The sequence below is a fragment of the Methanoculleus sp. UBA208 genome (assembly GCF_002498065.1).
Taxonomy (GTDB): Archaea; Halobacteriota; Methanomicrobia; order Methanomicrobiales; family Methanoculleaceae; genus Methanoculleus.
On sequence record NZ_DAFZ01000109.1, the window covers coordinates 1 to 56,595 of the forward strand.

General features: G+C 63.2%; 51 protein-coding genes, 1 tRNA gene and 1 pseudogene (1 of these 53 only partly in view). 21 read left to right on the forward strand and 32 right to left on the reverse strand.

All coding sequences use genetic code 11. From position 1 onward, the window contains the following. Positions 1–152 precede the first annotated feature (152 nt). Both BRA62_RS11260 and BRA62_RS11265 read right to left on the reverse strand, forming a co-directional pair. A complete protein-coding gene (locus tag BRA62_RS11260) occupies positions 153–902 on the reverse strand; it encodes a heparan-alpha-glucosaminide N-acetyltransferase (protein WP_292366665.1) in 750 nt (249 codons plus the stop codon). An 11-nt stretch (positions 903–913) separates the two neighbouring features. After that, on the reverse strand, positions 914–1,072 hold the full coding sequence (locus BRA62_RS11265; protein WP_292366666.1) for a hypothetical protein: 159 nt from the start codon (positions 1,070–1,072) through the stop codon (positions 914–916). Positions 1,073–1,204: 132 nt separating this feature from the next. Here BRA62_RS11265 and BRA62_RS11270 point away from each other — a divergent pair, with 132 nt between their 5' ends. Then, positions 1,205–2,062, forward strand: coding sequence for a methanogenesis marker 8 protein (locus tag BRA62_RS11270; protein ID WP_292366667.1), 858 nt, complete (start codon positions 1,205–1,207; stop codon positions 2,060–2,062). Here BRA62_RS11270 and BRA62_RS11275 read toward each other — a convergent pair. Genes BRA62_RS11275 through BRA62_RS11285 form a run of 3 tightly spaced genes read right to left on the reverse strand, consistent with a single transcriptional unit; the run spans position 2,048 to position 4,238 of the window. After that, positions 2,048–2,758: an HAD family hydrolase gene (locus tag BRA62_RS11275; RefSeq protein WP_292366668.1), complete on the reverse strand. Its 711-nt coding sequence runs from the start codon at positions 2,756–2,758 to the stop codon at positions 2,048–2,050. The genes BRA62_RS11270 and BRA62_RS11275 overlap by 15 nt on opposite strands. Continuing rightward, on the reverse strand, positions 2,722–3,729 hold the full coding sequence (locus BRA62_RS11280; RefSeq protein WP_292366669.1) for a hypothetical protein: 1,008 nt from the start codon (positions 3,727–3,729) through the stop codon (positions 2,722–2,724). The genes BRA62_RS11275 and BRA62_RS11280 overlap by 37 nt, the downstream gene beginning before the upstream one ends. Then, the gene (locus BRA62_RS11285) at positions 3,726–4,238 is read right to left on the reverse strand and encodes a hypothetical protein (RefSeq protein ID WP_292366670.1); all 513 of its coding nucleotides are present in this window, start codon (positions 4,236–4,238) and stop codon (positions 3,726–3,728) included. Before BRA62_RS11285 ends, BRA62_RS11280 begins: the two co-directional genes overlap by 4 nt. A 307-nt stretch (positions 4,239–4,545) precedes the next feature. Between BRA62_RS11285 and BRA62_RS11290 the strand changes: the two genes are divergently transcribed. From BRA62_RS11290 to BRA62_RS11305, 4 genes and pseudogenes are all read left to right on the forward strand, one after another. Beyond that, entirely contained in the window at positions 4,546–5,151 is a 606-nt protein-coding gene (locus tag BRA62_RS11290) for a helix-turn-helix domain-containing protein (RefSeq protein WP_292366671.1), read from the forward strand. 320 nt (positions 5,152–5,471) lie between these two features. Then, a pseudogene (locus tag BRA62_RS11295) lies at positions 5,472–5,519 on the forward strand (hypothetical protein); the annotation flags it as partial. Between the two features lie 64 nt (positions 5,520–5,583). Continuing rightward, positions 5,584–5,727, forward strand: a complete 144-nt coding sequence (locus BRA62_RS11300; RefSeq protein ID WP_292366764.1) for a hypothetical protein — start codon at positions 5,584–5,586, stop codon at positions 5,725–5,727. A 298-nt stretch (positions 5,728–6,025) separates the two neighbouring features. Continuing rightward, entirely contained in the window at positions 6,026–10,099 is a 4,074-nt protein-coding gene (locus tag BRA62_RS11305) for a HEAT repeat domain-containing protein (protein WP_292366672.1), read from the forward strand. A 91-nt stretch (positions 10,100–10,190) separates the two neighbouring features. On the opposite strand, the gene BRA62_RS11310 is transcribed toward BRA62_RS11305, so the two are convergent. Next, positions 10,191–11,474 (reverse strand): STAS domain-containing protein, encoded by a 1,284-nt coding sequence (locus tag BRA62_RS11310; RefSeq protein WP_292366673.1) that lies wholly within the window; start codon positions 11,472–11,474, stop codon positions 10,191–10,193. A gap of 139 nt (positions 11,475–11,613) precedes the next feature. On the opposite strand from BRA62_RS11310, the gene BRA62_RS11315 reads away from it, so the two are divergent. Continuing rightward, positions 11,614–12,996, forward strand: a complete 1,383-nt coding sequence (locus BRA62_RS11315; RefSeq protein WP_292366674.1) for an alpha/beta hydrolase — start codon at positions 11,614–11,616, stop codon at positions 12,994–12,996. A gap of 29 nt (positions 12,997–13,025) precedes the next feature. Here BRA62_RS11315 and BRA62_RS11320 read toward each other — a convergent pair whose 3' ends face one another. Next, positions 13,026–13,466 (reverse strand): YkgJ family cysteine cluster protein, encoded by a 441-nt coding sequence (locus tag BRA62_RS11320; protein WP_292366675.1) that lies wholly within the window; start codon positions 13,464–13,466, stop codon positions 13,026–13,028. 554 nt (positions 13,467–14,020) lie between these two features. Between BRA62_RS11320 and BRA62_RS11325 the strand changes: the two genes are divergently transcribed. Next, a complete protein-coding gene (locus tag BRA62_RS11325; protein WP_292366676.1) occupies positions 14,021–15,250 on the forward strand; it encodes a PAS domain-containing sensor histidine kinase in 1,230 nt (409 codons plus the stop codon). A 313-nt stretch (positions 15,251–15,563) separates the two neighbouring features. On the opposite strand, the gene BRA62_RS11330 is transcribed toward BRA62_RS11325, so the two are convergent. The 4 genes from BRA62_RS11330 to BRA62_RS11345 form a co-directional block, all read right to left on the reverse strand. Further along, positions 15,564–18,491 (reverse strand): PAS domain S-box protein, encoded by a 2,928-nt coding sequence (locus BRA62_RS11330; RefSeq protein WP_292366677.1) that lies wholly within the window; start codon positions 18,489–18,491, stop codon positions 15,564–15,566. 63 nt (positions 18,492–18,554) lie between these two features. Then, positions 18,555–21,668, reverse strand: a complete 3,114-nt coding sequence (locus tag BRA62_RS11335) for a PAS domain S-box protein (protein WP_292366678.1) — start codon at positions 21,666–21,668, stop codon at positions 18,555–18,557. 24 nt (positions 21,669–21,692) lie between these two features. Further along, entirely contained in the window at positions 21,693–22,532 is an 840-nt protein-coding gene (locus BRA62_RS11340; protein ID WP_292366679.1) for a PAS domain-containing protein, read from the reverse strand. A gap of 219 nt (positions 22,533–22,751) precedes the next feature. Further along, positions 22,752–22,836: transfer RNA gene (locus tag BRA62_RS11345), tRNA-Leu, on the reverse strand. Positions 22,837–23,017: 181 nt separating this feature from the next. Here BRA62_RS11345 and BRA62_RS11350 point away from each other — a divergent pair. Next, positions 23,018–23,521 (forward strand): regulator of amino acid metabolism, contains ACT domain protein, encoded by a 504-nt coding sequence (locus BRA62_RS11350; protein WP_292366680.1) that lies wholly within the window; start codon positions 23,018–23,020, stop codon positions 23,519–23,521. On the opposite strand, the gene BRA62_RS11355 is transcribed toward BRA62_RS11350, so the two are convergent. The 5 genes from BRA62_RS11355 to BRA62_RS11375 all read right to left on the reverse strand — a co-directional run bounded on the left by BRA62_RS11355 (position 23,514) and on the right by BRA62_RS11375 (position 26,547). Then, a complete protein-coding gene (locus BRA62_RS11355; RefSeq protein WP_292366681.1) occupies positions 23,514–23,999 on the reverse strand; it encodes an HDIG domain-containing metalloprotein in 486 nt (161 codons plus the stop codon). The genes BRA62_RS11350 and BRA62_RS11355 overlap by 8 nt on opposite strands. Then, positions 23,992–24,513, reverse strand: coding sequence for a transcription factor (locus BRA62_RS11360; RefSeq protein ID WP_292366682.1), 522 nt, complete (start codon positions 24,511–24,513; stop codon positions 23,992–23,994). The genes BRA62_RS11355 and BRA62_RS11360 overlap by 8 nt, the downstream gene beginning before the upstream one ends. A 150-nt stretch (positions 24,514–24,663) precedes the next feature. After that, positions 24,664–25,740, reverse strand: coding sequence for an ATP-grasp domain-containing protein (locus BRA62_RS11365; RefSeq protein WP_292366683.1), 1,077 nt, complete (start codon positions 25,738–25,740; stop codon positions 24,664–24,666). After that, entirely contained in the window at positions 25,737–26,261 is a 525-nt protein-coding gene (locus BRA62_RS11370) for a tRNA (cytidine(56)-2'-O)-methyltransferase (RefSeq protein ID WP_292366684.1), read from the reverse strand. Before BRA62_RS11370 ends, BRA62_RS11365 begins: the two co-directional genes overlap by 4 nt. A gap of 4 nt (positions 26,262–26,265) precedes the next feature. Continuing rightward, on the reverse strand, positions 26,266–26,547 hold the full coding sequence (locus tag BRA62_RS11375; protein WP_292366685.1) for a MarR family transcriptional regulator: 282 nt from the start codon (positions 26,545–26,547) through the stop codon (positions 26,266–26,268). Positions 26,548–26,661: 114 nt separating this feature from the next. Between BRA62_RS11375 and BRA62_RS11380 the strand changes: the two genes are divergently transcribed. Beyond that, positions 26,662–27,054 (forward strand): hypothetical protein, encoded by a 393-nt coding sequence (locus tag BRA62_RS11380; RefSeq protein WP_292366686.1) that lies wholly within the window; start codon positions 26,662–26,664, stop codon positions 27,052–27,054. A gap of 701 nt (positions 27,055–27,755) precedes the next feature. On the opposite strand, the gene BRA62_RS11385 is transcribed toward BRA62_RS11380, so the two are convergent. From BRA62_RS11385 to BRA62_RS11400, 4 genes are all read right to left on the reverse strand, one after another. Continuing rightward, entirely contained in the window at positions 27,756–28,472 is a 717-nt protein-coding gene (locus BRA62_RS11385; RefSeq protein ID WP_349680549.1) for a UPF0280 family protein, read from the reverse strand. Continuing rightward, a complete protein-coding gene (locus BRA62_RS11390) occupies positions 28,469–28,867 on the reverse strand; it encodes a 4Fe-4S binding protein (RefSeq protein ID WP_292366688.1) in 399 nt (132 codons plus the stop codon). The genes BRA62_RS11385 and BRA62_RS11390 overlap by 4 nt, the downstream gene beginning before the upstream one ends. Beyond that, on the reverse strand, positions 28,864–30,372 hold the full coding sequence (locus tag BRA62_RS11395) for a homocysteine biosynthesis protein (RefSeq protein WP_292366690.1): 1,509 nt from the start codon (positions 30,370–30,372) through the stop codon (positions 28,864–28,866). The genes BRA62_RS11390 and BRA62_RS11395 overlap by 4 nt, the downstream gene beginning before the upstream one ends. 169 nt (positions 30,373–30,541) lie before the next feature. Continuing rightward, positions 30,542–31,840, reverse strand: coding sequence for a PEGA domain-containing protein (locus BRA62_RS11400; RefSeq protein ID WP_292366691.1), 1,299 nt, complete (start codon positions 31,838–31,840; stop codon positions 30,542–30,544). Between the two features lie 216 nt (positions 31,841–32,056). On the opposite strand from BRA62_RS11400, the gene BRA62_RS11405 reads away from it, so the two are divergent. From BRA62_RS11405 to BRA62_RS11425, 5 genes are all read left to right on the forward strand, one after another. Then, positions 32,057–32,767 carry a Nif3-like dinuclear metal center hexameric protein gene (locus BRA62_RS11405; RefSeq protein WP_292366693.1) on the forward strand — a complete coding sequence of 237 codons (711 nt, stop codon included), beginning with the start codon at positions 32,057–32,059 and terminating at the stop codon, positions 32,765–32,767. Next, positions 32,764–33,081 (forward strand): SWIM zinc finger family protein, encoded by a 318-nt coding sequence (locus tag BRA62_RS11410; protein ID WP_292366695.1) that lies wholly within the window; start codon positions 32,764–32,766, stop codon positions 33,079–33,081. Before BRA62_RS11405 ends, BRA62_RS11410 begins: the two co-directional genes overlap by 4 nt. A 61-nt stretch (positions 33,082–33,142) precedes the next feature. Beyond that, complete coding sequence (gene alaS / locus BRA62_RS11415; RefSeq protein ID WP_292366697.1) at positions 33,143–35,887, forward strand: alanine--tRNA ligase; 2,745 nt, start codon at positions 33,143–33,145, stop codon at positions 35,885–35,887. Next, positions 35,880–36,539: an ArsR/SmtB family transcription factor gene (locus tag BRA62_RS11420; protein ID WP_292366698.1), complete on the forward strand. Its 660-nt coding sequence runs from the start codon at positions 35,880–35,882 to the stop codon at positions 36,537–36,539. Before alaS ends, BRA62_RS11420 begins: the two co-directional genes overlap by 8 nt. 472 nt (positions 36,540–37,011) lie before the next feature. Further along, positions 37,012–37,611, forward strand: a complete 600-nt coding sequence (locus tag BRA62_RS11425; RefSeq protein WP_292366701.1) for a DUF2179 domain-containing protein — start codon at positions 37,012–37,014, stop codon at positions 37,609–37,611. On the opposite strand, the gene BRA62_RS11430 is transcribed toward BRA62_RS11425, so the two are convergent. From BRA62_RS11430 to BRA62_RS11440, 3 genes are read right to left on the reverse strand one after another with little or no spacing between them, the layout of a single operon-like run. Then, positions 37,592–38,746 carry a PQQ-dependent sugar dehydrogenase gene (locus tag BRA62_RS11430; RefSeq protein WP_292366702.1) on the reverse strand — a complete coding sequence of 385 codons (1,155 nt, stop codon included), beginning with the start codon at positions 38,744–38,746 and terminating at the stop codon, positions 37,592–37,594. The two genes, BRA62_RS11425 and BRA62_RS11430, sit on opposite strands and share 20 nt — an antisense overlap. A 50-nt stretch (positions 38,747–38,796) precedes the next feature. Further along, complete coding sequence (locus BRA62_RS11435; protein ID WP_292366704.1) at positions 38,797–39,513, reverse strand: metallophosphoesterase; 717 nt, start codon at positions 39,511–39,513, stop codon at positions 38,797–38,799. Continuing rightward, a complete protein-coding gene (locus tag BRA62_RS11440) occupies positions 39,510–42,128 on the reverse strand; it encodes an ATP-dependent helicase (protein ID WP_292366705.1) in 2,619 nt (872 codons plus the stop codon). Before BRA62_RS11440 ends, BRA62_RS11435 begins: the two co-directional genes overlap by 4 nt. Before the next feature lie 533 nt (positions 42,129–42,661). Between BRA62_RS11440 and hxlB the strand changes: the two genes are divergently transcribed. The 4 genes from hxlB to BRA62_RS11460 all read left to right on the forward strand — a co-directional run bounded on the left by hxlB (position 42,662) and on the right by BRA62_RS11460 (position 46,524). Continuing rightward, complete coding sequence (gene hxlB / locus BRA62_RS11445) at positions 42,662–43,261, forward strand: 6-phospho-3-hexuloisomerase (RefSeq protein WP_292366707.1); 600 nt, start codon at positions 42,662–42,664, stop codon at positions 43,259–43,261. Positions 43,262–43,270: 9 nt separating this feature from the next. Further along, entirely contained in the window at positions 43,271–44,377 is a 1,107-nt protein-coding gene (locus BRA62_RS11450) for a pyridoxal phosphate-dependent aminotransferase (RefSeq protein WP_292366709.1), read from the forward strand. Positions 44,378–44,384: 7 nt separating this feature from the next. After that, positions 44,385–45,422 carry a M42 family metallopeptidase gene (locus BRA62_RS11455; protein WP_292366711.1) on the forward strand — a complete coding sequence of 346 codons (1,038 nt, stop codon included), beginning with the start codon at positions 44,385–44,387 and terminating at the stop codon, positions 45,420–45,422. A 553-nt stretch (positions 45,423–45,975) separates the two neighbouring features. Then, positions 45,976–46,524, forward strand: coding sequence for a DUF421 domain-containing protein (locus BRA62_RS11460; RefSeq protein ID WP_292366713.1), 549 nt, complete (start codon positions 45,976–45,978; stop codon positions 46,522–46,524). Between the two features lie 271 nt (positions 46,525–46,795). On the opposite strand, the gene BRA62_RS11465 is transcribed toward BRA62_RS11460, so the two are convergent. The 5 genes from BRA62_RS11465 to BRA62_RS11485 all read right to left on the reverse strand — a co-directional run bounded on the left by BRA62_RS11465 (position 46,796) and on the right by BRA62_RS11485 (position 50,420). Next, complete coding sequence (locus BRA62_RS11465) at positions 46,796–47,023, reverse strand: ferredoxin (RefSeq protein ID WP_292366715.1); 228 nt, start codon at positions 47,021–47,023, stop codon at positions 46,796–46,798. Between the two features lie 140 nt (positions 47,024–47,163). Next, positions 47,164–47,718, reverse strand: a complete 555-nt coding sequence (locus BRA62_RS11470) for a C39 family peptidase (protein WP_292366716.1) — start codon at positions 47,716–47,718, stop codon at positions 47,164–47,166. A 260-nt stretch (positions 47,719–47,978) separates the two neighbouring features. Next, a complete protein-coding gene (locus BRA62_RS11475; protein WP_292366718.1) occupies positions 47,979–48,572 on the reverse strand; it encodes an HD domain-containing protein in 594 nt (197 codons plus the stop codon). 292 nt (positions 48,573–48,864) lie between these two features. Beyond that, positions 48,865–49,974: a Fic family protein gene (locus BRA62_RS11480; protein ID WP_292366719.1), complete on the reverse strand. Its 1,110-nt coding sequence runs from the start codon at positions 49,972–49,974 to the stop codon at positions 48,865–48,867. 98 nt (positions 49,975–50,072) lie between these two features. Next, positions 50,073–50,420, reverse strand: a complete 348-nt coding sequence (locus tag BRA62_RS11485) for a hypothetical protein (protein ID WP_292366721.1) — start codon at positions 50,418–50,420, stop codon at positions 50,073–50,075. A 66-nt stretch (positions 50,421–50,486) separates the two neighbouring features. On the opposite strand from BRA62_RS11485, the gene BRA62_RS11490 reads away from it, so the two are divergent. Further along, the gene (locus tag BRA62_RS11490; protein WP_292366722.1) at positions 50,487–50,735 is read left to right on the forward strand and encodes a hypothetical protein; all 249 of its coding nucleotides are present in this window, start codon (positions 50,487–50,489) and stop codon (positions 50,733–50,735) included. Positions 50,736–50,864: 129 nt separating this feature from the next. Here the strand turns inward: BRA62_RS11490 and BRA62_RS11495 are convergent, their stop codons facing one another. The 4 genes from BRA62_RS11495 to BRA62_RS11510 form a co-directional block, all read right to left on the reverse strand. Next, a complete protein-coding gene (locus BRA62_RS11495) occupies positions 50,865–51,281 on the reverse strand; it encodes a hypothetical protein (RefSeq protein ID WP_048184624.1) in 417 nt (138 codons plus the stop codon). A gap of 8 nt (positions 51,282–51,289) precedes the next feature. Then, the gene (locus BRA62_RS11500) at positions 51,290–51,784 is read right to left on the reverse strand and encodes a winged helix-turn-helix domain-containing protein (RefSeq protein WP_292366725.1); all 495 of its coding nucleotides are present in this window, start codon (positions 51,782–51,784) and stop codon (positions 51,290–51,292) included. Between the two features lie 92 nt (positions 51,785–51,876). Continuing rightward, on the reverse strand, positions 51,877–52,176 hold the full coding sequence (locus tag BRA62_RS11505; protein ID WP_292366727.1) for a hypothetical protein: 300 nt from the start codon (positions 52,174–52,176) through the stop codon (positions 51,877–51,879). A 245-nt stretch (positions 52,177–52,421) separates the two neighbouring features. Beyond that, complete coding sequence (locus BRA62_RS11510) at positions 52,422–52,838, reverse strand: hypothetical protein (RefSeq protein ID WP_292366729.1); 417 nt, start codon at positions 52,836–52,838, stop codon at positions 52,422–52,424. 132 nt (positions 52,839–52,970) lie between these two features. On the opposite strand from BRA62_RS11510, the gene BRA62_RS11515 reads away from it, so the two are divergent. Together BRA62_RS11515 and BRA62_RS11520 are read left to right on the forward strand one after the other, a co-directional pair. After that, a complete protein-coding gene (locus BRA62_RS11515; RefSeq protein WP_292366731.1) occupies positions 52,971–56,042 on the forward strand; it encodes a PD-(D/E)XK nuclease family protein in 3,072 nt (1,023 codons plus the stop codon). Continuing rightward, a protein-coding gene (locus tag BRA62_RS11520; RefSeq protein ID WP_292366733.1) for a UvrD-helicase domain-containing protein crosses the window boundary here: on the forward strand, positions 56,029–56,595 show its start. Its footprint extends 2,208 nt past the window's final position; 567 of the gene's 2,775 nt are visible here — the first part of the coding sequence; it begins with the start codon at positions 56,029–56,031; its stop codon lies beyond the right edge, outside the window. Before BRA62_RS11515 ends, BRA62_RS11520 begins: the two co-directional genes overlap by 14 nt.

Sequence of the window (56,595 nt, forward strand, 5' to 3'; positions counted from 1 at the left end):
CTCCCCGTCAGCCCCTCCCCCATGGCGATACTCCCACGGTCCACTGTACTGGGATTTTTCAGCGTCCTAACTGTCTTGTAAATTGTGATTCACACTCGCCACTGTCCACGCATCGACACGCTTTCGAGCCCCTCTGCAAGAACCCAACCCCCTCACCACAACCCCGTCACCGCCCCCGGCGCCAGCACCGCGATCACCAGCAGGATGATCGGCTGGTGCAGGAAGTAGATGACGAGCGAGTGCCGGCCCAGGAACTCGAGCGGCCGGGCAAACGCCGGTTTCGCAACCGGGATCGAGAAATTCCGCCGTCCGTCCGGGTAGAAGAGATGTCCGCAGGCCATGCCGACGAGGACGAGGCCGAACCAGGGGAGGAGCGGCACGTAATCGAGGCTCGTGAAAGACTCCGGCCGGATGCCGATCCAGAGGAGCGGCCAGGGGCCCGTGATGAGGCTGGTGGCGTAGCCCGCGATGAGGCAGGCGATGCTCGTGATGAGGAGTTTTTCCGTATCGAACCGGAAGAAGAGCGGTGCGAGCAGGATCGCGATGCCGATGAAGTGCAGGATGCCGAAGACGACGTAGACGGACGGCAAAAAAAGCCAGGTGACGGCGGTGATGACAAGGCCGTAGCCGAATATGGTAAGGCCGCGCCGGACGTATTTGAGCGCGAGAGCCCGTCCGGCGAGCCGCTCTGAAGTCCGGGCGTAGCTGATGGTGAAGGAGATCCCGACGAGGAAGATGAACGTCGATGCGGTCAGGTAGGCGAGCATCCGCAGGAACCCGCCGGAGACGTCGAGCGGCAGGACGCCGAAGAAGTTGAGGTCGAAGGCCGAGTGGAAGAGGATCATCGTCACGACGGCGATCCCCCGGGCGAGATCGATCTCCCAGTAACGCTCTCCTGGCATGGTTTCCGCCGTCAGAAGAACCTTCTCCGGACGGGAGCGCCACAGGAGGGACAGGTCTTCGTATCGGTTATCTCCCTCTCCTGCTCCTCGGTGGGCTCGTTGTACATCCGGGAGAAGCCGCACTGCCGGCTGCACTCGAGCATGACGAACGGGCTACAGATCCGGCCCATGTCCCCTCACCCCGCCTTCCTGCTGTAAGCGTATCATGGCTTGCCTACAGTTTCATGGAGGGTTTATCTGATAAGCGTTTACCCGGGGCCGGGAGGGGCACCATTATTCCCCTGCCCGTCCAATTCTCTTTCATGAGCGACCGTGACGAACATATCATAGAGGCCGCCGGGAAATGCCGGGTCGTGGTCCGGAACGGCCGGGTGGTCGAGGTCGGGACGCCGCAGATCGAGGACTGCCCGCTGGCACGCCGGTTCGCCTGTCCGGTTGAGGCGATGACGCCGGAGGCGATACGCGAAAACATCGAGTCGCGGATCCGGTCCTTCGGGATGTGCACGCCGGAGCGTGAAGTCCTTGCCGGCCCGGACTTCGTCCTCTTCGGGGCGTCGGAACTCCTGAGCAGCGCCGTCCGCCGGGGGGAACTCGACGCCGCGGTGATCGCCTCCGACGGGGCCGGGACGCTGGTCGCGACGAACCCCGCCCTCATCCAGGGGATCGGCGGCCGGATGTCGGGGCTCGTGAAGACGAGTCCGATCCCCGGGGTGATCGAACGGATCGAGGAGAACGGGGGCGTCGTCCTCGACCCGGCGACCGCCGCCATCGACCAGGCCGCCGGTGTCGCCCTGGCGGCAAAACTCGGCTGCCGCCGGATCGCCGTGACCACCGCCGTTGCCGCCGAGGCGGCGGCCATCCGGGAGCGGTTCCCCGACGCCGTGATCGTCGCGGTCCACACGACCGGGATCTCGCGTGAGGACGCGGTCCTGATGGCCGGTGCGGCCGACCTGGTCACGGCCTGCGCGTCACGGCACGTCCGGGAGATTGCGGCGAAGACCGCGCTCCTGCAGGCGGGGACGTCTATCCCGGTCTTTGCGATGACCCCGGCGGGAAAGGCGATCATTCTCGGAAAGGTCGGGGAGACCGACCAGCCGGTTATCGTCCATGGGGCACGCCTCCCGGTGCCGGGCTCGCAGTCGCCCTCACCGCTCTGCTGATCGCCGGTTCGTAATGCCCACGTGGCCCGGGAGTTCGGCGAACCCGGCCAGAATGATATCGGCCTCCACATCCGCCGGGCTGCTGTCGCGCCAGTCGCCGTAGGCGGCAAACGCGGTCGTCATCCCGAGGTGCCGCCCGGGAGCGATGTCGCGTACAAGGCTGTCGCCCACCATCATCCCTTTTTCCGGAGCCGTATCGAGCCGCCGGAGGGCGTAGAGGAGGGAGTCCGGCTCCGGTTTCCGCTTTCCCGAGACCTCGGGGGTCACCACGGCCTCGAAGTAATCGATGAGCCCGGTCTTATCGAGCCGCCGGCGTGCCTGGAACCGCTCCGCGTCGGTGACTACCGCGAGAGAGATCCCGGCGTCCTGCAGGCACCGGAGCGTCTCCTCGACGCCCGGGTACGCCTCGACCAGGTCGAGTTTCACGTCCTCGTAGGTGCGGCAGCAGACCTCGAACGCACCGGGCTCGTACACCCCGAGTTCCTCGAGGTAATCGCGTATATTCCTGTGATCCTCAAACCCGTGAATGCCCCGGAGAAACTGCGAGAAAAGCGCTTCGGATTCGCCCGTCCCGAGGTAATCGACCACGCACCGGCACGCCTCCCGCTTCGCTCCGACAAGGTCAAAGAGGGTGTTGTCCATGTCGCAGAGGACCGCCTCTATCGTTTTATACCGAGTGCCGCAAGTCTTCTGCATATCTCCAGTTCCCTCGTGAACGCATGGTACGTCTCATCGTCCCGGAAACGCACCTTCAGTTCGTCGAGATCGTTGCCCTTCCCGCCGTACTCCCCGAAGAGGGTGAATCCGTTGCAGCCTATAAACCCGAAGACGGCGGCGAGGTTGAAGAGCAGCCGCCGGAATGCCGGCGCCGTGCAGGTCGTTGCCTCCAGTCTATATGGGCGGTCGAAGTAGAAGTACTCGAGCCCCTCGGCCATGCAGAGGTCCGCCATGTAGATGTCGGCGGTCAGGAGGACAGGGAGGGCATACCGCTCCTCTTCGAACTTCCGGAGCGCCCGCACAATGTTGCGGTCGTTCTCCTCCGAAAGGTGCGTGTGCGGGTCCGGCGACGCTATCTCCGTCGCCCGGTCGCGGACGGAGCGATACTCCTTCAGCGCGAGGTATGCGGCTTTCCGGGACCGCTTCATCCGCTTGTTCTCGAGTTCAGCAATGTATTCCCGGCAGTCGGGTGCCTGCGCCGTCATCTCCTCGATCATCTTTGCCGGGTACTTGCGGTTGATGGCATATGCGATCTCGTCCCGGACGGTATCGACGATCAGGTAGGAGGCGTGATCGATCCCGGGGTTGTTCGATGCGAACCCGTGGTAGAAGAGGTTCGTGTCCAGGCCGAAGAAGACGGCCTTCTTGAGCTGCCTGTAGGATGCGAGCATCGCATCGAAGGCGGCCTGATTCACGTAACGGGCGATCCCGCTTGCAAACATGCACTCCTGGAGATCGGCGTAGGAAGGAAGTTCCGCGGAGACCGGCTCGTATTCGGTGAGCCAGTCCCGGAAGGTCTGGCGCGTTGCAGGCAGTTCGAGCCGAAAACCGGTCCCTTCGGGGCGTGCGACCAGGATATCTCCCTCGTAGAGCGGGTACGAGACGCGGACCTCATCGAGGCTGTTGATGAGGATCTGCAGCTCGTTCTCCCTGATGACCGCATCGTTCATTCCCTCGCCCCCGCATCCTCCATGATATCCCGGATCCTCTGGACCTGGTGCGGGATCATCATATACGGCTTTGCGACGTCGTCGGTGTTCTGCATGGCGAGGTAATAGATGTGCCGGATATCGAGCCCCGCGAGCGAGACCGCGATGAGCGCCCCTGCGACCGTGACCTTCCTGCCCGAGGTGATGTCGATCGCCACGCAAAAACCCTGCCGGATAAGGTCTTGGGCAAGCGAACGGATTGTCTGTCCGGCCCGGACAAAGTCCGCTTCGGGCAGAATCTCCACCCCGATTGCGGGAACGAACCCGTACCCCTCCGAGACGATTCCAATCGCCTCGGCGGCGGTCGATGCTTCCTGTGCATAGGGTTCTTCGGTGACGATAGAGACCCGTTCGGGGCGCAACCCCTTCTCCCGCAGGACTGCATGATAAGCGTTGACGAGCGCCCATGTTGAGCGTCCGAGAAGTGTTATGTAGGCATCGCCGGAGGCGGGTGTCACGGAGTGAATCACTGCTCAAGACTCACCCTGCTCCTATATAGGCTTTGTCGGAGCCCCTCTCCCTGGAGCGCAACCAACGGCGGATGATCCGGGCTACATTATCTGTTATTTTTTGATTATTTGCTCTGTATTTGCTTCACTGGGGGCCACGTCCGGCATCTTGCCGAAATATGGCGGGATTTTACTCCCGGCGTTCTGAGAATACGCCTTTAGCGCGAAAGAAATCGCAAAATCTCGCAAGATATTTGGTAAATCTTTTATGATCGATATCCCCATAGTGGTATGGAAGAGCGCGAAATTACTCGGAGAGATATAACCCATGCAGACGAGAAAAACGAGATTGCAGACACCGGCCGAGATCTGGGGACTGGCGGACCCGGAGCAACCGATGAAGGCCCGGCAGGATGCCATTGATGACGGTGATCTGATCGAGATCACCCGGATGGGGAGGGATATGGGTATCACCTATCCCCTCGCGGTCTCGGCACGGGCCGCTCAGAGTATGGTGCCGTTCACGAACATCCCGCAGGAGACCGTTACGGAGAATCTGTGGGACACCCTTCATGCGTTCCGGGATAAAGCCCGTACGACGACCGAAGAGGAGTTCGAGTTCCAGGTCAGCCTCTACCAGAACGGCCTCGTCCCCACCCTCACCTTCAAGGCCGCGGTCTCCCCGGGGGACGACGGCGAACCGGTCATCACCATCATGATGCCGGACGAGGACTGGGAGACGATCGGGTGCGGCCACCGCCACAGCGCAGGCGACGCGATGCTCACCGTCGAAGACGTTGCCTCGACCCTGAACTTCACCCCCGGCCGGATCCGGGAGTTCATCCGGGAAGAGCGGATCCCGGCAGTCAAGTGCGGAGGGTCCTGGCGGATCAAGCGCTCGGAGCTCAACCGCATCATGAGCGAAGGGTTCTGATCGGCCGCTCCGGGTCGGCCAGGAGATGAGGGTTAATACGGCAGAGGAGCAAATCTCCTCCGGATGCTGCTGCCCGTGCCGATACCGCCCGTCTGGATATTACTTGGGTGATCAGTCTCACCGTTGCGACGTGTGCGGGAGCCGCGGTCGTCAGGCGGTATCCGGGGTACGGGTTTGCCACCCTCACCTGCCTGTATATCATCGACCCTGGCGCCTCATAGATCATCGCGGCCCGGCTCATTGAGTTCGATATCGGCATCGCCACGTTCGTCGCCCCTGCTTCTGTCTTCATCTACCCGTTCGCCGCACAGGCGATCGATATGATCAACGAGGTCTACGGGAGATCGATGACCCGTGTCGCCATCGCCATTGCCCTCCTCTCGCAGATCCTTCTCGCCATCCTCATCGCCATGACGAATTCCCTGCATCTTCGTGAGCATCGCCTTCTTCACCGCCGGTATTCCCCTCCTTCCCCTGATCGCCGGTCAGATCGTCAGCAAGGGCATCATCGGAGTTCTCGATGCCCCCTGGTACAAGCGTTACCTGGGGAGGGCGGGAGACGACCTCCCGGAATAGGTGTTACTTAAATATTATCTTATTGATGTGACACGGAAAACAAACATATTTAATTTTTAGATGTAGAGTTCTCATGATGTGTGCCGAGGCCTCACGAGCATTCTCAAATTGCCTTTGCGCCGGTCCTGTGGCGGGGGTCGGCGTTCTGGCAACAAAACAGACGAATCGTGGGGATGGGCGCGTGCCCGGGCCCGGTGGTGGTTATGCACCTTCTCCGGCATCGTGTGCCCTGATGGGTGCGACCTTCGGGATCATGTGCCTTCTTTTTCTCCTTCTGCCCGGTGCAGGGGTGCCGGGTATGCCTACGGCTGAAGCCGTATGCCCCATCGTGGCCCTGCCCGGGCTCTTTGGGCCGAACGGTTCTTCTTTCCTAAGGCACTGGATAAGGAGAAACACCGATAAGAGCGGCAAGAAGGACAGCCCGGAAGGCCGTGCCCCGGATCCGGCTCTTTCCTCGTCCGATGCGCCCGCTGAGCCACCCCTGAGCAGGCGTGCGCCGGCTGATGACGGGACGAGCGTCTTTGAGAGACTCGAGATGATCCCCGATGCCCTCCGGCAATTCGACGATCTCGTCACACCGGACGGGGCGAGTACAGCCTTCCCCTCCGGCGACCCGGAGGCGGCCGGCCCCCTCCCGTCTCGCTCTTCCCCGGACAGGGCAATCAAAGCCCTTCCCCCTGATGAGCCGGGGGAAGCCTCTCCGCCGGAAACCCGGGATGACGCCCTCCCCGGCGCTCCGGACGAACTTCCGCAGTTCTCTCCTGACGGCCTGCCTGCCCCGCGTCCCGGTTTCCTCACCGAGGACGAACTCATGGAGATGTTCGGGTTCGACGACGGGGTCGTCGAATTGCCGGAGGACGGGCCGGCGGTTGTCGCCTGCACTCCCGCTCCTGTCCGTGAAGGTGCCGTGGACGAGGAGCGTCCGATGGAGTCGCTCATCGACGACCTCGGCAGCGACGATGCCGGGGTCCGCGGACGTGCCGTGGATGCCGTCGCAGAGCGTGGAGCCGACGCCGTCACGCCCCTGATCCGGGCCCTCGCCCGTGCGGACGACGGGAGACGGTGGTGCATCGCCGAAGCCCTTGCACTGATCGGCAAAGATTCAATCCCGGCACTGATCGCTGCGCTCGGGGACGATTCGACGCAGATCGGGGCGGCTGCCACGCTCGTGCGTATCGGGGGGCCCGCCGTGCCGCCCCTCGTCGAAGCGCTCGCCGGCGATGACGGCGAAGTGCAGTTCGGCGCTCTTTACGCGCTCCGGGAGATCGGCGACGCGGCGATCCCCTCCCTTGTCAGGGCTCTTGATGCGCCCGAAGGGAGTATCCGGAGGTCTGCCGCTTCCGTTCTCCGGGATCTCGGGTGGAAAGCGCCCGATGATGCCGGAGCGATCCGCTACCTCGTTGCCAGCGAAGCGTGGCTTGATGTCGCGGATTACGGTGAGGCCGCGGTCGGCCCCCTGATTCGCATCCTGAAGTCCCAGGACAGGAAAGTACGCTGGAATGCCGCCCGGACCCTCGGGGAGATCGGCGAGGCCGCAGTCGGCCCCCTGGTCGAGCTCCTGCATGAAGCAGACGATGAAGTCCGGCCGCTGGCGGCCATGGCACTCGCGGAGATTGGCCTTCCCGCTGTCGATCCGCTCATCCGGCTGCTCTGTGCCCCCCCTCTTCGCAGCACGGCGGCGACGACCCTGGTCCGGATCGGGGAGCCGGCTGCGGAGGCATGCATCCGGGGTCTGGACAGCCCGGACGAGGAGGCGCAGGAAGCGCTCCGGGAAGTCCTCGGTGCGCTCGGGGAAGCGGCGGTCCCGTCCCTGATCCAGGCGTTGACGTCCGATCGCTCCCTGATCCGGTCCCGGATCGCCGCTATCCTGGGTGAGACGGGCTGGGAGCCCTGGAGCGACGCCGAGCGGGCATGGTACCTGATCGCCCGGGAAGAGTGGATGGAACTTGCCCTGATGGGCGCGCCGGCCGTCGATCCCCTGATCCGGACACTCAACGGCGACGACGACCGCATACGCTGCGAGGCTGCGGCGACACTCGGCGAGATCGGCGATCCGGCGGCCGTAGGGCCGCTCGTGGATGCCCTCGCCGACGACGCTGTCGCTCCGGTGGCGGCGGATGCGCTCGTTGCCGTCGGGGAGCCGGCCGTGGTCCCTGTCCTTGCGCTGCTCGAAGGTGAAGCCGGGGCCGCCCGGGAGAACGCCGTCGAGGTTCTGGGCAGGCTCGGGGCGTCCGAGGCGATCCCGGCCGTCATCGAACTCGTCAGGAGCGGCGGTGACCGCCTGCACCGAAAAGCCGTCGACGCCCTGGTCGGCATCGGTGCGCCTGCGATAGATGCCCTCATCCCCCTCCTCGGCGAGGACGGCGACGGACATGCGGGAGCGGCGGCTGCACTCACCGGGATCGGTGATCCGGCACTCGCACCGCTTGCCGAAGCGCTCGGCGACGAGAACTCGCGGGTCCGCCTGGGGGCCGCCAGGGTCCTCGAGAGGCTTGGGTGGGTTCCCACGGGAGTGGAGGAGCAGGCGGTTTACCTGATCGCGTTGCAGCGGTGGCCGGAGGTCGTGGACCTCGGTGCCCCCGCCGTCGACCTCCTGGTGGCACGGCTCGGCGATCCGGATACGGGGGTGCAGGCCGGGGCGACGGAGTCGCTGGCCTGCCTCGGTGCTCCTGCGGTCCCCTCCCTGATCCGCCTGCTCGGCAGAAAGAATCTCCGCGGGCCGGCGGAAGAGACGCTGGTGCGGATCGGGGAAGCGGCAGTGGAACCCCTGATCCAGGGCCTGGACAGGGTCCGGCTCCGCAAGACGGCCGCCGGGGTGCTGGGCCGGATCGGGCGGCCTGCCGCCGGTCCGCTCGTCCCGGTTCTCGGGCGCCCGGATATCGGGCAGACTGCAGCCGGGATCCTCGAGGCGATGGGAGAGGCTTCCCTTGATGCGCTGGTCGAGGCGCTCGGGGACGATGACGCCGTGGTCCGGCAGCGGGCCGGGGACGTGTTCGCCAGCCTCGGGGATGCGGCCGTCGCCTCGCTCATCGGGGCGCTGGGGCACCAGAACGATCTCATCCGCCTGGGGGCGATCGATACGCTCACCCGGGCCGGCGGACCGGCCGTCGCCGATCTTACGGGGGCGCTTTTAGACGAGCGGTACCTCGTGCGGCTGGGTGCGGCGGAGGTCCTCGGGAGAGCCGGATGGGTGCCGGAGACGGAAGGCGAGACGGTCTGCTACCTGATTGCAAAGGAGCAATGGGCTTCCGTTGCCGAGATTGGGGCCGGTGCCGTGGAACCGCTGATCCGGACGCTCAACGACCCCGACAGCGCGATCCAGATGGGCGCGGCACGGGCGCTCGGTATGATCGGGGCGCCTGCGGTCAGGAGGCTGATTCATGAACTCCGCGCCGAACAGGACGGCGGGCAGAGAAAAGCGGTCGAAGCGCTCAAGATGATCGGGGAGCCGGCGGTTGTACCGCTCATCGACGCTCTCCAGGATCCCGACTGGCATATCCGCCTCGGGGCGGCCCGGGCGCTTGTCGGCATCGGGGACCCCGCCGTCGAGCCGCTGGTCCGGGCCCTCCGCGGCGCTCCCCCGGCGGTCCGGATGGGAGCGGCGGCGACGCTCGGCAAGATCGGGAACCCGGCGGCCATCGAGCCGCTTACGGGCGCGCTCCTGCATGATGACTGGCGCCTGGGACGTGTCGTGGTGCGGGCGCTCGGCATGATGGGCGAGGCGGCGGTCGAACCGCTTCTCTCCGTTCTGCGGGAAGGGAACGATACGGCCCGGAAGGGTGCGGTGACGGCTCTCGTGCTGATCGGGGAGCCGGCGGCCCGGCTGCTCCCCGGTGCGCTCACCGACGGGCATTTCCGTGTCCGTGCCGGGGCTGCGGACGCCCTCGACCGCCTGGACTGGTCGCCTGGGGAGGGGGAAGAGACGATCGACTACCTGATTGCGAAGGAACGGTGGGGCGATCTGATCCCGATGGGCCCGCCTGCGATCGAACCGCTGCTCCGGGTGCTCGACGACCGGGACGACAGTATCCGGCGGCGGGCGGCGAGGGCTCTTGGGGAGATGCGCGATCCGCGGGCGGTCCCGGCGCTGATGGACCTTCTCCACGACGACTACTACAGCGTCAGGCGGGAGGCTGCGGCGGCGCTCGTCTCCATAGGCGCCCCGGCGGCGGAGCCGGTCGTATCCGCACTCGGCGACCCGGACGGCGACATCCGGAAGCGTGCGGCGGATGTGCTCTCTGAGATCGGGGATGCACGGGCGATCGGGCCCCTCGAGGCTCTCTTCGACGATGAGGACTGGTACGCCCGGAGGGCCGCCGAGAGCGCGGTGGAGAGGATCCGGGAACGGGCCGGGAAGAACGCAGACTCATAGACCATCTCCACCGGTTCAAGTCTCTTCCTGTTATCCCCTGTGCCTCCGGCCGGCGATTCCCAGAAAGGATAGAGGGAGATCGGAACCCTGCTTACTTCTCGACGTCGATTCCCGAGATGTACGCCACGCCCAGTTTCGCCCGCCTTATCCGGGTGCTTTCCTTGAGGTGCCGCATATCGACAAACTCGCCCTCGGTCACGATCTTTTCGATCTGCCGGGAGAGATCGAGCGTTGCATCCCACGGCACCCCCCGGAAGACGACGCCGTGGTTGTGGAGCTGCACCCGCTCCCCTCCCGCATGGGCCGGGTCGATGAGGGCTGCGATCTGTTCGCCGCTGCACGCCGAGCAGTCGATCCCGAACCCGAAGCCGACCATCGTGTCGCCCTGGTACTTCGGCTCGTCGTCTACCGCGAACCACTCCGCCACGTTCTCTTCTGCGTTGATGGGAAGGCCGTTTTCAGGGGTGGATGCGGCGATGGGGGACTTTTTCACCCCGGAACTGCAGACCCCGTCGACGACGGCCCACATGGCAACGGCGGCGATGCCGGAGAAGTCGCGCCTCTGCTCCCGGGCAACGTCGAAGATCGTGCGGTACAATTCGGAGAGCGTAATGCTGCCCCCATCCCCGGCGTCGACGGTGACGATCTCATGAAACGGCCCGTCCAGCGCTACATTATACCCGGAGTAGACGTAGAGTTCCCCGGTATCCTTCACCGGCGTGAAGAAGTCCGGCGTCTCGTTCCCGTCCGTCGGCAGCCATACCACCGAGCCGTGCAGCGTGATCATCTCCCCGAGGAGCGGGAGCGTGTCCGCAACGCCTTCCCCGAGCGCCCCGAGCCCGAGCGAGTACCGGAGAGCCGAGAACGGTATTGCACGGATATCTTCCTCCGTCAGGCGGGCGTGCAGCACCCTATCCAGGCTGCCGGTGACGCGGAGCGACGATCCCTTTGTGGAGACCTGTTCGACGGTGTAGGCAACGCCGTTCCTGACGACCGGAGTCCGGGCAAGTTCGCTGATGACCGAGAGGCTGTCCTGCGGCCTTCTGCAGGAGGCGACGGCCTCCTCGACCCCGGGATAGAGGGAGAATATCGGTGTCACCCCGGCCATATCGAGGACGCTCTTCGGGTACTCCTGCATTCCGGCAAGGGCCAGGATGCCGCTGCGTTCTTTTAACTGTTTCTTGACGGCGATGAGAACCCGGATGCCCGCGCTGCTCAGGTAGTTCAGCCCTGCGAGGTCGAAGACGACCGACCGGTCGTCGTCCTGCAGCGACGCCTGCACGGCATCGGAGAGCTGTCCTGCACCGTACCCGTCAAGCCTTCCGCGAATCACAATCGTCAGAATTCCGTCTCTTCTCTCGGTCTGCAGTTCCATGTATATCCCGTACAGGTATCGGGCTGTTGACGGTTAATTTTTCTCAAAACTGCTTTGCCGTCGGCGTGCCGTGCCGTGGCGGACTCCATTGGGCGCACAAACTTCGTAACCATTATCTCTCCGGTTATGTGATCCTCCTATGATCCACCGTGAAACCCAACAGAGCCTTAATAATCATGATCACTCTTTCCATCACAGTTTTTTTGTCGTTTCTGCAGGCTGTACCTCGACCGGTCAGCAATCGCCGGCATCACCTCCCGCCACTGCGGTTGCCGCACCTGCCGCCGAATGCCCGGCGCTCGTGTTTGCGGATCGGGAATTTGCTTTCGAGCTTCAGCGGACACTTGGCGCCTCGTATTCGGGAGAGGCCGATATCGGCGAGTGCCTTGCCACTGCGTCCAGGATCAAAGAAGGAGACTTTGAAAGCTGGTACAGCGAATGGAACAGGACCGCGGACAACTTCAGGACAGCGGGTGACGAGAGTCTCGCAGCCGGACACAGGGTTACCGCAATGGAAGCATACTGCCGGGCCGCAACGTATTACCGCACGGCCGAGTTCTTCCTGCACGGCAACCCCGCCGATCCCCGCATCGTGGAGACATGGGAAAAGAGCCGGGATGCATTCCGCGATGCGCTCTCACTCGACGTCGTCCCGTACGAGATTGTCGCCATCCCGTACGAGAATACCACGCTGCCGGGTTACTTCTATATGGTCGACGACTCCGGCAAACCCCGGCCGCTGGTCATCGTCCAGACCGGCTTTGACGGGTGCCAGGAAGAACTCCATCCGTATGCAATGGAGGGGATCAAACGCGGATACAACGTCCTGACGTTCGAAGGGCCGGGCCAGGGCGAAGTGATACGGGTCCGGCATATCCCGTTCCGCCACGACTGGGAGAACGTGATCGGACCGGTCGTGGACTATGCGGTGAGCCGGCCCGACGTCGACGAAGACCGGGTTGCACTCCGGGGGATCTCGCTCGGGGGCTACCTCGCCCCCCGCGGTGCCGCATACGAGCCCCGGATCACGGCGCTAATCGCGGATGGAGGCACTTACGATGTCGGACTAACTCTCCTCGCGAACCTGCAGGAAGGCGGGGGAGCGAACCTGACGGAAGTTGAGCTGCAGGAGTGGCTGCAGACGGATCCGGTTGAGTTCAACGACGCCATCCGCGACGCCATGGCACACGATACCGGTATGCGCTGGCTGAACGAGAACGGGATGTACGTCTTTAATGCCGGTTCGCCGGCCCAGTTCTGGGCGAAATGGATGGATTTTTCACTTGTCGGAATTGCCGAAGAGATACGGTGCCCCACGCTGGTCTGTGCCGGTGCGGCCGACCACTTCGACCCGGACGGGACCCAGGCACAGGCACTCTACGACCACCTCACCTGCGAGCGGGAACTTATGGTGTTCTCCGACGACTACGGTGCCGGGTCGCACTGCCAGCTCGGGGCGTTCGCGCAATCGTTTGCCGCCAAGTTCGACTGGCTCGACGATAAGATGGGAATGAGCAAATAATGGGGTCGGTTTTCGGAGTCTCCCGGCATCTACCAGCGAACACGGTATCCGGCTTTTTTGAGAATATCGATGAGGGCGTCATCCCATTCGGTGCCGGAGAGCCCGCTCAACGTCGGTTGCACCTGTTCCCAGAGCCGGCTGAGTTCGTCATTGTCCGGGAGGAACGTTGTCTGGTACATCACGCGTCCGGCCCGCTTCCCCTGTGAATCGAGGATGAGAAGACGCCAGCAGCAGTAATCGCGGCAGATGTCGGGGCGTGTCAGGTGAACCGTACACCACGCCTTTCCCGTCTTCCCGTCGAATCTCAGAAAGGGGCATGCGTCCGGCAGTTCCGCGATGCTGCTCTCATCCTCGAAGAGGGCGATCTTGTCCGGGTCGACCCGCACCTCCTTCACGTCCCCACTATAGGCATTGTGCACGACAAAGGTGTAGTTGCCGCGCTCTTCGACTACTGTGTGGACGTTTCGCATGTTGCTGCAGCAGCTGCCGCACTGGCAGCACTTACAGGCGATCGTGACCCCCTCCCCAAACTCCGGGCGATTGGTGTATCGGCATGCTCATTATCCGGTATTTCTCATCGGGGTCATGAAATACCTGCCGAAGAACGTCCTGGATCGCATCTGCAGCCGGGCAGTTCCGGAGCCGTCGGAGCAACCCGGGCTTTGGCAGGTTGCCTGGTTCTCGGAAAGAAGAAAAATTCTTTTCGGAAGGATCCATAGCCTGGCGCCTTTGGCTATCCTGACCGTCCTGGCACTGAACCCCCCTCGATCCGGTTCGGAAGAGTCGAAACTGACCTCTGGCTCACGGTTTGTGTGTATTGAGTAATACACGATCGGATTCTCGAACCGAAGACTGCGCTGCATCAAGAAAGATGCAGCAAACGGGAGCCGTTCCTGCGAAATAGAGATTGGGTCTTGTTATTTCGTGAAAATCGAACCCTGCGTGATTGGCAGGTCTTTCCGTTACAGTTATTATAGCCTGAGTAAATTCACTTGCATACTTTAAACCGGAGTTTCTTTTTCCGATGTCCACATCCCCAGGTACCACGGAGAAGCGAACCAGTCTCACCGGCCGCGACGAGAAGCAGGACAACGCCGCCGAAGTTGAACGACTCATCCGCGAACGGACTGCAGAGATCCGGGAAGAGAATGACGTGCTTCGGCGGGAGAACGCAGAACTCCGCCAGATCGAGATGATCTACGCCTCGGCGCCGGTCGGTCTGTGTCTGCTCGGCACGGATACCCGGTACCTGCATGTCAATCAACGGTTCGCAGAGATGGACGGGTTTTCCGTCGAGGAGCACATCGGCAAGAGAGTCCGCGAGCTGGTGCCGGACCTTGCGGATGCGGCTGAAGAGCTCGCCCGGGCGGTTGTTGCGACGGGGAAACCCGCGCTTGATATTGAGGTACAGGGGGAAACACCGGCACAACCCGGGGAGCAGAGGTACTGGAACGAGTCCTGGCGGCCGGTAACCGATAGTCAGGGGCGCGTCCTCGCGATCAGCATCGTCGCCGAGGACATCACCGAGCGGAAGCGGGCCGAGGAAGCGTTTCAGCGATATGCCAAGAATCTGGGCCTGCTCCACCACGATCTGGAGATATCGAACCGGGAGGCGAACCTCTACCTGGACATCCTTACCCACGATATCGGCAATACCGAGAACGTCTCGAACCTCTACGCCGACCTGCTCATCGAGTCCCTTGACGGAGAGGCAGCCGGATACGCGAAAAAACTGCAGCGCAGCATCCGGAAGAGCATAGAGATCCTGGGCACCGTCTCTACCATCCGCCGGATCCATCGGACAAAAACCGAGCTCAAACCAACCGACCTTGATGCAGCAGTCCGGGGAGTGATGGAAGACTATCGCACGAGTATCTTCCTCTATAACGGGGCAAATTACCAGGTCCAGGCGGACGATCTTCTCCCTGTGGTCTTTGACAACCTTATCGGCAACGCAGTCAAGTTCGGCGGTCCTGACGTCGAGATCGCCATCCGGATTGAAGAGGATGATGGGTTCGTCCAGGTATCTATCGAGGATACCGGTCCCGGTGTCCCGGATGATGATAAAAATGAGATCTTCCACTGTTATGAAATGAAGAAACGGGGCGTCGGCAAGGGACTTGGACTCTATTTGGTGAAGATCCTGGTCGAGCGATACGGCGGGACGATCTGGGCCGAGGACCGGGTGCCGGGCCGCCCGGATGAAGGCGCGGCGTTCAAGTTCACACTGAAACCTGCCTCGCAAACCCGTTGAGCAGGCTAGGCAAACGGTTGATGCCGGCATGATATCCACACCCCAACACCAGAGGGATTCTAACTTGACCTTCGGCTCCCACATTTCTGTCTGTTATCTATAACCCAAAACCCGCATGCGGGATTATAGGTATCTCGAAAAAATGCAACCGATGATCTACGATTGACAGATCAATTGAACGATTTCAGATGGTCCCGAGCCACCGTCTCCGCACCAGCAGAAGGAGAGCCAGATCGGGATCGGTGCCGGCTTTGCGGGACGTCCGCCTCGAGCGTGGTCTCGGGCACGGCCGCCGTCGCCGTGATCCCGGCGCTCACACCGGCTCGTGCCGCTGGAGGAAGTCGCGGATCTTTCTCGATTCCATCCACCCGATGTCCAGCTGCCGTATGATGTCGTTGATCCGGTCGACCTGGTCGCGAATGATATCCATCTCCTTCCCGCCCCCGGAGAGTTCCACCATGCCGAGGATCACCTGCAGGGGCTGGCGGACATGATCCCCGAGGATCGCGAACTGCTCGATGTTCTGCTGGATCTGCTCGTAGGCCTGTCGCCGCATGATGTCCTCCTTCACCTGGGCGGTGATATCCTGGATGAGCACGACGTAGCCGCCCGGGGGCGCCCTCTCCTTCTGCCGTATCCTCGTGATGAGCACCTCCAGGTACCGGGTCCCGGAACGCGACGTGGCGTAGAGGTTCTGCCGTTTCACCAGTTCGAAATCGAACTCCGACGTGTAGTGGACGGTTTCGCCGCTCTTGAGCCGGGCCAGCTCCTGTTTGGGGATGTTGGGGTCTGAAAACAGATTGAAGCCCGCGAGTTCGTCCCGGTCGAGGACGCCGAATATCCTGAGGGCGGCGGGGTTGATGTCGATGAGGTCTCCTGCCGCGTCGTAGTACTCGATTCCGATGGGAGACTCATTAAAAATGCTTCTGAACCGCTCTTCGCTCTCCCGCAGGGCCTCTTCGATCTGTTTACGCTCGGAGATATCCTCCACCATGCTGATGGCACGCAACGGTTTCCCGACGGGATCGCGGATGAACGTGATGGTTAAACGCCCCCAGACGACCCGGCCGTCCTTCCTGATATACCGCTTCTCGAGCTGGACGCCGCGTTCTCTCCCTTCAGCCATCAATTCGTAGAGTGCCAGGGTCGGGGGGAGATCCTCCGGATGCGTGATATCGGTGATGCTCCGGCCGGCAAGCTCCTCCGCGCTGTAGCCCAGCATCCGGTTGAGGGTTGCGTTGCTCCTGACGATAACGCCGTTTTGGTCGGCGATCAGGATCCCGATTCCTGCCTCCTCGAATATCCGCCGGAACCGCTCTTCGCTCTCGCGGAGCTCCTGCTCTACCCGCTTCTGTCCGGATAGGTCCGCCATGTTGAAGACGCGCAGGATGACCCGGCCACGGCTGTCATAGATCGGGACGGCGCTGTAACGGATGTATTTCTGTTCCCGGTTCTCGCGCTTGATGAGGATTGCGTCGTATTCGCGGACGTCTTCGCCACGCATTGCCCTGGACGTCGGCCAGTCCTCCAGCGGCATCGGCCGCCCGTCGGGATAGCGCAGCTCGAACTCCTCCACGTACCTGTCGAGCTCCGCAAACATCCCGGCTTCCGACGAAAAGCCGTGAATCCGCAGTCCTTCCGCGTTCATCGACAGCGTGGTTCCTTCCGGATCGGTGATGCCGATGCCGACGTTGACGTTGTCGATCACGGCTCGCAGCTTGTCACGCTCCAGGAGCAGGGCCTCTTCCACCTTCTTCTGAGCGGTGATATCGTAGACCGTTCCCTGCAGGTGAGCCGGGACTTCCTCAGTGCCGGGGACGTTCTGGATCATCTCGCGGAGCCAGCGGACCTCCCCGTCCTTTCTAATGATCCGGTACTCTCGTTCGGTCGCATAACCGGGGACGGTCCGCACACTCTGTGAGGTCCCGGCGAGGCGCGGGCGATCGTCGGGATGGATTATCCGATACCAGTGCCGTCGATCCCGGAGGAAATCCTCACTTGAATAGCCGGTGATCTCCTCGACCGAGCCATAGATGAAGGTGGGGCCGAATTCGAGGTCGGTCCGGAACGCAATCCCCTGGAAGTTCTGAAGGAAGAGGCGATACCGCTCCTCGCTCTCCCGCAACGCCTCTTCCATCTGTTTTCGCTCCGTGACGTCCCGTGCGATGCCTTCGATGGCGATGAGCAGCCCCTTCTCATCGCGGATGGGGACGTTCTGCGATTCAACCCAGATTACTGTCCCGTCTTTTCGGAGCCATCTGAGCATGAGCGGCCTGTCCGGAGCGAACTCTCCTCGAAAAACCGCTTCCAGGAGCGGCAGATCGTCGGGATGGATAAAACGCAACGCGATCTCCGGATCCGCATAGACCTCTTCGGGGGTATAGCTGGCGATCCGCGTAACGGCCGGGCTGATGTAGGAGAAACGGCGAACGGGCGCAAGCTCGATCCGATAGACGATGTCGCGGGCGTTGCGCAGCATGAGGTTCAGCGTATCCGTGCCCGGCCGGCATTCCTCTTCTGCCCGCTCGACCGCCGTGCCTGAGATGCCGACGATCCTTCCGTCGGCATCCCGGAGCGGCTCCAGCGTCATATCCAGGACGTGCCGCGTGCCGCCGGAGGTGACCGTCACCTCCTGGCGCAGCACCTCCCCGGTCTCCAGCACCCGGCGCTTGAGCGAGGCCAGCCTGCCGGCGTCCTCGGGCCCGAAGAGATCGGCGTCGGTCCGGCCGACCACTTCCGTATCGGAGAGTCCGGACTTCCGGTTGTGCGACCAGATGTAGCGCAGGTCCCTGTCCTGGACAAAGACGACGACCGGGGAGTGGTCGAGGCAGGCCCGGAAGAACCGGGCGGCCGTATCACCGGCGCTGTCGTGGAAACGGAGGATCCTGTACCCGGTCCCTGCATACGTCGCATTCGGGTCATAGACAAGGGAGAACCAGCGAAGGTCCCCGGAGCGCTCCCTGACCCGTATCGGCGACCGCTGGATGCTCCTGTCGTTCTGCAGGTCCCCGGCGACCTCCTGCAGGGATGCCGTATCCGGCGACAGCGGCGTCACGTGCCTGCGTATGAAGTCTGAAGCACTCGCCCCTCTTCCCTCCTCCGGGGTCACGCCCAGGAGAACGGAGAGTGCCCTGTTGAGCCGGACCACCGTCCGGTCCTCATCGAACACAAGGACCCCGTCGGCTTCTCCGTCGAGAGCGGTGAGAAGACGCTGTTCTTCGGTCTGCTGCCTGGAAGTCATTGTTCCCCTATCACGCAAGTTGCATTGCTCTCCGATCGACTGCTTCCGGCGGGGACTCCCTGATCATTCCGCGACCTCCTTGAGCGTGAACCGGAACGCAGCGCCCGCTTCCGTGGTGCCGGGCACCCGATCCTCGACCCAGATACGCCCGCCGTAACGCTCCAGGAGCGTGCGGCAGATGTAGAGGCCGAGCCCCTCCCCCCGTGCCCGGGTCCGCCCTCGTTCGAACCGGCGGAAGATCGACTCCTTCAGTTCGTCGGGAACGCCGGGGCCGGTGTCGGCCACGGTGACGACGATGCTGCCGTCGAGCGTCTCGGCCGAGATAGTAATAACGACGTCGGGGCCGCCGAACTTGACGGCATTCCCGATGAGATTGTGGAAGACTTCGGCAAGGAGATCGTCCGCCCAGACCGTGCGAGAGACTCCTTCATACCCGATCCCGGCTTCGGGGAAGTTCTTTTGTTCGCTGACGATCACGCCGTGAAGGTCGATCGGCTTCAGCGGCGCATGTTCCTGATGAATTTTGCGGATCATTGCAACATTCGCCAGAATCTCCGTGCTTTTATCGATACTCCCCTTCATCTTCCGGACATATGTTTTGGGTTCCCCTTCGAGGATCTGCATCAGCAGGTCAGTGTACAGGATGGTGACGCAGTTGGCGTTCCTGATGTCGTGCGTGAGGATGTCCAGGTACAGGTTCGCTTCGCGGTTTGCCGCCTCCAGCTGCTTATACAGCGTTCCGCGCAGGATGCCGGCCCCGATCTCCTTGCTGATCGCCTCCATGAGCCATCGGGCGTCCGGGGGCACCCGCTCTCCTGCCGAACTCCCGATTGCCAGCGCTCCCATGATTCTCGACTCGGCCATGAGCGGAATCCAGGTGAGGGCGGAAACCCCGAAAACGTCCAGAATAGCCTTCTCCGCTTCATCCGTCTGTGCCCCGGCGGGGATGGAGAGATGTCTGCCTGCAACGAAGACCTTGTTGAAGGGGCGCTGGAATATATCGAGGGTCTTCAACCCGATTGATCGCTCCATGCCCCGCTGGCTCGCGAGAGTCGCAATGTTCAGTTCCCGGTCCAGCAGGTAGATGGCGCCGATATCGAAGTTCAGGAGGGCGAGGGAGGTATCGAGCGCGGACTCGACCAGCTCGTCGAGCGTGAGAGCCGATGCCGAGACGCCGATCAGCCGGTTCAGCATGGAGAGCTCCGAGCCCCGGCGCTGTATGGCCTCCTGTGCCTGCTTGCGCTCAGAGATGTCACGGAAGACGACCATAATCGACGGTTGCCCATCGTAGAGTATGGGGGCCGCCGTGACCTCGACCCAGATGACCCGGCCTTCGACGGTCAGGCTCACCTCTTCGAATACCGGGATACCTGTGCCCTCCTGCAGCATCCGGCGGATCCGTTCGGCGACGAAACCCTGGTAATCGGGGTGGACGAACATACCAAGCGGCTTGCCTACGACGTCTTCAGGCCCCTTCCCCCCTGCAATCCGGATGCCGGCAGGATTCACGTAGACGATGTTGCCGTCGGTCCGGTGAACGACGACGGCCTCCGGCATGAGTTCGACGAGGGTGCGGTAGCGCTCCTCGCTCTCGCGCAGAGCCTCCTCTGCCCTTTTCTGCTCCGTGATGTCGCGTGCCGCAGCAAAGACGCCTGCGACCCTCCCTTCTTCGTCGCGGTAGACGGAGGCGTTATAGAGCACCGGAATCGTATGCCCGTCGCGATGCCGGATCTCCAGCGGGTAGTCCCGCACCTGCCCTTCCGCAAAGACCCTCCGGTATCCCGCCTTTGCGCCAGGAGGATCGGTGAAGTAATCGGAGAAGTCCGTTCCTATCAGCTCTTCGCGTGCATAGCCTGTCGCCTGCTCGGTGGCAGTATTGACGTCGGTGATCCTTCCGTCGGGGCCGATGGCGGCGAGCGGGTCGGGATTGGCTTCGATGAGGCTCCTGTTGTAGGCGTTTGCTGCTTTGAGCCCCTCTTCCGCCTGCTTCTGCTCGGTGATATCGATCCCCGACCCCATCGCAGAGAGCGGTTTCCCTTCCTCATCGGTGACCATGGAGAGGGCAAGTTGCATGGGGAAGGTCGACCCGTCCCGGCGTCGCCCCTCGGTCTCCCCGGACCAGGTGCCGACCCGGAGGAACTCGTCTATGATCCGGTTTGCCTCCGCCGGGTCGGCCCAGAGCACCGATGTCGGCTGCCCGAGAATCTCGTCCTCCCGCTCCCACCCGTGTATGGCGAGGAAGGCGCGGTTGACATAGATGATCCTCCCGTCGAGACCGACGAGGGAGATGGCGTCGAGCGACGATGCTATCGCCATATCCTTGATCCTGAGCTCCTGCTCGGCCCGCTTGCGCTCGGTGATATCCTGCGCGAACTCGATGAGACCGATAAGCTCCCCGTTCTCGTCGGTGACGGGATGCCCCCGGAGGAAGAAGACCCTCCCGTCGGGAGTGGCGATCTCGGTTTCCTGGGGCTGCCCGGTCTCCCGGGCAATAACGACAGGGCATATGTCGCAGACACCTGTACGGTTGTGCCATATCTCGTAGCATCGATGCCCGACCAGGTCCTCCGGTTCCCTGCCGAGGAACGCGGCGGCGGCGCGGTTGACCCAGAGCACCCTGAGATCCGTGTCATAGTAGGCGAACATCTCGGCCGTCGAGTCGAGAATCAGGCCCTTCTCCCGTTCTGACCGCCGCAGGGCCTCTTCGGTCCGCTTTCGCTCCGTGATGTCCCACGCGTTTATCACAAAGCCCCTGATGTGAGGATCGTCAAGGAGGTTGGTCACGATTGCCTCGATCACGTGCGTGCCGCGCGGGCCCCTGAAGCGGACCTCGAGCTGCCCGCTCCCCCCCGGGCTCTCTGCCAGGGTCGATACCATCTCCTCCACCCGCGGCAGATCCTCGGGCTGGATCATATCGAACGCATGCTTCCCGATCAGCGTATCGGGCGCAAAGCCGTCCAACCGCTCGATAGGCGGGCTCGCAAACCGGATCGTTAACTGATCGTCGATAATGAGGATGAATTCGGAGCCCTTCTCGATGAGGGCCCGGAACGTCTTTTCGCTCTCTCGCAGGTCGGCCTCCGCCCGGTGCCGCTGGAGAGCGATCGAAGCAAGGCTCCGGAAGACCTCGACGGCCCGGAAATTGACCTCTCCACCCTCCCGCCGGGTGAGTATCACGGCCGACCCGAAGATTTCGCCTTTCTAGGTGAACGGGATGCAGTACATTGCCCCAAGACCGGCAATATCCTCGAATTTACGGCAGATCTCCCGGGAGATCTGCCCGAGGGCGACTTCCTGCAGCCCTCCTTTCACCTCCTCGATCTCGCCGCGGGTCATGATCGCCCGGATATGCGGTGGGATTTCGAGCGAGATCCCGGTGAGGTCCTCCCCGAAGGTCTCGATGATCTCCGGCAGGAACGGCTCGATGCCGAAGAACGCTCGCGGGTTCAGGGTGCCCGCCCGGATATCGGCGGCGCTCACGATGACGACGGCACCGGGCGCGAGTTCGTGGAGGTAGGCGCCGATTGCGGAGAAGACGTCGGCCTCGGGCGGCATCGCAGCAAGTTCCGTCGCCGCCCGGGAGAGGAAGGCCTGATCGCCCGATCTCCGCCGCACCTCTCCTTCGGCGGCCTCCCGGCGGGTGACGTCGCGGAACCGGACGAGCCAGTCCCCGGTCGCTTCCACCTGCCTGGAGGAGAAGGCATACCACCTCTCCCGGCAGGCCGAGGATACCCTGGCCGTGATCTCCCCGGACTCGGTGCGGTTCTGCAGCAGCGAGAGGATCCGCTCCCTCTGGTCCCCGTCCGCTTCCGGAAGGATTCGGTCGGCGACGATGCGGGCCGCATCCGCACCGCGGGCGTCATCGGCGGAGATCCCGGCGAGGCGCTCCATGGAAGGGGTGATGGTGCGGATGTTCATGTTGGAATCGGCGAGGATGACGGCATCTTCCGTGGCTTCCAGTATCTGCAGTATCTCGGGTCGCACCTCCATGTCCGGCTCAGTGATCCGCATACGGCCCAGCCCCGCCCGCAGGATCGTCATCGGCAGGGAGTTCCTCGTGCAGGGTTCTCCACGGGGATAACGTCATAGAAAGTATATAATAGTCTGTCTGCCGGCCCGTCCGGGCAGCCAGCCCACCCTTTTTGTGCGCCGGGGAGATCTCGATACGGCAAGACCTTTGGGCTCCGTCCAGGCATGTGCGGGAACGGCTGGAATAATGGGAGGACTTGAAAGCGGAGGGAATATAACCCAAGAAGTAAATGCGAGGGGTGAGATTCGAACTCACGAACTCCTACGAGACCAGGCCCTCAACCTGGCGCCTTTGACCTGGCTTGGCAACCCTCGCCCTGTTCCTCTCTATATAACGCATTGCAACATAAAATATCTTGCTCTGCGGGAACCGGGCCTCTCACGGACGAGATGGCCGCACGTCCCCGTGTGGCCTTCCCGTTATGCGCATACCCGTGCTCCGGCGTCCCCTGAACGTCTTCGATGCGTATTTATGCGCCCGCTTCCAACGATCCCGCATGTGGGCTGACATCTCACGGGAGTTCGCCGATTCGCCGTCCCAGAGCCGCGTCGTCCGGTTCCTGCTGGAGAACGGGTTCGGCATCAATGAAGAGGGGCGCATCGTCTGCAACGGCATCGAGATCCCGGCCACGCACGTCGGCAGGGCGATCGAGACCGACCGCAGGGTCGTCGACGCCACAGCCCGCCGCATTCTCGAGAACCCGGAACTTCGGGAGGTCTTTATCCGGATGCGTGCCGCGCCCGACCTCTCCCGGGTCGCCGAGGCCCTCGGCCTCTCGGTCATCACGCTCTACCCGAAGGACGCGCACCAGAAGGGGATCGTCGGCGCGGCGGTCGAGGTTCTCGTCGAACACGACCTCTCCATCCGCCAGATCTTCGTCACCGATCCCTACCTCGCAGAAGAGCCCAAACTCGTGATGATCGTGGACGAACCAAGGGTCCCGGCATCGGTCTACGAACGCCTGCGTGCGCTCCCGCAGGTAAAACAGTTGATCATCTGAAAAGCTCCATCTCCTGCCCGAGCCGGCGGATCCGCTCCCTCTGCCTTCGCGGGAGGGCGATTGAACGCTGCAGCCGCTCCTCGAGCGTGATGACGCGGGTTCCCTTCACCAGGTTGTCCGCGTGGGCGACGATCTTCTCCTCAAGCGTTCTTGGCATGCAGTCGCGCGGCGTCAGATCGAGGGCCGCACACTCGTCCGCCGTCAGCCCGGCGCCGATGTGCCGCTCGACGATGGCGACGACGGCTTCGTCAAGACCGAACGACCGGCATATCGCGCCGCCCGCTTCGGCGTGGCGAAGGTCGTGCGTCACTCCCCGGCCGATATCGTGGAGGAGGGCCCCGGCCTCGATGAGGTCGCGATCGACCGACGGGCCGGAGGCGTAGGCGAGCGCAAGGTCGCGCACCGCCCGGCAGTGTGCGATGACCCCTTCGGAGCACCCGGCGCGCCTGAGGAGGGCGATGCAGTCCTCTTCACGCACTCCCGAGGCTCTCCTTGATCTTATCGACCCTTCTCCTGAGGGCGCTGGCGATGAGTTCGTTGTCGAAGTGCTCGAGCATCTCCTCGCAGTTCGGGCACTCGAAGTTCCAGTTCGCCGCATCCGTGAAGGTATAGACGACGCTGCAGTTTCTGCACATGTAAAAGTCGTTCTTCTCCTCGTAGGTGAGCCGGGCATTGAGGTGCTCGAGCACGTCCCGGACCTCCTCCTCGAGCACGTCATAAACACGGTCCAGGCGGAGGTGCCAGAGGTAGGTGAGCCAGCCGGTCTCGGTGTTCTTCAGCCGCCGGTACTCGGCGAGGCGTTTCTCGTAGAGCGTGTAAAGGGTGTGGCGAACGGTGTTGAGGTTGACCCCGGTCATCTCGGCAAGTTCCTCGTCACTGTGCTCTCCTCCTTCGGGGAACCGCCTGAGAAGCTCGATTCCATCCTCCCCGATCATGCGCAGAATGTAGGCGTTGATTGCCGGATCGTTTAACAGTTCAGTGACGGATACCATGCTCAAATCTCTCCCATAACGGATAATCGTATAATAGTATATGTTCCAGCATCGATGTTTAGCATACTCTGCTTTTAATCTTTAATTCTCTTTTCCCGTGTCCGGGGGGCGGTCCCCCTCTCCCGCCGGAGGCGGGGCCGTGCCCACCGCTCATTCCCCGATGAGCCTCCGGACTGCCGCGGTGTTCCTCTCGAGATCCGCGTATGCCGCTGTTTCCGTCTCTCCGCAGCCAAAGACGCTCACGACGGCGTGGCCCTCCTCGAACTCGGTTCCGGGCCAGGGTATATCGGCGATCCGGGGCGCAAGTGCAGAAAGATCGACGTCGAGACGCATATCCCGCTCCGCAAAGAGGATCCGCCGGACCGCGACCTGCCGCGGTGCAGGCACCGCCGCCGGGATCACCCCGCGGCAGGCGTCCATGTGCATGGCAAAGACGCTCCTTTCGATCGCCATCTCGACCGTATCCAGGGTGGCCTGGAACCGGGGATTGATCTCGATCGCCCAGGGTTTCTCGCCCGCCACAAAATCGATCCCGACCGAGCCCACGCACCCGCTTGCGGCAGCGATTTGCTCTGCCGCCGCGATCATCTCCCCGGCAAGGGGATGGGAGAACGGGGTGAGCGACCCGGCAAACCCGTGCGCGGATTCCCCCTCGCCCCGCAGGAGCTGCCGGTTGACCGCGACGGCCCGCGCCCGCCGGCCGTCGGCGACGCAGGAGACGCTTGAGGGGACTCCGTCGACGAGGTGCTGTGCGATGTAGGGGACGTCCGGCCAGGCCTCCTCCCACCGGCGGAGGTCTTCTGCGGTCCTCGCGACCGCGTTCCTCCATCCTCCCGCTCCCCGGCGCGGTTTGACCATCACCGGAAACCGATCGCTCGCTGCGAGCGGCGGGACCGGCACGTCCAGCCCCTCGAAGAACCGCTGGATCTCCAGTTTGTCGAGGAACCGCTCCACTTTCGCAGGCGGCGTGCCGTAGAGCGGGATCGTCGTCCCGACGGCCTCGGCGCCCGAGGCGACGACCAGCACGTCGACCGGGTGGCGGGAGGCGAGTTCGACGATCTTCTCCGGAAGTTCGGCGAGTTCGTCGAACGAGAGGCAGTCCTCCGTGTACCACCCGAGATCCTGGTCGCAGAAGTGGTCGACGGCGTAGACCGTGTAGCCGGCCCGGCGGGCCGACTGCGCCACGTGCCGCGTGGCGAACCCCGCAACCAGAACCCGGCCCGTCACCGCTCCACCGTCTTCTTCCCGACCTTCGTTGGTTCGATCCGGATCTTCGCGTCCGGGTACTCCCGGTTGAGCTCCTTCCCCTCGAAGAGGTGGTCGAGGAAGAGGGCGAGGCTCGAGATCTCGGAGTGGGGCTGGGTGGTCACCGAGACGTTGTAGTCGGCAAGTCCATAGATGTCGCCCGGGACCTTCTCCGCCCCCACCACGACGAGCACCCGCTCCTCGCCGCGGATCTCGTCGATGACGTCGGTCATCCGGAGCCCGTACATCGTGAGGTGGGCGACTTTGCCGCCGGCGGCCTTCCAGTCCTGGATGCACCGCCGCCACTTCACGTCGTTCTCCACGAAGAAGCCCCCTCCCCACCGGGAGGCGACGTCCGTTATGCTCGTGACCACCCCGGGATCGTCTGCGGCGAGGTACATTCCACGGGCACCGAGCGCCCGAGCCGCGAGCCCGACGTGGGTAGTCACCCGCTGGTCGCGTTCGGGCCGGTGGCCTATCCGGAGCACGGCTACTTCGGGCATAGCCTTACTCATCTCTCCTTTTTGCCCTGACGACACCGTTCTCGATGACGAACGGCAGGTCATCCCTGGTGTGCCGGCACTGGCACTCGATCAGCGACTCCTGAATGGAGAGGAGGCGCACCGTCCCCTCTGCCTGCCGGACCAGGAGGTAACGCTCGAGACGCTCGAGCGACGCCGTCACCGCACCGGGCTCAAAACCAGTGGCTGCTACCAGGTCTTCGACCGTAATGCCGCCGGTTTCGGGAATCCGGTGATATACGGTCCAATCCAGATCTTCCTCACGCACACCTATTCTTTTTTCCGGGCGGACCGATATAGTTATTCATGCACCGCCCGCACCGTTCCGGCTCTGTAGGCCGGTATCCGGGCAGGGCTGCACGAGGTATGGTGGGAACCGAGTATGGTCGATTATGTGGAACTGGCGGAACTTGCCGACAGGCTCTTTGAGGCGAGCGACGACGACGACGAACTTTTTGCCCGGATGCTGGATACGCTTGACGCGGAGACCCGGGGAGCGCTGCTCTCCTCCGACCTCCTCAACGCGTACCAGGTCTTTTACTACTACTTCCGGGAAACGCCGGACGAGCTGACGAAGGAGCGGCTGCAGCTCCACGCGGCATCGGACCTCGCCCGGGGGATCGTCATCGACGAGGTCGATATCTACGAGGTTGTCTTTTCACTGGAAGGCGGAGAGCCTGTCGTCCTCATCACCGACGGCGAGAACACGCTCGCACGGTTCGAAGGAGAGCAGGCATACACGGAGATGGTCAGGTACCTGGATGAGTCCCTTTAGTGGTCCGTTTCGCCTAAAATTTCCGCTTTGTTGAAACCCTCTTCAGTTTCCATTCTTACCCTGCTGAGGCTGGTGCCGGGCCCGGCTTGTCCCCAGGATCGGCCTTTTTCTCGGGCCTGTCCTCATGCCGTGGACCGTGGTGGCCAGCGCATCTGACGATGCTCGAACTCCCGCCGTCCCGCCGGTCGTTTATCGCCATTGGGGGAACGACTGTCCGCAGGACAGGAGTTCGAGAAACCCAAAGGGTTTCGCTGTGGGGCCGACGGGGAGTACGAGCGAAGCGAGCTTGAGCACCGGAGGTGCAAGGGGGTCTCCCCCTCCCCTGTCTCCATCCCACAAGTAGACGTGTAACCCCACCCCGCCCGGCCTCCGGCCTCCTCAGACGCACCTGCGGTGCTCGAACTCCTGCCGTTCCGGCAGTCGTTCCCCGCCCCAGGGGCGGGGGCAGTCATGGCGATACCCGGTGGAAAGCCGTGCTCCGGAGTGTGACCATCGGGAGAGGCAGATCCGGGTTCAACAAAGCCGAACGTTCCCCTGTTCTGCGGGAGGGCATAGCGCCCGCCCCCCACACGCCAAAATTCCTAACATAAAGTGACAAGATGCACTAGACCGGTGGTCTGCCAGAAACCCTGCGGGTTTCTTCAACTCCTGCTCCGAAGCCTGATGGCTTCTCATGCTCCGTTCCGTTGGAACGTCGCACCCTACCGCCAGTCGTTTCCGGCAGTGATCAGCCGTTCGTCGACGTTCGCCCGCACGATCGGCGGGAGATCCCCCCACCGGATCACCGCGTCATCGATGACGGCGAGCACGCCTAAAACACCGATCCCGGAGAGGCCGTCGAGGACCGAGGTGTCGTCCGCCGTGATCCGGTTGCAGATAGCCGTCGCCCAGGCGTCCGCGACGGCGACGTCGGTGGCAAAGACCGTCACGGCGTCGGCGGTGCCGAAACTGATGGACGGGCCCACCGTCGCCGACGAGGTGCAGATGCCGAGGATCTCATTCTGCGGCGGGAGCAGGAACGCAATCCGCCCGCTCAGGGGCGATGCTCCCGCATAGATGCCGATCTTCACCTCGCGATCGCTTGCAAGAGCAATGTCCCCCCCGTTGTCGACGAGGGCAAACGCCGCCCCGTCCTCGACCATGGCCTCCACGCCGGCCCAGGCTATCGCACCCGCCACCGCCGCCATGGGGCCGATCCCGGCCTCTGCCGCGGCCCGGGCCATGCGATCGGGGGTCCTCTCCGGGATCTTCGGGATGTACGGCTCGAGCGTTGCCGCAAAATAGGGGTCCCGGGCGATCTGCCGCTCGACCTCCTGCCGGGCGGCCAGCATCCCGGATTTTGCCGCCTCGATCGCTCCGGGGTCCTCGGCGAGGATCGTCGTGATCGTCTGCCGGAACTCGAAATGCTCCCGGATCATCCCTGCTGCGAGAGGGCGCCGTGAGGGCACGCCTGGATGCATTTGCCGCAGAGGACGCACCGCTCGGATTTCACCCGGAGACGCCACTCTTCGTCGAAGGAGAAGACCTCCTGGGGGCAGATGCTGATGCAGGCCCCGCAGTCGACGCACTCCTCCTCGTCGCGGACGACGGCGTTCTCCATCACGCGGACCGTGACCCCCATCTCCTCGAGGCGCTGCCGGACCAGGTCGGCGTCCTTATCCGGGATGTCGATCAGCATCTCGCCAGCCATCGAATCGATGTTGGCCTTCTCGACGTTGACGAGGACGCCGGTCTCCGTCACCACCCGGGCGATCACCGGTTCTCTCCCCGGGTCGTGCTGTCCCCTCCGGGAGAACGCCAGCAGGAGTTTCATCGCCGCCGCCTCCCGCCGAAGAGCTTTCCGAGATCGATCGCCGAGAGGATGCCGACCACCCGGTTCGTCGCGTCAACCACGGGAAGCGCGCTGATGTTGTTTTGCTCCAGTTTCCGGGCGGCGATGTCCACCGGCTCGTCGGCTGTCGTCTTGATCACCTTCCGGGTCATGATGTCCTTCACCTGCCGCAGCCTCCCGTCCGTCACCACTGCCTTCGAGACGTCGTAGGTGGTGATGATCCCGACCAGCGTGCCGTTCCCATCGAGGACCGGGAGATGGTTCGTCTCGTCCCGCAGAAGCCGCTTTGCCGCCACCCGGATCTCCTCGTCTTCCGTGATGCTGATCACCTGCCGGTTCATGATGTCGCGGACGCGGGGGGTGACGGCCGTCTCCCGCATGGGCTTTGAGCGCTTTGCCGGGTCGATCCGCCGGGTGGGAAGTGCAAGTTCCATCTTCCCCGCCTCAATCCAGGCCTTCAGTTCCTGTGCCACCGCCCGTGCCTGCCGGTAGCTGGAGAGCGACGACGTCCGGACGGTCTCGCCGCCGATCTCGACGGACCCGCTCCTTAAGTCGGCGTAACTGACCGTTGCGAGCGACGGCCGGTCCCGCCGGGGCGTGCCGAAATCGATGATGTCGGTCAGGATATCCTCGTCCCGCACTGCGGTGCTCCGGACGATCCCGGTATCGAGCACCGGTATCGGGATGCCGACGCCGACATACATCGTCACGCCGTAGCCGTTCATCACCGCGGCGCGCAGGAACTCCTGCCGCATCTGCTTCATGTCCCCGGCGACCATCAGGTTCCCGAATCCGCCGCCCGCCGAGTGCTGGGTGCCTTCTCCGACGATCATGCCCTCTCCCCCGGCAAGGAAGATCGGGACGCCGCTCCCGATGACCCGGAAGCCGGGGTCGTTTGCGAGCGGCGAGAGGGTTCCTGCGCCGGAGTAGGAGACGTTGCCGCACCGCGGGAGGAGCGTCCCCATGTAGGTGTTGAGTGTCCGGTCGGTGGCGTTCGAGGCTGCGTTGTAGCGCTGGAAGGCGTTTCTCGGGTTGACCATGACCGCCTGGTTCATGTCATCGAGCAGCAGTTCCGTCGTGATGCTCCGGCGCGGGTAGCAGTCGGTCCCGCGGGAGGTTGCCCGCAGTTCGACGGTGCCCCCTGCCACGAGTTCTTCGAGGACGTGGGCGCCGCCGTAGAGGTGGTCTTTGGACTCGGCCTCCTCTGTTGCGCCCAGGTAGGCGTCGACCGCCGCGATTCCTGCATATGCTTCAACGTCGTTGAGCCAGACGCGCTCCATCCGGATGGGGGGGTCGGCGTGCCCGAAGTTGAAGAAGGCACCGGTAGAGCACATTGCCCCGAACGTCCCGGTCGTGACGACGTCGACCTCCGCCAGTGCCCCTTCCTCTCCCAGCTCGTCGACGATGCCCGGCATCTCTTCGGCGGTAACGATTCGTGCAGTACCGTCGCGTATCCGGGCATTGATGAGGTCGAGGGACTTTTCCATGAACGTATATTCATTTTGGAATATTTATAGGTGTTGATTATTACTTTAGGTAATATTGTGCGGGGGTACGCAGGCATTCGGGCAGGGTCGATCCGGTGTAGCCTTCAAAAGATGCGCATCAGGCGTTTCTTCCCATTCGGGCCGAAAAAAGAGGTGGGGTTTTCCGCGTTCAGTCCCGCCTGTGCAGGGCAACGACGAGGCCGAGGATGCCGAGCGCCCCCACCACGGCAAAGGGCGCTACGCCCGCGTGGGGTGCCTGGGTCGGCACGGGCGAGAGCGAGGCTGAGGCCGAGGCGGTGCTTCCGGCACCGACCTGGACGCTGGTCGACCAGTCGCTGTAACCGCCGAGCGCCACCCTGACCGCGTGGGTGCCGGTGGAAATGCCGTCGACGGTCAGCGGGGTGATGCCCTTATAGGCGTTGTCGATGTAGACCTCGGCCCCCGACGGGGAGGAGGTGACCGAGATCGAGCCCGTCGAGGTCGACTGGCCGGGCTGGAGCGTCGCGGTGACGTGGCTCGTTGTCGCCCCGCTGACGACGACCCCTGTCGTGTAGTCCTGGTAGCCGGAAAGGGCTACCCTGACGGTATGGGAGCCGACCACGACGTTCGAGATCGTGTACACTCCGGCCGAGGGGGTCTTGCCCTGGTACTTGTCGTCAAGGAAGACGTCTGCCCCTGCCGGGTAGGAGACCACGTCGATAGCGCCGGTGGTCTCGGAGGGAACGGCCGTCAGGTAAGCGTTGACGTAACTGGTCACACCGGGGCTCACGGTCACGGTCGACTTCCAGCCGTAGTAGCCGGAAAGGTCGAGCTCGAGGTTGTGCTTCGCGGCCGAGACGCTCGTGAGCGTCAGGGGCGTCCGGCCCTTATAGACGCCGTCCATGTAGACGTACGCGCCGGAAGGGGAGGAAGTGACCTTGATCGACCCGTACTGCTCGATCGGGGTCAGGGTGAACTTGATGTTCGACTGCTGCCCCGCCTTGACCGTGACGGTGGCATAATCGGACTGGTAGCCCGAGTGATCGGCCTCAAGGGAGTAGGTGCCCGGGGAGAGGTCCTTGATCGTGAGCGGCGCAACGCCCCGGTAGTTCCCGTTCAGGTAGATTGCCGAACCCGAGGGGCTCGACGTGACGTAGATCGAGCCGGAGGTCTCGACCGGCTGCAGCGTCGCGTAAACGTCTACGGTCTGGCCTGCCGCGGGGCTCGAGGGCAGGCTGCCGGAGTACGAGTGGTAGCCGCTCTTCTCGACGCGGTAGGAGCTGTAGGGCGTCCCGGTGGAGTAGACCGGGACATCGAGCGATCCCCCGTACGTAGTGCCCTGGTACTGTCCGTCGAAGTACACGTCGGCACCGTCGACGTTGCAGTGGACGCGGTACCATCCTTCATCTCCCCCTATCTGTGCGGATACGGCAGGGATGCCGGCGCAGATGACGAGGAGCGTCATTCCGATGATGAGAGTTCTCAACATGATCCATCTCCGATAGACGATAAGCGAATATCGGGTTTTTCGGGGATAACTATTTCCATTTGATCTACCCATTCTCCTCGGCCTTTCGACGATATCGGGCCTTTTGCCCCAGAAAGAGATCAAAACGTCCTGTAACACGAACGTTCGCCCGGCCCGAACGGCCGCCGGCGCCCTCGTTCATCCTTTTTATCCGGGGACGTCTAAACGGGGTACTGCATGGATATCCTGAGGTTCATCGCCGCACTGGAGCAGGTCGCTCCGCCCGAACTGGCCGAAGAATACGATGCCGGGAGGATCGGCCTCGTCGTCGAGGGGAAGGACGAGATCGAGACCGTCTGCTGTGCGCTCGATGCCACGCAGAAGGTCGTGGATGCCGCAGTTCTCGCCGGCGCCGATATGCTGGTCGTCCACCATACGCCCCTCTGGAGCCCGGTCACGGCGGTCAGGGGCCCGACGTCGCACCTGCTCCGGGCACTCCTCTCCGCCGATATGAACCTCTACGTCATGCACACGAACTTCGACCATGCCGAGGGCGGGGTCAACGACGTCCTGGCATCAAGGCTCGGTCTTTCGCGGACGGAGCGGATGGCCGCCGGCCTCGTCGGCGACTGCTCCCTCGATGCCCGGGAGATCGCCCGCCGCCTCCCCGGCGGGGGGATCCGGGTTTACGGGGAAACCGGGACGATCCGGCGGCTCGCCGTCGTGGGGGGGAGCGGGTTCGATCCCGACCTGATCGGGGAGGCCGTCGACCTCGGGGCGGAAGCGTTCCTCTCGGCGGAACTCAAGCACAGCACGGCCCGTGCATCGCCCATACCCTGCCTCGAAGCCACCCACTACGCGCTCGAGGCCCCTGCCATGGAAGTTCTCGCGTCCCGCATGGGGTGGCATTATATCCCTGATCCGCCACACGTAGTGGTAGTTCCATGAGGGGCATCTGGCAGAGGATCGAGCGGGACCGGGCGCTGACGCCGGAGTTCCGCACCTGCATCGAGCGTGTCTACGGGGAGCGGGGAAGAAAAGCGCTCGAAGCCGTCGACGAAGGGCAGGTAAAACGTTACCGCGACTTCTTCATCGTTGTGGGCCGGAGCAACGAGTATATCGTCGAAGGCGACTTCTGCACCTGCAGCGACTTTCTCTTCCGGGGACGCGAATGCTGGCACATCCTTGCGGTACGCATCGCCGAGCGGACGGGATTATATGAATCCTACGACCTCTGGTACCAGGACACCTGGAAACCTTGAACAATCTGCACAAACAACTATATCGGTCACAATCATACCAATTTATGCTGCGTGATTTTCAATGCTCGAGGAAGAATATACGCTCGATTATTTCAGGTCCGAAGGGTTTGAGCGGAAGGTCTGCAAGAGTTGCGGGGCGGCCTTCTGGACCCGGGACCCCGAACAAGAGTTCTGCGGCGACGCTCCGTGTGTAACGTATAACTTCATCGGCAACCCGGTCTTCAAACCCCATAGCGTTGATGAGATGCGGGAGGCGTTCCTCTCGTTCTTTGAGCGGCACGGTCATACACGCCTCGAACGATACCCCGTAGCCGCCCGGTGGAGAGACGATATTTATCTCACCATCGCGTCCATCGCCGACTTCCAGCCGTTTGTCACGAGCGGGGTCGTCCCCCCGCCGGCGAACCCGCTGACCATCTCCCAGCCCTGCATCCGGTTAAACGACCTCGACTCCGTCGGAAGGTCGGGGCGCCACCTGACGCTCTTTGAGATGATGGCGCATCACGCCTTCAACACCCCCGAGGAGCAGATCTACTGGAAGGATGAGACGGTCGCCCTCTGCGACGAGTTCATCATGTCCATCGGGGGCGATCTCGACCGGGTCAGCTACAAGGAGCACCCGTGGTACGGCGGCGGGAACGCCGGCGCCTCCGTCGAGGTGCTCATCGGCGGCCTCGAGGTCGCGACGCTGGTCTTCATGAACCTCGGGCGGCAGAAGACCGATCAGCCGCCCGTCGACGTGAACGGGGTGCCCTACTACCCGATGCGGCTCAAGATCGTGGATACCGGCTACGGCCTTGAACGGTTCGTCTGGGCTTCGAAGGGTTCGCCGACGATCTACGACGCGGTATTCCCGGAGATGGTGAGCCGCCTGATGCATTCGGCCCATCTCGAGAACCTCCTCGACAACCCCGAGTTCACGAAGATCATGGGGCTCAGCGCCCGGTTCGCCGGGGTCATGGACATCTCCGGGACGAACCTTTACAACCTCCGCAAAAAGGTCGCCGAGGCGATCGACGTACCCGTCGAACGGCTGGAGCGGATCGTCGTCCCGATCGAGAAGGTCTACTCGATCGCCGATCACACCCGCTGCCTCGCCTACATGCTCGGCGACTGCATCGTCCCCTCGAATGTCCGGGAGGGGTATCTCGCCCGGCTCGTGCTTCGCCGGACGCTCCGGATGATGAACGACCTCTCGATGGATGACGACCTCGCCGACCTGATCGAGGCGCAGATGCAGATCGTGGGAGTCGAGAACTTCGAGCAGGACGCCGATGTGGTCAGGGAGATCGTGGAGAACGAGGAGGCGAGGTACGCAAGCACTCTCGAGCGCGGGACCCGGATCGTCCAGAAGATCGCCCGGAACTACAAGGCAAAGAGTTCCCGGGTTCCCCTCACGGAAGTCATCACCCTCTACGATTCGCACGGCATCCCGCCCGAGATGATAAGGGATGTCGCTGCCGCCGAGGGTGCCGTCGTGGAGATCCCCGACAACTTCTACTCGCTGATCGCCGAGTCTCACTCGGAGGCGCAGAAGGAGGTGAAGGGCGAGGACCCGCTTGCCCGCTACCGCGAGCGGGCGAAAGCGCTCCCCCCGACAAAGAAGCTCTATTACGAACTCCCGAACGAGATCGAGTTCGAAGCGATGGTGCTGGACTACTTCGACGGGATGGCGGTGCTGGACCAGACGCTCTTCTATCCCGAGGGCGGCGGCCAGCCGTCCGATACCGGCACCCTGGTAACGTCCGAGAGCATGGTGCGGGTGGAGGAAGCCGTGAAACTCGGAGAGGTCATCCTCCACCGGGTCACGGGCGGTCCCCTGAAGCGGGGCGACCGGGTGAAGGGCATGGTCGACGAGGAGCGCCGGTGGTCGCTGATGCGCCACCACACGGCGACCCACGTTCTCCTCCACGCCGCTCAGCAGGTGCTCGGCGTCCACGTGCACCAGGCGGGCGCCCAGAAGGGGAGCGACGCTTCCCGCCTGGACATCCGGCATTACACGCATATCACGCCTGAAGAGCTCAGGAGAATCGAGATTGAGGCGAACCGCCTGGTCATGGCCGACACGCCGGTCTATGTCCATGTCGAGGAGCGGACGAAGGCCGAACAGAAGTACGGGTTCGGCCTCTACCAGGGCGGCGTCCCGCCGGGCCGGGAGATCAGGACGGTGCAGGTCGGCGCCGACGTGCAGGCGTGTGCGGGAACGCACGTCCGGACGACCGGCGAGATCGGGCCGATCCGGATCCTCGGCGTCGAGCATATCCAGGACGGCGTGGAGCGGCTGGTCTTTGCGGCCGGTATCGCCGCCGTGCATGCCGTGCAGCGCATGGAGGAACTCCTCCAGGCGTCCGCCGACGTGGTGAGCGTCCAGCCCGAGAACCTGCCGGCAACGGTAGCGCGGTTCTTTGGTGAGTGGAAGGAGCAGAAGAAAGAGATCGAACGTCTCCGGAAGAAGGTGGTGGACCTCGAGATGCGCAGTCTCGACGGCGAGATGGTGGACGGGGTCAGGGTCGTCGTCAGGCAGGTGGATGCGGCCCAGAAGGAGCTCGTCGCGCTCGCCACCACCGTCGCCGACGAGGGCGGCGTGGCGCTCTTTGCGTCGGGAGACGGTAACGTGAAGGTTGTGGCAGCGTCGGGCGCACCGGCGGTGAACGCCGTCGATATCGTGCGGGAGGCCTGCGGCATCCTCGGCGGGAAGGGCGGCGGCAAGCCGAACCTTGCGCAGGGCGCAGGCCCGGACATCTCCCGGCTCGAAGAGGCGCTCGAGCACGGGCGCAACAGAATTATCGAAGCACTCCATGGCTGACGATGTGGTAGTTATCCAGCCGGGCGATGAGCGGGCACAGAAGATCGCCCGGGCAATGGCGAGCCAGACGGCGAACGCGATCATCCAGGCCTTCGGCGGCGGGCCGCTGACGTCGTCGGAGGTTGCCCGGCAGATGAAGATCCCGATCACCACCGCTTCCTACCACATCGAAAACCTCCTCGACGCCGGGCTTCTTGAGGTAATGGAGACCCGCTGGAGCGAGAAAGGGCGCGAGGTGAAGGTCTACGGCCTCGCGAACCAGGTCCTCATCATCGCGTCGCCGGCAAGCGATCTCCGGTCGGTGTTGCAGAAGTACGCGACGCTCTTTGGAGTCGTCGTCCTCGCGAGCCTCGGGCTCTGGGCAATCCTCCCGGCGGTGCTGCCGCTCGGCGGCTTTTCGCCCGCCCCAAGGTTGGTTTCCGAAAACGGGGAGAAATACACCGGCGGCACCGGTGAGGACGTCTCGACGCTCCAGAGCCCCGCCTTCGATGGCGCCGGGGTGCCGCCGGTCCACGACCTGGTGATGGGTTTCTTCTTCGGCGCCTGTGCGGTGCTGCTGGCGCTGCTGGTCTACGAGGTCTACTACTGGTGGCGCACCTCCCCGCGCTGCAGGGTGGAAAATGAGCCCGAGCAGGTAAAAAAAGTCAGGTGAGAGGTTTTCGGGTTTTTATCGCCGCCCCCCTGCAACTCCGGCTTGTGGCTGTTTTCCGGTTCCTGCTTCAACTTTTGCCCCGCATTTTGGGCATCGCGTCTTCTTCGGGTTGATCTCTGCACCGCAACTGTAGCATTTCGGCATGGTGTCTCACCACACTGCGCCTGATGCTGTTCTTATGTCATAAGGGTATCCTATGGAGAATCCTGTCACGGCCCCTGCTGCAGGCCGACGTGCGCCGTATTGCCTACCGGCCCGTATGATGGCCCGGTCTCCGTGTTCTCCGGAGGGGGCTGGCAGGGATCGGGACGCGGGCATCGCGATCGTCCGTACCATCTGTGCACCCTTTCAACCCGTTTTTCCGGCTCTTTTTGTCCAATATCCTCTGATGTTGATTCTCCGGGATTTTTTTGTGCCCGACATATATTTGAATATGGATAAAAATATAACACCTGCTCGTCAACCATGATCCATGCTCGCCATCGTCCCGGAGATTGACCCGGAGGTCTTCTCGCTGGTCGTAATCCCGGTGTTCATCTTTCTCGCGCGTATCTGCGACGTTACCATCGGGACGATGCGGATCATCTTCGTCTCCCGGGGGATGAAGGTGATCGCCCCGGTCCTTGGATTCTTCGAGATCTTCATCTGGATCGTTGCCGTCGGCCAGATCTTTCAGAACCTCACGAACCCCTTCAACTACTTCGCCTACGCGGCCGGGTTCGCCGCCGGGAACTACATCGGGATGCTTGTCGAGGAACGGCTGGCGATGGGGCTTGCGCTCATCCGAATCATCACCCAGCGGGATGCAACGAACCTCATCGACTACCTCCGCGCCGCCGGCTACGGGGTGACGGTCTTCGACGCCCAGGGGAAACAGGGTCCCGGCAAGGTTCTCTTCTCGGTGGTCAAGAGAAAGAACATCCGCGACGTGGAGGACGCCATCCACGAGTTCAACCCCAAGGCGTTCTACTCGATCGAGGACGTGCGGCGGGCGGCGGAGGGGACGTTCCCGGTCACCGTGCCGGGCCCGACCCCGTTCTCCTTTGGGAGAGTCATCCGGAAGGGGAAGTGACCCCTCCGTAGGTTATCCGGTAGACGGCGTTCGCCCGGTCGTCCGAGACCAGGAGCGAACCGTCGTTTGCCACCTCGACGTCAACCGGCCGTCCCCATGCATCGCCCTCCTGGAGCCAGCCCTCCGCAAAGACGTCGTAGGAGACGGGCGTGCTGTTCTCGAGTTCGACCATCGTCACCCGGTAGCCGATCGGCTCCGCCCGGTTCCAGGAACCGTGCTCGGCGATGAAGATCCTGTTCTCGTATTCCCTCGTGAACTGCTCGCCGGTGTAGAACCGCATGCCAAGCGCAGCCACGTGCGGCCCGAGTTCCTGCTCCGGCGGCGTGAACTCGCTGCATGACCGCTCCGCCCCGAACTCCGGGTCGGGGATCGACCGCCCGTGGCAGTAGGGGAACCCGAAGTGCATCCCGCTCTCCGGCGCCCGGTTCAGCTCGTCTGGCGGGACGTTCTCGCCGAGCCAGTCCCGGCCGTTGTCGGTGAACCATAATACACCGGTATCCGGGTGCCAGTCGAACCCCACGGTGTTCCTGATGCCCCGTGCATAGACCTCGAGATCGGTCCCGTCCGGGTTCATCCGGAGGATGGTGCCGAACCGCTCGTCGTCGGGGTCGCAGACGTTGCAGGGCACGCCTACAGGGATGTAGAGTTTCCCGTCGGGCCCGAAGGCGATGAACTTCCACCCGTGCGACGCGTCGTCCGGGAAGGCGTAGCTCACCACCGCCGCCTCGGGCGGGTCGGCAAGGTTCGCCTCGATATCGTCGTAGCGCAGGATGCGGCCGATCTCGGCAACGTAGAGGGAGCCGTTCCGGAGCGCAACCCCGTTCGGGGAGTCGAGACCGTTCGCGATGACGATCACTTCATCGCCCTTACCGTCGCCGTCGCGGTCGGGTATGGCGTAGACGTTCCCGGGGCCGCGGCTCCCGACGAAGAGCGTCCCGTTCGGGGACATGGTCATCGATCGCGCCCCGGTGACGTTCCCGGCATAGACGTCGATCGCAAAGCCCGGCGGGAGGGTGATCGTATCGAGCGGCAGGGTGCCGGCGGTGCCCCCCGGGGGCATCACGACGGCCACGGCGATGCCGAGGAGGGCGAGCACCGCAACCGCGGCAAGGATGATAACAGTCCGGCGTGTCATGGAGGGTCATCTCCGGGACTCCGGATGGCGGGAGGGTATATAGGGGTTACTCACGCGAACCGCCGGATGCCGGCAAGCGGCGGGAGGACCACCGCCTCGCCGTCCACCTCCACCACCGGCTGCAGGGTGCTCGGATCCACGCGGCGGAGGATGGGCGAGAGGAAGTCCCGGCTTCTTACGTAGTTGATCGTGACGCCGGGAGAGAGCGGGTTGAAGGCCGGCATCACGATGATGTCTTTACCCCTCACCACGCCCTCCCCGTAGAGGAAACAGGGGAACCGGGCGAGATCGATCTCGATCGCCGGATGGTCGTGGCCGATGATCAGCGTCCCGTGGTCGTCGACCGCCTGATCGCCGTGGACCACCGTATAGCCGCCGCGGTCGTAGCGTTCGACCGCCCCCCCTGCGACCGTGGGAAGCATGGCGTCGTGCGATCCCCGGACAAGGACGGCCTCGCACTCGGCCCGAAGGGTCGCAAGGATCGCCGAGAACGTCTCCCTAACGTCCCGGCTCACCCGGTTGAAGGCGTGGAAGATGTCCCCGTCGAGGACGAAGACCGCCGGAGCGAACCGGCGGAGGATCGCCTCGAACCGTTCGAGCAGCGTCTCCTCCTCGTGGAGCGGGAAGTGGAGGCCCTGGCGGTAGAGCGTCTCCGCCAGCCCGATATGGACGTCGGAGACGACGCAGAGGGAGAGTTCCCTGACGTAGAGCGCGCCCTTATAAAAGCCGAACCGGGAGAGGAGTTCGGCCTCACCGACCGCGCTCATGCCGCCGCCTCACCTCCGATGCTGCTCATCACCCGGCGCTGGAACTCGCGGAGCATCGAGAGCCGGTCCTGCGCGTAGACCGCGTCGGAGACCCCGAGCGTCGCGATCCCGAACGCGAGCGGGCTCGGGGACGCGGCGCGGGTCAGGACGACCTCGATTGCGCACGCACCGATGCCGTCGACGATCCGCCGGATGTTCTCGACCTCGAACCGGTCCTCGATCACCTCGCGGTAGGTCTCCCGCATCACGGCGAAGCCGTCGAGCCGTTTGGCAAACGCTATCAGCATGTCGGCGCTCACCTGCTGGCGCCGGGCGCTCCTTCTTTTGCCCATGTAGTTACGGAGGATCATGAACGACCGGGCCGCGTTGATCCGGAAGACCCGCTTTAAGAGCTGGGTATCCCCGACGGCCTCCTCGAGGATCTCGCTGCATTCGTCGGCCCGGATGCCCCCGATGATGCGCACGGGGTCGGCTCTCTTCTCCAGCGGAATCGAGACCAGAAACCCGGTGTCGCTGATCCCGACCGAGACGTTCGTCGTGACGTCCCGCGCGATCATGAAGGCGACGATCCGGGAGAACCCGTCGTTGAACCGCAGCCCGTAGTTGGTCATGAAGTAGTAGAGGCGGCGGTGGTTCTCCCGGTCGACCTGCTCCTCGACGACGATCCGGCCGGGCGTGGGGACGGCCAGATCGCCCATGTAGCGCACCTGCTGCTCGAAGATCGCGCAGATGCTCCGGGCGCTGTTCTCGTCGATCGGGTACCCGGCAAGGAGCGTATCGACGAGGTCTTCCGTCCCCATCGTCTGCATCGCACGAAGCATCGTCTCCTTGAACCGGAGGACATGGAGGCCGAGATCGAACGAGAGCGGGAGTTTCTCGGAGAACCAGCTCGGTATCGTCGGCCGGTCGGTCGTCGGATCGACGTAGAGTTTCCCGCCCCGGCGGTAGGCGAACTTGTAGCGCCGCCCCCCGAGGACGAAGACGTCGCCCTTGTTCATCCGCTCCAGGTATTTCTCGTCCAGGTTGCCGGCAAACGCCCCGTCCCGGGTGAGGACGTCGCAGGAGAACTCATCAGGGATGGTCCCGGAGTTTAAGAAGTAGATCATCCGGGCGTTCCGCCCTCGCTTTCGAACCGTCCCCTCCTCCGCGTCGTGCCATATCTTCGCGTAGATCCGCCGCTCCTCGAGCCCCGCATACTCCCCCGCGAGGTAGCGGACGACGCTCATGAGGTCTTCCTCCTCGAGGTTCTGGTAGCAGTGGGACCGGCGGACGACCTCGAGCATCGTATCAACCTGCGTCGTCCCCTCGAGCGCCATCCCGAAGACGTGCTGGGCGAGGACGTCGAGACAGTTCTCCGGGATGTGGATCCGGTCGACGAACCCGCTCTGCCCCTCCCGGAGCATCACCGCGCACTCGACGAGCTCGTCGCGATCGAGGACGACGATCCTCCCTTTGACCACCTCGCCGAGGCGGTGCCCGGCCCGCCCGATCCGCTGGAGGAGCGCCGCCACGGACTTGGGCGATCCCACCTGGAGGACGAGGTCGACGTGGGGCATGTCGACCCCGAGTTCGAGCGATGTGGAGGTCGTCACCACCTTCACCCTCCCTGACTTGAGTTTCTCCTCGACGGCAAGCCTCCCCTCTGTCCCCATCGAGCCGTGATGGCACCCCGTGTTCTCTTCCGTGTAGCACTCCGGGTAGCGGACACGGAGGTTGTGGAGGATCCGCTCGGCGCCGTTCCTGGTGTTCGTGAAGACGAGCGTGTTGCTGTGATCCTCTACGAGGCGGTGGATGGTCGCGTAAAGGTGCCGCGAGAGGTCTTCGGGTGTGGTGTCGATGAGATCGGGGACCGGACAGAGGAGCTCCAGGTCGAACTCCCGCGCGAACCGGGTATCGACGATCTCCACCTCGCGCCCGGCGCCGACCAGGAACCGGCCTACCTCCTCGAGAGGCTCGATCGTCGCCGAGCACCCGATTCGGGTAAAGCCACCGCCCGCCTCCTTCACCAGTTCCTCCAGGCGCTCGAGGCTCACCGAGAGGTGGACGCCGCGTTTCGAGCCTGCAAGGGAGTGAATCTCGTCGACGACGACCCACCGGACAGTCCGGAGGCTCTCGCGGAACTTCGGGGAGTTCAAGAGGATCCCGAGGGTCTCGGGGGTGATGTTGAGGATGTGGGGGGGTTTTCGCGCCATCTTTGCTTTATCTGCTATCGAGACGTCCCCGTGCCGGATCGCGTGCCGTATGGGTGTGTGATCGATCCCCCGCCCGCGGGCGATCTCCCGGACCCCCTCGAGCGGCTGGCTGAGGTTCTTGTGGATGTCGTTTGCGAGCGACTTGAGCGGTGAGATGTAAAGGCAGTAGACGCTGTCCTCGAGCCCCTCCGTCCGTGCCCGGACAAAGAGGTCGTCGATGATCGCAAGGAACGCCGAGAGGGTCTTTCCCGACCCGGTCGGCGAACAGATGAGGACGTTCTTTCCGTCGTGGATGAGCGGGACCGCCATCCGTTGCGGCGGCGTGAGACGCCCCTCCAGTCGTTGCATGCACCATTCCTGTACGTTTTCGTCGAGGAGACCGAGGATCTCCTCATCAGAATGCCCTGCCGGCCGCTTCTCCATCCCTTCACCTGCTGTTGTCCCCCGGGTTCTGCCGTGCGCCCTCCCGCATACCGGTGCGGGAAACGGCAGGCCCGCGTAATCCCTGATCTGTCCCTTGTTTGGGAGAATTTACCAACATCGGCGCGGTGAGGTGGCGAAAGGGAAAAACAGTGCTGTAGAATTGGATTCAAACAGCAGTTGCTCCCTTTCTTCGGCCGGAACGCCGCGCCGAATTTTGTATGTATTCTGCGATCATCAAAGATAGCCTTTTGCGTATCCCGGCGTGATCGGGTGAGGTGGATGGATGTTATTTGCCGGAACTGTGCCGCGGGTTTGACGTTTAGGGTCTAAATGCGGCGATTTCCGATCCCGGTGGCAACCGGCTGCGCCTGCTCGCCCCTGAAGAATTCATTCTATCGGCTTTTCCGGCAATTGCCGCCTCCCCCCTGTGCCGGATTCCGGCAGTTCCGGGTGGCGAGAGCAATCACTCTCCGTACCGGCGCATTTGAGATATTCTAATGTATGATCTCGTGAAACCTAACAGCGGAATTACGATGACAAATCACCCGGTTAAGAACATGATGCGGTTGATGGCGACCAAGATCCGGACCATTGCGGACGTGATGTCCGACGACGAGATCGATGCGCTCCTCGCCGAGATCCTGAACGCGAATCGCATCTACACCATGGGCGCCGGGCGTTCCGGGCTCGTAGCGAAATCATTTGCCATGCGCCTGATGCACCTCGGGCTCGCCGCATTCGTCGTCGGGGAGACCGTGACCCCGGCCATGAAGCCGGGAGACGTCATTATCGTCTTCTCCGGGTCCGGCGCGACGAAGACGGTTGCGGATATCTCGGAGACCGCAAAGGAGATCGGCGGAAGGGTCTGCCTTATTACCTCAAAGAGAGACTCAAGGATAGGCCGCATCGCCGACTGCATCGTCATCATCGAGAGCCAGCGGGACAGGGTGGCCGACGAGTCTGCGGAGTTCGAGATCCGGCAGATGATGGGCGAGCACAAATCGTTCGCACCGCTCGGCACCATCTTCGAGACGACTGCCATGGTCTTTGCGGACGCGATCATATCCCGGCTGATGGAGATCACCCAGTGCAGGCCCGAAGACCTCCAGTGCCGGCACGCGAACATCGAGTGAGGTAATATCATGAACGAACACAGGTACGCCGGCCGGGTCAGGTCGGTGGAGATGTCGGGCATCCGCAAGCTCTTCGAAGCGGGGGGGCCTGATGCAATCAACCTCGGGATCGGGCAGCCGGACTTCGATACGCCCGACCATATCAAGATGGCCGCGATCGCCGCCATCAGGGAGGGGCGAACCGGCTACACGCCGAACGCCGGGATACCGGAACTGCGGGAGGCGATCTGTGAAAAGTTTGCGCGGGAGAACGGTCTTGCCTACCGGCCGGAGCAGATCCTGGTCACGGCAGGAGGGAGCGAAGCGCTTCACCTCGTCATGGAGGCGCTCGTGGATCCGGGCGACCGCGTCCTCTTCACCGACCCGGGATTCGTCTCCTACGCCGCCCTTGCGACCTTCGCCGGCGGAAAGCCCGAGGGCGTGGCGCTCGATGCCGCCCTGCACATCGATGTCGAGCGGGCGAAGGAGCAGATGGACGGAGCGCGGGTCTTCGTCCTGAACTCTCCTGCAAACCCGACGGGCGCCGTCGAGAGCGAGGAGTCTATCCGCGCCCTCGTGGAGTACGCGGGCGACCGGGGGGTCACCGTCGTTACCGACGAGGTCTACGAGCACTTCATTTACGAGAAAGAGCACGTCAGTGCGGCCCGGTTCGGCGAGGACGTCATCACCGTCAACGCCGCGAGCAAGACCTACGCCATGACCGGCTGGCGGGTCGGCTACCTCGCGGCACCCGAGGACTACATCCCGGAGTTCCTCAAGGTCCACCAGTACGCCCAGGCGTGCGCGACGTCGATATCGCAGTATGCCGCGCTCGCCGCGTACACCGGCGACCAGAGCGCGGTCGCGCGGATGCGGGAGGAGTACCGCGCACGGCGCGACCTCCTCTACGACGGGCTTTCCGGTCTCGGGTTCGATTTCCCCCGGCCGGAAGGCGCGTTCTACATGTTCGTCCCGATGGGGCGATCCCTCATCGAGAAGGCCGTCGAGAACGGCATCATCATCGTGCCGGGCTCGGCGTTCGGCTCGCGGGCACCCGAATATGCACGCTTCAGCTACGCGACCTCCCGGGAGAACCTCTCCCGGGCGATCGGGAGGCTCGAGGCGCTGATGGGGTGAGAGAAGAATGGTGAAAGAGTTACTCAGGAAGTTATCGGACGCCCACGGCGTCTCGAGCAGCGAAGGAAGCATCAGGGAGATCGTCAGGGCAGAACTTGCCGGGTCGGTCGACGAGTTCCGCGAGGACACGATGGGCAACCTGATTGCCGTGAAGCGCGGCGACGACTTCTCTATCATGCTCGCCGCCCACATGGATGAGATCGGCCTGATGGTCCAGTTCGTCGACGAGAAGGGGTTCATCCGGGTCGTCCCCATCGGGGGATGGTTCGGGCCGGTGCTCTACTGCCAGCGGGTGGTCCTGCACGGGAAGAAAGGGCCGGTCACGGGAGTCATCGGCGCAAAACCCCCCCACGTGATGAAGGAAGACGAGCGCAAAAAAGAGATAAAGATCGAGAATATGTTCGTCGACGTGGGCGCGGCGAGCGAGGAGGAGGTGAAGGATCTCGGGATCGAGATCGGCACCCCGATCACCCTCGACCGCGAGTACACGGAACTTGCCGGCAACCGCGTCACCGGCAAAGCGCTCGATAACCGGGTCGGCGTCGCGATGCTCATCCGGGCCCTGCAGCAGGCGAAGTCGCCCCACACGATCTACGGCGTCTTCACGGTCCAGGAGGAACTGGGGCTGAAGGGCGCGAAGGTGAGCGCCTACTCCTTGAACCCCGACTGCGCGATCGCGACCGACGTCACCATCCCCGGCGACCACCCGGGAATCGAGAAGAAGGACGCGAGCGTCGAGATGGGCAAGGGCCCCGTCCTCGTTCTCGTCAGCGCGAGCGGGCGCGGGCTCATGGCCGACCCGCGGATGACCGCGTGGCTCCGGGAGACCGCGGAGAAGAACGGCATCCCCTGCCAGATCGAGGTCGGGACCGGCGGCAACACCGACGCGACGATCATCCACCTGGAGCGGGGCGGTATCCCGAGCATCCCGTTCTCGATCGCCGCCCGCTACATCCACTCCCCGGTCGAGGTGGTCGATACCGGCGACATCGAGGCCGGGGTACGGCTCCTCGTCGAGGCGCTGAAGGGCAGGCCCGCGCTCTGATACAACCCTCTTTTTTTATTCTGGAAAAATCCTCCTGTTAGAGAACATACTACTGCCTCCCTCGTCAGCAACAACACAATCGAAATAAGGAAGTATCACGTTGCAGTGGACCGTGGGAACTGCGCACCTTCGCACCTTCGGTGCTCAAACTCCGTTCCTACCGGAACGTCGTTCTCCGGTGCTCGAACTCCGCCTGCACCTCCGGTGCACGCGTCGTTTATCGCCGTGGGGGGTGTGCGACTGTCGGGACGACAGGAGCACGAGCACCGTTAGGTGCGAGGGGACAGGGGAGGGGGGCATGCCCCCCTCCCCGTCAGCCTCTCCCCCAAATGGGGATATCCCCTTGAAATCCGTGTCAGCGTGACTGCAGAATATTACCAGATACAAAGAGTGTGAGCACCGAAAGGTGCGCAACCCGGTGGAAAGCCGTGCCCCGGAGTGCCCCTGGATTGCGACCCTCCTGGAGCAAAGAGGTGGAGTTTCAACAAACCCTTTTTTGACATTTCCCTGCACAGAAAGGATTAAAGTATCCTCCGTGCAGAGCGGCCCCCGTATGACCGACGGCGTGTCCGGATTTCTGCAGGAGATCTTCTTTGGAAACCCTGCCTACCTGGTGCGGGTCCTGATCATCGGCATCCTCGCGTATGTGGCCCTCGTGATCATCCTCCGCATCTCGGGGAAGCGGACGCTCTCGGCGATGAACGCCTTCGACTTCATCGTGACCGTGGCGCTCGGCTCGACCCTTGCATCGGTGATCACCTCAAGAGACGTCTCGCTCGCGGAGGGGGTCCTCGCCCTCGGTCTCCTGGTCGGCCTGCAGTACATCGTCTCCTGGTTCTCCGTCCGGTCGGAGCGGGTGCAGAAGGCGGTGAAGTCGGAGCCCCGCCTCCTCTTCCACGCGGGGGAGTTCCTGCATGACGCAATGCGGCGGGAACGCATCGCCGAAAGCGAGATCCGGCAGGCGCTGCGGTCGGAGGGGATCGGCTCCCTCGAGAGCGTGCGCTCAATCGTCCTCGAGACGAACGGAAACCTCTCGGTGATTACGAAGAGCAAGAGCGACGGCACGGAATCGCTCGTCGATGTGGCAGGGGCCCGCAGGTAACGGATCGGCGAAAACAGGGTGCCCAAGAGATAAGGCCTTACGCCCGGGCACATTTCGGTTCATGGTGCAGTGTTTTTTTTGTGTTCGCAGGCCGTAACCGTTCTGGCCTGTGAACCCGCTGCATCATGTGATGATGTGCCTTCTGGTTGACCCCACTCTCAGGCAAGATCCCCCCATAACGCTGAAAGTATATAATTTTAACCTATGGTGTGAATAATAATTTTCCTGTGTCCTATGGTCCAGGCCGGCTTTCTCCTCCCTCCAGACGATCTCACTCTTCCACAATGATGACCGCGACCGGGCACGAATCGGCGGCCTCCAGGACGCAGTCGGCAAGGTCGTCGGGCACCTCGCCCTCCGCGGGATTGCCGTCGACCCGGTACTGTTCCTTGATCGAGCTCAGGCCGTCGTTTGGGTCCTCTTCAAAGACATCCGGGCAGAGCGTCCAGCACGACTCGCAGCTGGTGCATCCCGGCCTGTCGATGGTAACTTTCACCACCCTCTATACCTCCGTTTGGATCCCCGAGAGGTACTCCTCCATGTTAAATGTGACGGAGGCAGGCGGTCCCCGGGCGGTTCGGCGGCACCGGGGACCGCCCGATATGGAGAAGGAGGGCGGGTGGAGACCCGGTCCCCCGCTCAGGGCAGTGGTGCCGGTGGCACGAAGGTCGGCAGCACGTCCCAGGTGACGAACGCCGGGCGCTCTGCTGGCGCTTCACCCCTGATGAAGACGCCGACGCCGTAGTATTTCAGTGAATCGGGTCCGGTAGGGATCTCGGCCTCGTAGTCGTGCCAGGACTGCATGAACTCGTCGCGGTCCATGGCGATCCGCACCCCGAGCATGTCGGGGTCCTCGAGGTAGACGGAGCGGTCGTCGACCCCGACCACGACCATGTAGTGCCCGAAGTCCCAGGACTCTTCCCAGGTCTTGTCGGGCTCTTTGATGCGCTGGGCGTCGATGATGACCGGGACGCCGTCCCGGAGCGAGGCCTCGAGGTCGGCGATGGTGAGGTTCTCTTTCCACTCCGCTTCAAGCCCGAGGGATTCTGCGACCCGGACCATGTCCCAGGGGTAGGTCCCGTGGCGAGGGCTCGTGTTGAGGTAGCGCCGCAGATCCGTCTCGAAGGCGTCGAGGCCCCAGTAGCAGAGCACCGCCTGCATGGACGACGGACGGCACGTCCGGAGTTCAAGCACCGTCAGGTGCGGGCGACGACGCGCCGCAGGAGTAGTGCTCCGCCTGCCGGACGTCGGGGACCCCGGCGAGGATGACCGGACCCTCGGGAGATGGGGGGGGCGGTCGCGAGGTAGACGGCACCGCCGGCGATGAGTGCCCCGATGAGGAAAGAAGCGATTATGCGGGTGTGCATGATAGAGATATTCGCATATGGCCGTTAAGCGTTTCTTTATCCGGAGAATGGGAGTTCCTCCTCGTTGTCCGGAGGTTCCCTCTGCAATCACGAATCCGGCGGGATTCGGGCGTCCATCTCGTCGTCCAGGGCCTCGAGAAACGCAAGGAGGAACGCGTGCCTCTTTTCGGCGAGGCTCCGGGCGCTCTCTGTGTACATAAGATCTCTCAGGTTCAGGAGTTTTTCATGAAAGTGACCGGTTGCGTCCGCGATGCCCCGTCCCTGCTCTCCGGATTGCATAAACGTCCTCGCGATCCCGACCGCACCCATCGCGTCCAGGTTGTCCGCGTCCGAGAGGATCCGGGCTTCCAGGGTTTCTGGGGCGATGCCCGAACTATACCGGTGCGCACGGATGGCGTGGGTGATGGCGGCGATGCGGTCTTTTGGGTAACGGATGGAGCGGAGGTAGGATTCCGCCATCCGTGCTCCCTCTTCCTCGTGGGGGACGCCCGTCTCCTCTTCGTAAGGTCGCGCGATGTCGTGGAAGAGGGCGGCCGGGATGAGGATCCGCATATCCGCACCCTCGTGGGCGCCGAGGTGCTCGCAGAGACGCACGACCCTCTCGGTATGGTCGAACCCGTGCGCCCCTGATGGGAACGCCGTCCTGACGTAATCGAGCATCGCGGTAGTCTCTTCATCCATGGTAGATCTCTATCTTCCGGGATCGAAAAGATTCGCTTTCGGTCAGCCCGGTTCGCGTGTCATGCCGCCACCGCCGCCCGGGTCCGGCTGTTGTCCGTCACCGGTGTCGCACAAGACATTTTGTGGGCCACAAAAGTGCATTTCATGCCGCGCAAATGTTGTTGTGGGTCATAAGTGTCCCACTACCGCTCGCCGGGAATGGTTTGTGTACATTCTGGTATACACAAGATCAGTTGCGTATATCGGATCGGGGTTTTGATATACCCAACCGGGTTTGCAGATACCAGAATACTCACAACCGATCCCCCTCGGTGATGGCAAGCAGGCGCGGGAAGGCATACATGCTCGCTCTTCGTCCCGTTCCTCTCTGCAATACCTGGATAACGTCGATCTTCTCCAGGTCCTTAAGAATCTTAGCCCCGCTTACCCTCGGAATTGCAGACCGTTCGTAAAACTCGGCCGAACTGAAGATCGGCGCCCCGAAGAGCGCATCGATCGCGGCGACGGCGTACTGCGACCGGGTCACCTCCGGCACCGTCCGTTTCATCTCGTCATAGAGATCGAGGATCTGCTTTGCTTTTTTGCCGTTCTCCTCCGCCTGCTCCTCGATGGCACGGAGGAAGAACGTAATCCAGCCGTTCCAGTCCCGGTCCCGGGAGACCGCGAGCAGACGCTCGTAGTAGACCTGCCGGTGCCGCTCGAGGTAGGCGCTTATATAGAACATGGGGCTTGCAATCAGCCCCTTCTCGTACATGATCAGCGGGATGAGCATCCTCCCGATACGCCCGTTGCCGTCGCAGAACGGGTGGATGAGTTCGAACTGTGCTTTTAAGACGGAGAGCTGGACGAGGACGTCCTTCTCCTCGCGCTGCAGGTAGGCCCCCCAGTCCGCGAGCGCCCCGGGAACCCTTTCCGGTGCCGGCGGGACGAAGATCGCGTGCTCGATATGCGCGTCCCGTCCGATGAAGTTCTGGATCTCCCGGATACATCCCGGCTCCCGGTCCATGCCCCTGCTGTCGGCGAGCAAGATCCGGTGCAGGTTGCAGATCAGGGCCGTATCCAGCGGCCGGGTCTTGAGGGCGTCCACCGCAACGTTGAGTGCCTCCCGGTAGTTGATGATCTCCTGGATGTCGGCAAGGGTGGTGTCGTTGATCCGCTCCCGCGGGTTCGCCTCGAACCGCAGGACGTCCTCAAGCGACGCCTGCGTCCCCTCGATCCTCGAGGAGAGCACCGCCTCCTGCGTCAGGAGCGGGGAGAGGAGGAGCCGTGGGTTTGGGATCGCCTGGAGGATGCCGTCGTACCGGGCGAGGGCACGGTTTGCCGACGCTATTCTCGGAATGTGGGTCTCCCAGTCGATCCCCTCCGGGGGCAGCGGCTCCGGGGCGTAGGGCGCAACCGTCATGCCGCCTCCTCACGGACCGCCGTGAACCCATCGAGAATAGGAAGACTGGCGATGTGCCGGAGATCCTTCATATAATTATCCGGTGGTGCGAGAGAGTATTAACATTGATTGTTTGCGATTACGACGTTTGCTATCCGTCGTATACCCTGCATGCCGCCCGGTCGATTGAAACGGCAGTCGCCGGTGTGTACCGGAACGGTTATCTCGACCGTGCATCTCATCGCCGCGGCGTTCAGGCCGCACGAAAAGCATCCGCTCCCGGTGGATGCGGGCATGCCGCTCGATCGGGCAGGGTCTCTAAACCTTACGACATCATCCGCGTGGCCGAAAGTCCTGGACGGGCACCGCCCGGCGTCCCGGTCGGCGGGAACGGGGCCGTTGATGCTGCATTCCCCCTCGGTCTCGGTCTTCTTCGTATAGAGGGCGCAGTCGTTGCAGGTCGGCATAAAGACCCCTTTCCCGCCCGGGAGATATAGGTTTTGCCGGGTCCGCGGAGGGGACGTTTCCTCCGGATGAATATCCCGGAGTACAGCGCAAACCACCCTGCTCGCCGCGGGGATATGACCTGGCAGCAGTACATCCTCCGCGTCGGCAACGTCCTCACCAGCATGACGCGGAGCATCCGCTGGCTTGGCTCTTCTTACGTCGCGATCTTCGGGATGCGGACGGGAACGGAGATCATGCTCGTCTCGACGGTGCTCCGGAACGGGACCATGGTGTTGCTGGTCGCCGTGCTGGCGTACGGCCTGGGCTGGGGGTGAGGGTGCGGCGTGGCGGGTGGCGCTCTTGGGCCAAGCGTCGGGATGTGTTAGCAGGCTGCTTCGCTCTTTTGGTGCTGTAAAAAAAGATCTTTGACGGAGTGGAAATACTTTGAAAACGGGATTATTGGATTAGATCTGTAGATCTCCTTTTTCCCGCAGATAATTCCCGGGGCCTGATGTTGCGAAGGTAGCAGTCAGTATGGCTTCGAGAGGTTTGAGGATCGATGTACCTTCGTCGAAAGCATCGGCAAGCAACCTCATTCCTTCCTGGATTTTTTCAAAATGCCTCGCTTCAAGTGGGACTGTGCTATCGCCGGAACGGATGCGTTTAAACCGATCCATCAACCCCGTGTAACAGGTATTGAGGACGAAATCAGCCATAAGGTAGTCATCAGTGAATGCATAGCGGAGCGTGCGATTAGTAATACCATATGCTGCAGAGAAATAGTAAATTTTCTTCTCAATGTTCTCCTCCTTTCGCATCATCGCTTCTACCCGCCGCAACTCGGTGACGAGTTCCTTTCTGAAGAAATCTTGCCTTGACATAATTTCCCTCACTGGAAATATCTCGGATGCTCATCGCCATAGATACTATCTGCAGTCGCACACGGTGGGACGAGCACGGATGTCGCTCCAATGACACTGCCCCCCCAAGCTTCACCCTCAAAAGGAGCATACCCGGAAATCCAGCCCTCCTCTGCGGAGATGTTCGGGGGTGCGCTGGCACCTCTGTCCTGGATATACTCGTGGATTTCTTTAAGCCGTTCTTCACCGAGCATTTTCTCGATGAGGGCATTGTTCAGGTCATCAATGCGCCGTACAATCGAAGAATCCGTATTAATCGAGTAGAGAGGAACCCTTCCTGTACCCACGTTCAGGAGGCCCCATGCAACAAATTTTTTCACGACCCTGCCTGCGGTGACACGCGAAACGCCTGCCTCTTCTGCGAGTTCGGTAACGTTAAATTCCATGTCGGATAGCGGCAGGAGGAACTCGAGAATTCTCAACTCGCAGGTGTTTCCAAATAATCCTTCAAACGGACGTGTCATAGATCTCACATAATCTCATGCGTTGATCAAGAATGCTATACGCGTACTGATAACTGATATTGTCGCAAGTGATAAAAATATTTTGCATCGTGTCAGAGCTTACGATATCGCCCATCAACGACGTTATATCCATGACTTTTCAGAGCAAAGATGGCGCTCTTCATGTCGGCTATGTAGTATTTCACTTTCTTTTTCCTGATCTGTGCCACATATCCGTCGTTCATCAGGATCTGAAGTGTATCTTCAATGGACAGACAGGATCGTCCCGTGAATTTCTTTATATAAATTTTGTACAGTTTTTCGGAATGATAGCCTGCATCCGTCCGAAAGTGCCTCCCCTTGTATAAAACATTGAGAATAAAGAGCGCTTCATCGGGGAGATCGCATGACATAAGACACTGATTTACAGTTCTTTTCGTTGTGATATATAATGTGGCGGTTTGAGATTCGTTCCTTTTGAGGGGCCGATATCGGTTTTCCTCCTTCAACAGGGTCTGATATCCGTTCTAGCGACGGCTTTTTTGGGCTGCACGGAAAACCTGTGTTGTCTCACCTTATCCGGTTTCATTGCATACAGGTGGCCCTGCAGATTGCATCGCTCACGAACGCGGCTGCTTCTCAATGAACCATCCGTGGTTCACCCGCCCTGCACCTCCCGCACCGCCCGTATCTCCGGGATCTCCATCCCGCCGAGCAGCTCGACGATCGCCTGCACGTAGGGCTCCTGCCGGGTGCAGCTCGGGGATGCACGGGGGTCGCTCCGCTGCCCCCGCCGCCCCATCTTCGCATGGCCGGTGGCGACGTAGTGCAGGAAGTCCTCTTTCGGGAGACCCCACCGGCAGTTGACCTGCAGCCGGACGAAATCGGCGTTCTTGTTCGGGAAGAGCACTGCATGCGTCGGTGGGAGCGGGACCGGATTTCCGCCGTTTGATGCGGCAAGGTCGATAACCCGCCGCCACAGCCGGTCGCAGGCTGCCTCCGGGCACGTCCTGCAGTAGCGGTTCGACGGCGGCGTGCCGTCGCCGGTGTAGTGGCGGCAGAAGTTCGTGTCCATGAGCGATCATTACGTCTCTGTGCTCGCGGTTAAACTGTGCGGCTATCCAGGCGGGCCCGGACTCCTCCCCGACCAAAATAACAACACTCATCCCTCCTCCTCCCCCAACCCCTCACCAGGAGAGAACACCGGATGTCCCCCGCCGTTCTGTACCGCCAATTGCCTGGAGAGGGTCTCGACGCGTTCGTCACGGAGTTCCGGAAAGCCGCCGCCCGCGACCCGTTCGGCACCGTCTTCATCGTCCCGACGTCCTACCTCGCCCGTGAGGTCGCCCGCCGCCTCGGGGAGCAGGGTGTCCCGTTCGTCGCCGACGCGGTCACCACCCTTCCCGGGTTCGCCCGGAAGGTCTTCTTCGAGCACACGACGGTGGAGACGCAGATCTCCGCTACCGCGTCCCGGCTCGTCCTCGCCCGGCTGCTCGCCGCCGGCAGGTACCCGCTCCTCGCCGGGACCGGGGCCGTCGACGAACTCGCGACCCTCTTTGAAGTTCTCATCATGCGGAAGGTCGACTACCCGGCCGCCCTCGGCGACTTTGCCGGCGAAAAAAGTGCCGAGATCGCGGCCCTTTTCGACGCATACCTCCGGTTCCTCGACGAGCGCGGTCTTGTCGACGAGAGCACCCTGTTCTCCCGGGTCGTCCGGCTGCTCGACGATTCGAGTGAGTTCCGGACGGTCTTCGTCTACGGGCTCTTCGAGCCGATGCCGCTCGAGCGGGACCTGCTTCTTGTCCTGCGGGAGTCCGCGGAGGAGTTCCACTACTCATTGCCCTATGCCCCGAACCCGGCGGTCTTCCCGGATGACGGCGAGTGGCTGCACCCGGACGCGGTCGTCTCCGGAGATGCCCCGGATGCTCGCCGTTCACACCTCGCCGGGCTCTTCTCCCGGCGGGAGCCCGAGGACTGCGGAAGGTTCGTCCGGGTCGCAGAACGGCGGGACCGGCTCGACGAAGTCCGTGCGATCGCGCAGGAGATCCGGGACCTCGTCGCCGCCGGGGTCCGGCCGGACGCGATCACCGTCGCGTTCCCCGACCTCGCATCGGCGGTGCCCTATGTGGAAGAGGTCTTCCCGGACTTCACGCTCCCGTACGCCGCGTCCGGCGGCCGGCCGCTCTCTGCATCACCGCTTGTCCAGGCGCTTCTTTCGGTCCTCGTCGTCCCGGTCCGCGGCTACCGGCGGGAGGACGTCGTCGCCCTCACGACCTCCCCCTACCTGCCGAACGCAGGCGGCTGCGAGCTTGACGTCCTCTCCCGGGAGGCCCGGATAACCGCCGGGAACTGGGATGAACGGTTTGCCGCACTGATCTCTGCTCTCGAGGACGAGCTGGAGCGGCCGGACTCCGCGAAAACCCGGCTCGCAGCAAAGATCGCCGCCGTCGAAGCGGCGCGGGACACCGTCCGGGCTCTCTTTGCCGATCTCTCGGTGCTCGAGGGAACGAAGACGATCCGGGAACACCTCGCCGCCTACCGCTCGCTCCTTGACCGGTGGCAGGCTCCGGCGATGCCGGAGGAGGGCGACCCCGCTCTCCTCGAGGACGAGGCCCGGGATCTGAGGGGATTTATGGAGACCCTCGCAGCCCTTGAACGCCTCGCCCTGCTCCTCCCCGGGGAGAAGGTGGCGCTTGCGGAGTTCTCCTCCATGCTCGGGCTCCTTTTCGCCGGGACCCGGACCGGCAGACGGCGGCACGGTAACGCCGTCCGGGTGGTCGGCGTCCGGGAGGTCGCGCACCTCTCCGTCCCCTTCCTCTTCATCGGCGACCTCGTCGAGGGCGCGATGCCGCGGCTGACCACCCGGCTCCCGTTCACCACCGATGCCGAGACCCGGCGCCTTGCGACGCGATCGAAGGAAGATATCCTCCGGGAGGAGCGCTACCACTTCACCGCGGCTCTTCTTGCCGCCCGAACCCGGGTCTGCCTGAGTTATCCCGCAGCCGACGGCGCAACGCCGCTGGTGCGCTCCGGGTTCGTGGACGCCGTCCGGGAGGCCTTCTCCCCGGAAACCTGGGGGGACGGCGGCTTCCCGGACTCCCGGCTCGCGGCAGCCCGGCGGGCCGGCGCCCTCCTCGCCCGGGGGGAAATCCCCGCCGGGATGCCGGCCCCCCTCACCATCCGCGAGGCCGTCCGTCGGCTCAACATCGAGAACTACCACCGGAAGGGCGGCTACGACTCCCCCTACGACGGCCGGATCGGCGACGACCCGGCAATTCTCGCGGCGCTCGCCGAACGGTTCGGTGACGGGGCCGTCTTCTCACCGACGGCGCTCGAGACCTATGCCGACTGCCCGTTCCGGTTCTACCTGGAGCGGGTCCTCGATCTGGCGCCCCTTCCCGAAGCCGACCCCGACCTGACGGCGCAGGAGCGGGGAAGCCTCGTCCACCGGATCGCCTACCGGTTCTACTCCGGCTGGAGGTGCGACGGCAACGAGGCGGTCACCGACGCGTGCTACCCGGACGCCCTCCGGCGGATCCTCGACGCCGGCCGGGAAGAGGCCGGCCGGTTCACGTTTGAGACCCCGGCATGGGCCGCGGATAAAGAACTCCTCCTCGGGTCGCCTGCGGCGGGAAGGGGCCTCCTCGAGCGGTTCCTCCGGCACGAGGCGGAGGTCGCTGCCTCCCGCTTCGTCCCGCACGCGTTCGAGGTCTCGTTCGGCCTCCCGCTGGTGCCGGGGGAGGTCGATGCGGCCTCGATACCCGATGCGGTCGCGATCCCGCTCGGCGACGAGACCATCCGTATACGGGGCAGGGTCGACCGGGTCGATGTGCTGCCCGACGGGCGGTTCATGATCACCGACTACAAAACGGGAACCTCCCATCCACGGTTCAAGGATATCGAGGCCGGTAAAGCGCTCCAGCTCCCCCTCTACCTCCGGGCGGTCGAGACGCTGACCGGGATGGAGGGAGTCGCGGGCACCTACTACACCCTCCGGCGCGGGCAGGTCCGGAACCGGCCGGTCTTCTGGGACGCAGGGCTGAAGGACTGCTTCTCCTGCTACCCGGGGTCGCGGCAGGGCGGCGTCGAGGACGTCCGCGAGCTGGTCGAGACCACGCTCTCGTGGGTGCGGGAGTATCTTGCCGGAATACGCGGCGGCTGCTTCCCGCCCCGGTCGGACGCCGGCTCCTGTCCGGCCTACTGCGGATTCAAGACCGCCTGCCGGTTCGACGCCCTGCAGCTGCTTAACACGGAGGTGAACCCCGATGGGACTGACTGAACGCCAGGCGCGGGCCGCGCTCGACCATTCGGCGAGCAAGTGCGTCACCGCCGGGGCGGGGACGGGGAAGACGCACGTCCTGGTCCAAAAATACCTCAGCCTGCTCGAGAGCGGGATCGGCGTCGGCAGCATCCTCGCGCTGACCTTCACCGAGAAGGCGGCCGGCGAGATGAAGGTCCGGGTCCGCCAGGCCATCGCGGAGAAGGAGGGCGAGCGGTGGGACGCGGTCCGCGACGAGTTTTTGTGGGCGAAGGTATCGACCTTCCACTCCTTCTGCGCCTCTGTCCTCCGTGAGTTCCCGCTCGAGGCCGGTGTGGGACCCGCCTTCGCCGTCCTCGACGAGCGGGAGGCGTTCCGGGTCCGCGAAGAGGCGGCCGAGGACCTCTTCCACGGCGATCCGCCCCCGGAGTGCCGTGATGCGGTGATCGGCGCCCTCCGGGCGGTCGGGGCCTATGAGCTGAAGAACTATCTCGAGCGGCTGTACTCACGCCGCGTGGCGGCGGAGGCGTTCTTTGCCACCCTCGCGCGGAGCGAAGAGGAGGTGCTCGACGCC

What these genes read in the sequence shown, in the direction of transcription:
- BRA62_RS11260 (WP_292366665.1), bottom strand. Translation starts at nt 902, where the DNA reads ATGCCAGGAGAGCGTTACTGGGAGATCGATCTCGCCCGGGGGATCGCC.
- BRA62_RS11265 (WP_292366666.1), bottom strand. Translation starts at nt 1,072, where the DNA reads ATGGGCCGGATCTGTAGCCCGTTCGTCATGCTCGAGTGCAGCCGGCAG.
- BRA62_RS11270 (WP_292366667.1), top strand. Translation starts at nt 1,205, where the DNA reads ATGAGCGACCGTGACGAACATATCATAGAGGCCGCCGGGAAATGCCGG.
- BRA62_RS11275 (WP_292366668.1), bottom strand. Translation starts at nt 2,758, where the DNA reads ATGCAGAAGACTTGCGGCACTCGGTATAAAACGATAGAGGCGGTCCTC.
- BRA62_RS11280 (WP_292366669.1), bottom strand. Translation starts at nt 3,729, where the DNA reads ATGAACGATGCGGTCATCAGGGAGAACGAGCTGCAGATCCTCATCAAC.
- BRA62_RS11290 (WP_292366671.1), top strand. Translation starts at nt 4,546, where the DNA reads ATGCAGACGAGAAAAACGAGATTGCAGACACCGGCCGAGATCTGGGGA.
- BRA62_RS11305 (WP_292366672.1), top strand. Translation starts at nt 6,026, where the DNA reads ATGCCTACGGCTGAAGCCGTATGCCCCATCGTGGCCCTGCCCGGGCTC.
- BRA62_RS11310 (WP_292366673.1), bottom strand. Translation starts at nt 11,474, where the DNA reads ATGGAACTGCAGACCGAGAGAAGAGACGGAATTCTGACGATTGTGATT.
- BRA62_RS11315 (WP_292366674.1), top strand. Translation starts at nt 11,614, where the DNA reads ATGATCCACCGTGAAACCCAACAGAGCCTTAATAATCATGATCACTCT.
- BRA62_RS11320 (WP_292366675.1), bottom strand. Translation starts at nt 13,466, where the DNA reads ATGCGAAACGTCCACACAGTAGTCGAAGAGCGCGGCAACTACACCTTT.
- BRA62_RS11325 (WP_292366676.1), top strand. Translation starts at nt 14,021, where the DNA reads ATGTCCACATCCCCAGGTACCACGGAGAAGCGAACCAGTCTCACCGGC.
- BRA62_RS11330 (WP_292366677.1), bottom strand. Translation starts at nt 18,491, where the DNA reads ATGACTTCCAGGCAGCAGACCGAAGAACAGCGTCTTCTCACCGCTCTC.
- BRA62_RS11340 (WP_292366679.1), bottom strand. Translation starts at nt 22,532, where the DNA reads ATGACGATCCTGCGGGCGGGGCTGGGCCGTATGCGGATCACTGAGCCG.
- BRA62_RS11350 (WP_292366680.1), top strand. Translation starts at nt 23,018, where the DNA reads ATGTGGGCTGACATCTCACGGGAGTTCGCCGATTCGCCGTCCCAGAGC.
- BRA62_RS11360 (WP_292366682.1), bottom strand. Translation starts at nt 24,513, where the DNA reads ATGGTATCCGTCACTGAACTGTTAAACGATCCGGCAATCAACGCCTAC.
- BRA62_RS11370 (WP_292366684.1), bottom strand. Translation starts at nt 26,261, where the DNA reads ATGCCCGAAGTAGCCGTGCTCCGGATAGGCCACCGGCCCGAACGCGAC.
- BRA62_RS11380 (WP_292366686.1), top strand. Translation starts at nt 26,662, where the DNA reads ATGGTCGATTATGTGGAACTGGCGGAACTTGCCGACAGGCTCTTTGAG.
- BRA62_RS11385 (WP_349680549.1), bottom strand. Translation starts at nt 28,472, where the DNA reads ATGATCCGGGAGCATTTCGAGTTCCGGCAGACGATCACGACGATCCTC.
- BRA62_RS11390 (WP_292366688.1), bottom strand. Translation starts at nt 28,867, where the DNA reads ATGAAACTCCTGCTGGCGTTCTCCCGGAGGGGACAGCACGACCCGGGG.
- BRA62_RS11395 (WP_292366690.1), bottom strand. Translation starts at nt 30,372, where the DNA reads ATGGAAAAGTCCCTCGACCTCATCAATGCCCGGATACGCGACGGTACT.
- BRA62_RS11400 (WP_292366691.1), bottom strand. Translation starts at nt 31,840, where the DNA reads ATGTTGAGAACTCTCATCATCGGAATGACGCTCCTCGTCATCTGCGCC.
- BRA62_RS11405 (WP_292366693.1), top strand. Translation starts at nt 32,057, where the DNA reads ATGGATATCCTGAGGTTCATCGCCGCACTGGAGCAGGTCGCTCCGCCC.
- BRA62_RS11410 (WP_292366695.1), top strand. Translation starts at nt 32,764, where the DNA reads ATGAGGGGCATCTGGCAGAGGATCGAGCGGGACCGGGCGCTGACGCCG.
- alaS (WP_292366697.1), top strand. Translation starts at nt 33,143, where the DNA reads ATGCTCGAGGAAGAATATACGCTCGATTATTTCAGGTCCGAAGGGTTT.
- BRA62_RS11420 (WP_292366698.1), top strand. Translation starts at nt 35,880, where the DNA reads ATGGCTGACGATGTGGTAGTTATCCAGCCGGGCGATGAGCGGGCACAG.
- BRA62_RS11425 (WP_292366701.1), top strand. Translation starts at nt 37,012, where the DNA reads ATGCTCGCCATCGTCCCGGAGATTGACCCGGAGGTCTTCTCGCTGGTC.
- BRA62_RS11430 (WP_292366702.1), bottom strand. Translation starts at nt 38,746, where the DNA reads ATGACACGCCGGACTGTTATCATCCTTGCCGCGGTTGCGGTGCTCGCC.
- BRA62_RS11435 (WP_292366704.1), bottom strand. Translation starts at nt 39,513, where the DNA reads ATGAGCGCGGTCGGTGAGGCCGAACTCCTCTCCCGGTTCGGCTTTTAT.
- BRA62_RS11440 (WP_292366705.1), bottom strand. Translation starts at nt 42,128, where the DNA reads ATGGAGAAGCGGCCGGCAGGGCATTCTGATGAGGAGATCCTCGGTCTC.
- hxlB (WP_292366707.1), top strand. Translation starts at nt 42,662, where the DNA reads ATGACAAATCACCCGGTTAAGAACATGATGCGGTTGATGGCGACCAAG.
- BRA62_RS11450 (WP_292366709.1), top strand. Translation starts at nt 43,271, where the DNA reads ATGAACGAACACAGGTACGCCGGCCGGGTCAGGTCGGTGGAGATGTCG.
- BRA62_RS11455 (WP_292366711.1), top strand. Translation starts at nt 44,385, where the DNA reads ATGGTGAAAGAGTTACTCAGGAAGTTATCGGACGCCCACGGCGTCTCG.
- BRA62_RS11460 (WP_292366713.1), top strand. Translation starts at nt 45,976, where the DNA reads ATGACCGACGGCGTGTCCGGATTTCTGCAGGAGATCTTCTTTGGAAAC.
- BRA62_RS11475 (WP_292366718.1), bottom strand. Translation starts at nt 48,572, where the DNA reads ATGGATGAAGAGACTACCGCGATGCTCGATTACGTCAGGACGGCGTTC.
- BRA62_RS11480 (WP_292366719.1), bottom strand. Translation starts at nt 49,974, where the DNA reads ATGACGGTTGCGCCCTACGCCCCGGAGCCGCTGCCCCCGGAGGGGATC.
- BRA62_RS11485 (WP_292366721.1), bottom strand. Translation starts at nt 50,420, where the DNA reads ATGCCGACCTGCAACGACTGCGCCCTCTATACGAAGAAGACCGAGACC.
- BRA62_RS11490 (WP_292366722.1), top strand. Translation starts at nt 50,487, where the DNA reads ATGAATATCCCGGAGTACAGCGCAAACCACCCTGCTCGCCGCGGGGAT.
- BRA62_RS11495 (WP_048184624.1), bottom strand. Translation starts at nt 51,281, where the DNA reads ATGTCAAGGCAAGATTTCTTCAGAAAGGAACTCGTCACCGAGTTGCGG.
- BRA62_RS11500 (WP_292366725.1), bottom strand. Translation starts at nt 51,784, where the DNA reads ATGACACGTCCGTTTGAAGGATTATTTGGAAACACCTGCGAGTTGAGA.
- BRA62_RS11505 (WP_292366727.1), bottom strand. Translation starts at nt 52,176, where the DNA reads ATGTCATGCGATCTCCCCGATGAAGCGCTCTTTATTCTCAATGTTTTA.
- BRA62_RS11510 (WP_292366729.1), bottom strand. Translation starts at nt 52,838, where the DNA reads ATGGACACGAACTTCTGCCGCCACTACACCGGCGACGGCACGCCGCCG.
- BRA62_RS11515 (WP_292366731.1), top strand. Translation starts at nt 52,971, where the DNA reads ATGTCCCCCGCCGTTCTGTACCGCCAATTGCCTGGAGAGGGTCTCGAC.